The organism is Streptomyces lunaelactis, from assembly GCF_003054555.1.
In the GTDB taxonomy this organism is placed as follows: domain Bacteria; phylum Actinomycetota; class Actinomycetes; order Streptomycetales; family Streptomycetaceae; genus Streptomyces; species Streptomyces lunaelactis.
Genome location: NZ_CP026304.1, coordinates 2,677,513 through 2,733,845, shown reverse-complemented (window position 1 = coordinate 2,733,845; position 56,333 = coordinate 2,677,513). Strand labels below are relative to the sequence as shown.

The window sequence follows — 56,333 nt, the reverse complement described above, 5'->3', positions numbered from 1 at the left end:
CCTGGCCCTGGAAGCGCACCTTGTCGGTGGCCAGCACCGCCTGAGTGTCGTGCGAGAGCGTGGGCATCCAGGCCAGCCCGAGACCGGCCAGGGTCTCCCCGGTGATCACGGCCTTGACCTTCGGGTGCGCCTCGGCGGCGCTGGTGTCGACGGACACGATCCGGGCGTGCGCCAGCGGGCTGCGCAGGACGGCGCCGTGCAGCATCCCGGGCAGCCGGACATCGTCGACGTAGGTTCCGTGGCCGCGGACGAACCTCGCGTCCTCCTTGCGGGTCATCCGTCCGAAGCCGACCGGCCGTTCCTCGGTGGTCGTCATGCCCGCACCTCCTCGCGGCCGGGCGCCTGCTCGGTGCCCGTATCGGCGGTCCGCGCCCCGCCGTCGTGCTCGGCGGCCCAGCGGATGGAGCGCACGATGTTCTCGTAACCGGTGCAGCGGCACACTTGTCCGGAGATGGCCTTGCGGATGTCGTCCTCGGACGGATCCGCGTTGTGGTCGAGCAGCCAGCGGGCGGTCATCATCATCCCCGGCGTGCAGAAGCCGCACTGCAGCCCGTGGCAGGCGACGAATCCCTGCTGCACCGGGTCGAGTTCGGCCCCGTGCGCCAAGCCCTCGACGGTCCGCACCTCATGGCCGTCGGCCATCACCGCGAGCACGGTGCAGGACTTCACCGGTGTCCCGTCCAGCCAGACGGCGCACACCCCGCAGTTGGAGGTGTCGCAGCCCCAGTGGGTGCCGGTGAGCCCGAGTTCGTCGCGCAGGAAGTGCACGAGCAGCAGCCTGGGCTCCACGTCCCTCGTGTGCTGCTCGCCGTTCACGGTCACGGTGATCCGCATGTCACGCCTCCTGCCCCTGGGCGCGGGCGGCCGCGGCGCGCAGCGCCCGCGCGGTGAGCTCCCCGACCAGATGCCGCTTGTAGTCGACCGGGCCGCGCTGGTCGGCCGTCGGCCTGCACTCCTGCGAGGCGATCCGGCCCGCCTCGGCGAAGCCCTCGTCGTCCGGCCGTCCGCCGCGCAGGAAGTCCTCGGCCCGCTCGGCCACGAACTGTGGGGCACCCACTGCGGTCAGCCCGATCCCGGCCTGGGTGATGACCCCGTCGGAGATCTCCAGCACCGCTCCTGCGGCGACGACCGCCCAGTCGCCGACCCGGCGCTCGACCTTGCGGTAGGCGCTGGCGTGCGAACGGATGGGCACTCGGATTTCCACCAGAAGCTCCGCTTCGTCCAGCGCGGTCTCGTACGGCCCGAGGAAGAACTCCCTGATCCCGATGGTGCGCCTGCCGCCGGGGCCTTGGGCGACAAGGGTCGCCCGCAGTGCCGAGAACGCCGCGGACAGGTCCTCCGACGGATCGGCCTGGCACAGCGAGCCGCCCACGGTGCCGCGGTTGCGTACGAGCGGATCGGCGATGACCAGTTCCGCGTCCCGCAGGATGGGGAAGTGCTCGCCGACGACCGGCGAGGCGAGCAGCTCCGCGTGGCGGACCATCGCTCCGACTGACAGTTCGTGCCCGTCCACCCGGATCAACGCAAGCTCGCCGAGGCCGTTGATATCGATCAGGGCTTCGGGCTGGGCCAGACGCAGCTTCATCATCGGCAGCAGGCTGTGTCCGCCCGCCACCACCCGGGCCTCGGGGCCGTACCGCGTGAGCAGCTCGATCGCCTGCTCGAGGCTGGTGGCCGTCTCGTACTGGAAGGCAGCTGGTACCTGCATCGGGCCCTCCTGGAATGCTCTACCCGTTGTGCAGTGATGCTGCGCTCTTCCTCACCGGCCATGCAATGGGTCGATAAGCATTCACTTATCCCTCTAAACGGGGGAGAATCGGATAATGACCGTCACGCAGCTCAGCACCTTCGTGCTGGTCGCCCGGCTCGGTTCGGTGGGTGCCGCCGCGCGGACTCTGGACGTGAGCGAGTCTGCGGTGTCGCAGGCGCTCACCGCGCTGCGCACCCACTTCGGCGATCCGCTCATCCGGCGCACCGGCGGCGGTGGGATGCGTCTGACGCCCGCGGGGGCGCGGCTGCTGCCGGTTGCGTCGCGGATGGTCGCGCTGAGCGCGGATGCCGAGGCGGCAGTGCGGGCGGCGCGGGGTGCGCCCGACGAGCTGCGGGTCGTCGCCACGAGCACGCTGGCCGAGTTCGTGCTCCCGTCGCTCGTGGAGGCCTTCGACGGCCGCTCGGGGCGCAGGACCGAGACCTCGTTCGGGGTGGCCGCCGGCAACGAGATACGCGTGCTGGTGGAGAACCGGCTGGCCGACGTCGCGCTCGGGCCGTATCTTGGCGCCGTCCGCGGGGGCGAACCGGTCAGCGAGCCGCTGTTCCGCACCCAGCTGGTCGTGGTGACCGGCGCCAGGTCGCCGCGGCCGCCCGGTCCGCCGCCGCAGTGGTCGTGGCTGGTCGATTCCTCCGGAACCGATCCGGACGCGGACTCCGGGCGGCTGCTGCGCCGGCTCGGTGTGGCCGAGGGGCACGTGCGGGTGTTCCCCAACCAGGCCGCGACCTGGGCGGCCGCCGCCGAGGGCGCGGGGGTGGCACCAGCGTTGGCCCATCTGGTGTCGCCCCGCATCCGGCGTGACGAGCTGCGCATACTGGAGACCCCAGCCACACCGTCGGACGCCACATGGCACGCCACCGTCCTGCAGCCCGAGCACCGTTCCCCGGCCACCGACGGGTTCCTGCACTTCCTGCACACCCCCGCAGCGACCCGCATCATGCGCGCGCCCGGTGCGGGCGTCCCGCCCTCCCAGTTCCGGCCGCCGGTGTACGTCACGCTCTGGGGCGGATGAGAAGCGGCAGGAACGCCCCACGGGCGCACCGTCAGGCGAACCCCGGGCCCCCGGTCCCGCCTTTCCGCGGTGGGCGACAAGGCCCAAGAGCTCTGCGCTGGGCCTGATCTCGTCGGTGGCCATCGGACTCGCCTCGACCGCCACCCCGGCACGATCGGCGCGAGCGCCGACACCGGGCCGACGTACATGCTGAACAGCGCGGCGCGGGTGCGGCACCCGCACCGTGCTGCCCAGCAAGAGCCATCAGCAACGCCCTAGACGTCGTCGCGGAGTACCGGGCGCAGGGTCTCGAGCACCGTGGGATCTTCGATGGTGGAAGGGAGTTCGGGGTCGCGGCCGTCGGCGATGTCGCGCATGGTGCGGCGCAGGATCTTTCCCGATCGCGTCTTGGGCAGCGCGGCGACCACGTCGACCTGGCGCAGCGCCGCCACGGGGCCGATCGTCTCCCTTACGGCGGTGACGAGGTCCGCGGCGATTTCACGCACATCGCGGTCGAGGCCGGTCTTGAGGACGACGAATCCGCGCGGCACCTGTCCCTTGAGCGTGTCGGCCACGCCGACGACTGCGCACTCGGCGACATCCGGGTGGGCGGCGAGCACTTCCTCCATCGCGCCGGTGGACAGCCGGTGCCCGGCGACGTTGATCACGTCGTCGATGCGGCCCATGATGTAGATGTAGCCGTCCTCGTCCTTGCGTCCGCCGTCGCCGGTGAGGTAGTAGCCGCTGTAGGCGGACAGGTACGAGCGCACATACCTCTCGTCGTCGTGCCACAGCGTGGGCAGCGTTCCGGGCGGCAGCGGCAGCCGGATGGCCACCGCGCCGTCGGTGCCGGGGGGCGCTTCGCGGCCCGCTTGGTCGAGGATGTGCACGTCGTAGCCGGGCATCGGCATCGTGGGTGAGCCGGCCTTGATCGGGTGCGGCTCAAGGCCCATGGGATTGGCGACGATCGGCCATCCGGTCTCGGTCTGCCACCAGTTGTCGACCACCGGCACACCGAGCAGGTCGGTCGCCCAGCGGTAGGTCTCCGGGTCCAGGCGCTCGCCGGCCAGGAACAGGTGGCGCAGCGATCCGATGTCGTGGGCGTGGAGAAGTGCTCCGTGTGGGTCCTCCTTCTTCACTGCGCGGATTGCGGTGGGCGCGGTGAACAGTGCCGTTACGCGGTGTTCGGCGATCACCCGCCACAGCGCACCGGCGTCCGGGGTGCCGACGGGCTTGCCTTCGTAGAGCACGGTGGTGCAGCCGGTGAGCAGGGGGGCGTAGACGATGTAGGAGTGGCCGACGACCCAGCCGACGTCGGAGGCCGCCCAGAAGACTTCGCCGGGGTGGGTGTCGTAGATGTTCTCCAGGGACCAGCGCAGCGCGACCGCGTGGCCGCCGTTGTCGCGCACGACGCCTTTGGGGCGGCCGGTGGTGCCGGAGGTGTAGAGGATGTAGAGCGGGTCGGTGGCGGCCACGGGGACGCAGTCCACCGGCTTGGCAGTCGCCATGGCCTGGTCCCAGTCGAGGTCACGGTCGGTCAGGTCTGCCGTGGATTGCGGCCGCTGGCGGATGATGCAGTGCTCCGGCTGGTGCTCGGCCAGGGCGAGGGCGGCGTCCAGCAGGGGCTTGTACGGCACGACGCGGGTCGGTTCGATGCCGCACGATGCGGCGATGACGACTTTGGGGCGGGCGTCGTCGATGCGCACGGCCAGCTCATGCGCGGCGAATCCGCCGAAGACGACCGAGTGGACGGCGCCGATGCGGGCACAGGCCAGCATGGCGACGACCGCCTCGGGAATCATCGGCATATAGATCGCGACGCGGTCGCCTTTGGCCACACCGAGCCCGGCCAGCACTCCGGCGAACTGCGCGACCTGGTCACGCAACTCTCGATAGGTGAACGACGCCTTGCGGCCGGTGACCGGACTGTCGTATGTCAGTGCGAGTTGCTCGCCGCGCCCGGCGTCGACATGGCGGTCCAGTGCGTTGTGGCAGGTGTTCAATTGCCCGTCGGGGAACCACCGGTACAGCGGGGCTTGTGACTCGTCGAGGGCGCGGGTCGGCGCGACGGCCCAGTCGATGGCACGGGCGGCGTCCAGCCAGAAGCCTTCCGTATCCTCCAGACTGCGCCGGTACTCGGCCGCATACCCGCCCTGCTTCGGCGTCTGCGTCATGTCGCTGGTCCCTTTCTCGTTCCGTCTGGGGGCTGGAAGGTCTGGCCCGCCCCACGCCCGTTCCGTCCGGGCAGTGCCACGGTCAGCCCCTCACATCGGGCGCCCGGGTACTTCATCAGCCATTCGGTGACGGCTTCCGCACACATCCAGAATGAGATCGCCCTTCTCCGCTGTCGCCGAACGCGCGTCACCCGCCACGCCCGACGATGTGACCTCATGGAACGATCGTGGTACATGCGTCGTCTCGCTCGCATCCGATGCAGCGCGATCCACGGGGCGACGGCCTCGGCGAGCCTTACCCCACGACCGTGTGGGTCGGGGCTGGTCTGGGGCATGCGGACACCTCTGTCAGCGCCCGCAGAACGCACGGTGCTCCAGGTCGGTCAGGGTCTTCTGGATCGTGTTGGCAGTCAGGCGGCCGGTGGGGGTCAGTTCGACGAGCACTGCACGGCGATCGCCGGCGCGGGCGCCGCGGGTGATGTGACCGCGTCGCTCGCCGGGGGCACGTCCATGTCGCGGATCATGCGCCGACCTGCTTTTGAGCACAGCCGTGACCGTGAAGCTGTACGTGTCCACGGCGCTTAACCGTAGCCTCGGCACGCATGGGCGCTGGACACGGTCTTGGGACCGGTTGCGGCTGCCCGAGTCGGCGCTGCATGCTTTGGCCCCGGTCTGCCTTGGTCGAGTGGCCCGTTTGGCCTGCCCGATTTGGTCCCGTTTGGCTGTTGAGTGGCGAGGACCGAATCTGACCGACGTGTTCTCGTCGGCCGAGGGTTCCTCGCATGGTTGCCGCTGATTATTTGGTTCGCAGCATAAGGGCGAGGCGAGTGTGGTCGCCGTACATGCCGGTCTCGTCGCCGCGGATGCTGTACCGCTTCTGGAATCTGGCCACGGCTTCCCGGACCGCCATGTCGTATCGGCCACTGATCGCGCCGCCCTCGTAGATGTTCGGGATCTGGAGCAGACGCACCTGCAACTCGTACACGCCATGGCCGCTGTCGCCTTGGCGCAGCACCCCCGTGCCTGGGATCTCGGGGAGCGTGGGAGCCGGATTGTCGGGCAGTGGTCGTTCCAGTTGCCCGGAGGGCGGGGCGGGGACCGCAGGTGCGGGGTTGTCGTTGACCAGCAGCGCAGAGGCGAGGATCAATCCGCTCACGGCGATGCCCCCTAAGGCTCCGGCGAGACGAGTGTCCAGCCGGTCGATGGAGGGCCGCCATCCCCGACGGTTGTTCCTCGCGTGCGTGCGGACGGGTGACGGTGATGCCTTCGAGGGCGGGGTGATGAGTTGATCCGAGGGCGGGGCCGGGCGGTGGGGGGTAGCCGACCGAGTGGCGTCCGTGCGTGGGCCGGTCCCGCGGAGCGCGCCCTCCTGCGGGGGAGCCGGGGGCAGGAAGGTCACCGGCGGCGTGGCGTGCGCTGGGCCTGCGCCACTCGCCATCGGTGGCTTTCCCACCCTCGGGGGCAGTACAGGCTCCAGATGCGTGCCGCGCAACCAAAGCGGCTCCACCACCACGTCCTGCGGAGCATCGACCTGGCGTAGGCCACCGGTACGGGGCGGCTCCCCGACTGGCGGCGAGATGGCGTGCGGAGGCTCAAGATCCAGGTACTCGGGCCCACGCCTCGTCGGCTGTGTCCGTAGGGGTGGGGGCGGAGTCTGGGGCGAGGGCAGGGACGGGATCGGATGAGTGGAGCCGGCGTCCCTGGCCGGTTCGCTGCGTTGACGCCAGGACAGCGGCGGGCACTCGGTCCAGCCCTCCTGCTCGTCGAACTTGTAGAGGTCGGCGCGTGCGGCGTCCAGGGCGTCCAGCACGGCCTGAAACGAGTCCCGTATCTCTTGGGCAATATCAGGACCTGGACCGTGAGTTCGCTGAGGTTCGGTGTCGTTGAATCCCACTGGCACTCTCCTCAATCAACGTCCGTGGATGTCGTGTCTCGGACAGACCAGCAATGTCCTTCCTGTGTGGATACGTACCAAGAATGTTGGGTGGCGGTTGCAGGGGGTTTGTGACGGGGGGCTGGGCTGCGCGGATCGGGCTTCGCTGTTCTGTTGTGAGGCGATACGCAGCCCGTGCGGGTCTGTCTCATCGCGCCTTCCGGTATGTAGTGCGTATCTCATCGAATTCGTCGAGGAGTTGACGGCCTGCGGCAACCTGCCGGGCGCTGACTCGGTCGTGGATGCGCGGTCTGGGCCCACAGTCCTGCGGTGCGAAGAGCCGGAGCACAACGTGATGTTGGAGAGGCCTACGACGTCACCAGAAGGGCGACCGGACACGTCCGGTGGATCTTGCTAGTCAGCCGCCTGTGCGCAGGCGAGAGGTACAGCGCCCGTCTCGTGTGCCCGTTCTGGGGGTGTTCCGGCGGGTGCTGTGTGGTCGTCTTGAGGTGCCGGAGAGCAAGATCACCTTCGCGGGGCTGCTCGCCTCCGGCATCGGTACGCAAGCGGGAGCAGACGAGGGGGCTGGGCCTGAAGCGGCCCGAACTGAAAACGGCCCGGCCGGCTGGTTCTGCAAGCGAGTAGTTTTGACTCGGTTGTCTACGAATTCACTCGCGGCACCGGCATATCGCAAGCGTCTGAGCTCGTACACCGGTCGCCGGGATCCGGTTCCATCTCCACTGTCGGGGCGGCACCCGGCGGCACGCTCTCGGTGCACCTGGCCGGCCTTTGCAGAGTGATCACTCTCGGTGCTGCCGCCCGCCGGTTCACCCGTTGGGCTGCGACCGGTCTGCCGGACTTCGGCTCGTCTACGGCGCCGCGCCTACAAGGGCATCACCATCAGAACCTCCGGAAATCGCCACTTAAGCGGATTGCTCGCATGCGCGGAGTAAGAGCACGATGTCCCTGCCGATTCCGGCTCCGAATGGACGAGAAGGGGCTTTGATGGCTACCGCTACGCAAGTGACTGACTTCTCTCGAGACGTGCTGGGCCGGTATGTGTGCAACAGCCTGGACGAGGCGCTCGCCAGCACCGATGCCCAGGCACACCCCGGTGCCCGTCCGTTCGACGTGATCGTGGTCGGCGGCGGGAGCTTCGGAGCGGTGGTGGCCGCGCACCTGTTCAACCGGGACGCCTCCCGCACCCGCCGGGTCCTGGTGCTGGAGGGCGGGCCTTTCGTGCTGCCGGAGCACGTGCAGAATCTGCCGGTGCTCGGGCTGGGCGTGCCCGGCCCGACCAGCATCGCCCAACTGCGCCAGCAGGGGCAGGCGGGGGTACCCCGCAACGAGGTGTGGGGGCTTCCCTGGCACTCCCCGGTGCCATTCACCGGCCTGGCGTACTGCGTGGGCGGCCGTTCCCTGTACTGGGGCGGCTGGGCGCCGCAGCCGCTGCCCGCGGAGCTGTCGGCGACTGTCTGGCCGAAGCCGGTCGTGGATGACCTGAACGGTGGCCAGTTCGCGGCGGCGAGCGAACAAATCGGGGTCGACCAGACCAATGACTTCATCTTCGGCGCGTTGCAGAACGCGCTGCGGCGCCGGCTGTATGACGCAGTGGGTCAGCAGCCGCCTCTTCCCGGCGCAGCGGCACTTGGCGGACTCCCCAATCACCCAGCCCTCCCGAACGGCGCGGCAACGAAGGCACAGCTCGCCCACCTGCTGGGCCTGAGCTCAGCAGACGTTCAAGGACGTACCGACAAGGAACTCACGGACGAGCTGAAGCTGGAGGCCCCCCTTGCGGTGCAGACCCGCACCCGGCCGGGGTTCTTCCCGAACAACAAGTACAGCGCGGTTCCGCTGATGATCCAGGCGGCCAGGACCGCTTGGGCGGAGTCGGCGGGCAACGACGCGGACAAGCGGCTGATGATCGTCCCCGAGTGTCATGTGCTGCGGCTGGAGACCCGCGGTAGCGACGTCATCGGCGTCCAGACCAGCCAGGGGCACATCCCGGTGCCGAGCCACGGCGCGGTGGTCATCGCGCTGGGCACCATCGAAAGCACCCGTCTCGCGCTGGACGCATTCGGCGGCATGCCCGGCACCGGGCCGATCGGCAGCGGGCTGATGGCCCACCTGCGCTCCAACCTCACCATCCGTATTCCGCGCGAGGCGCTCGGCCCCATTGCCGAACAGGAGCTGATGGCCGCGGCGCTGTTCCTCAAGGGCCGTTCGGAAGGAGCAGACGGCCGGGACCGGTTCTTCCACCTGCAGATCACAGCCGCCGGGCTGGGCGCGCGCGGTGCCGACTCCGAGGCGGAGCTGTTCAAGAAGCTCCCCGATGTCGACCTCTTCCACCGGTTCAAGACCGCCAGCGATACGCATGTCGTGCTGACCCTGCGCGGCATCGGCGAGATGGATCCGGACAACCCCGCCAACCGCGTCCTGCTCGATACGGAACAAGATGAGTACGGTGTGCGCCGCGCTCTGGTCGAGCTGTCTGCCACCGCCGCTGACGATGGGCTGTGGGGGGATATGGACGCTTGCGCCGACGCCGCCGCTCTCGCCTTCGCCGGCACCCACGCCTATGAAGTCCTGGATGGCCGGGTCAAGGACCGGCAGGTGTGGCGGCCGGTTGCGGCCGGGCAGCCGCCCGCCACGGTGGTGCCTGCCGACGCGCACCGCGACAAGCTCGGCACCACGCACCACGAGGGCGGAACGCTGCGGCTGGGTGGTGACTCGACCACATCGGTGACCGATCCCGACTGCCGAATTCACGGCACCAACAACGCCTACGTTGCCGGCCCCGCCCTTTTCCCCCGGCTTGGTTCACCCAACCCCATGCTCACCGGCGTTGCGCTCGCCCGCCGGCTCGCCGAGCACCTCACCCTCGACAGGCGCTTCCAGGCCCCCGACGGCCACCAGGTGCTCTTCGACGGCACTGATCTGAGCTCGTGGCGTATGGCCGGCGCCGGCAGGTTCCTCATCGTCGACGGCGCGCTGCAAGCCGCGCCCGGTAACGACCTTGGCCTGCTGTGGTGCGTGCGTCCCACCCCCGCCGACTTCTCTCTCAGATTGCAGTACCGGCTGACCCGCCCCGACGACAATTCCGGGGTGTTCGTACGCTTCCCCGACCCGGACAGTAAGGGCTACGTCAACACCGCCTGGGTGCCTGTCCACTTCGGCTTCGAAGCCCAGATCGACGATCTCGCTCGCCCGGACGGCGCCGGTATCCACGGCACCGGCGCCATCTACGGCGTCGGCAACCAGCAGTACACCCCCGTTCCCGCCCGACCGGTCGGGGAATGGAACGACTACGAGATCCAGGTCCGCGACCAGACCTACACCGTGGTCCTCAACGGCCAGCAGACCACCAGCTGGACCAATCCCGACCTGGCCCGCGGCCTGCCGAGCACCCCTGCCGTCCCCAGCTACGTCGGTCTGCAGGCCCACTCTGGGAGGATCTCGTTCCGCCACATCCGCATCAACGCTCTCTGACGGCCTCCGGCAGAGTCAGCTTGCTCTCCGTTGCGCAGAGAGCAAGCTGACCACGCGCCTGCTTCCGCCCCTTCCGCCAGCACGTTGACGACGACGGACTCCATCAGCCCAAGGTCTCCGACCTGCGCGACCTGACGGGCCTGCGACGCTTTGGAGGCATCCATTCCGATTCCTTCAGGTCAGGCCGGCTCCAATGTTGGTGATGTACCTTGATGGCATACATCATGGATGCTGGAGGTGCTCGATGTCCGTCACACAGATTGATCTCGATGACGAGGCACTCGCCGAGGCCATGCGGCTGATGGGTGTCACGACGAAGAAGGAGACGGTCAACGCGGCCCTGCGGGACTACGTGGCACGGATCAAGCGGCTCGATGCCGCCGAAAAGCTGGCCGCGCGCGGTGCGCGTGGCGAGTTCGAGCAGGCCGCGGCGGTGCATGACGCAGGCAAGCGTGCCCGACGCGAGGCCTTCGAGTGATCACATACCTGCTTGACACCTCCGCCCTGTGGCACCTGTTCCGCACCCCCGGAGCATTGCCGCCCTGGGAGGGGCATATCGCCGCCGGGGTGTTCCACCTTTGCGAGCCGACACGCGCCGAATTTCTCTACTCGGCAACCAGCCCGTCCCACCGGGACGAGCTCGCGGAGGAGTTGGACACACTCTGCCTGCTCTCTCCCGTTCCGAAGAATGCCTGGCGTTGGGTCGACACCGCCCAGTACAAACTGACCCAGCGGGGTCAGCATCGCGCGGCAGGAGCGATCGACCTGTTGGTGTGTGCGACCGCGGTCCACCACGGGCATACCGTCCTCCATGTGGACAACGACTTCGCGACGGCGGCCGGAGTGCTCAAGGAAGTTCAGCAGCGAGACGTACGAGCCTGATCTCCTGGGGCCGGTCCACGGTGTCCGCCTGTTGGCCCCTCGCTGATCGATGTCCAAGCCACTGTCCCAAGACTGTGAACCTGGTCGGCTCTCTGAGCGCAGCGGTCGCGCTCGGCGGCCGCGTCCAGCAGGGATACAAGGCGGGCAGTGGTGTCGTCAGCCAGGCTCGTGCCAGTGACCCAAAGGCCGGGCAGCTCACATCCAGTTGTCGGAACCCGGGTCGCCGCCCGCCGCCAGCGTCGCGAGCCGGTCCACATAGTGCACCCAGCCCTCCTTGTGTGCGGCGCACGCCTCGAGGGAGGGCAGGCCGCGGTGGACCAGGCGCAGCAAGGTGCCGTCGGCGACGGGTTCGAGGGTGATTTCGACCGTCGTCGAGCCGGGCGGCACGGACATCCCGCCCTCGGCCCAACCCCAGGTGAAGACCAGCCGCTTGGGCGGGTCGACCTCGACGAAGCGGCCCTCCGCGACGTTCTCACCGGTGACGTTCGTCCGATACGCGCCGCCGGGCTCGAAGCTGAACTCACCGGCCTTGCCCATCCAGGACAGCCACTTGTCCCGGTCGGTGAAGAAGGAGAACACCGTCTCGGGCCGGGCGGCGATGCGCCGCTCCACCGTGACCACGTCTGTACTCAAGGGCTCGCCCCTTCGGACTCATCGGGTACCTGGGCCCGTTCCTCCGCCTCGGCCGCTTCCGCCAGCTCGGCGAGAGTGTCCAGCTTGGTGGCCCACATGGACTGCAGGTAGTCGGCCAGCGGGCCCATGCCCTCGCGGTCGGCCCGGTAGAAGCGTTTCTTGCCGTCCTGGCGCAGCGTAACCAGGCCGGAGTCCCGTAGCACCTTGAGGTGCTGCGAGACCGCTCCGAAGGTGACGTCGAACCGCTCGGCGATCTCGCCCGCGGACAGCTCTGCGTCCCAGACCAGGCGAAGAATCTCCCGCCGTCTGGGCTCGGCGACCGCCCGTACCGCATCCATGGACTTCATTTTAGCCGCCACTTCAATTTGCCATCGAGGCGAAGTCATTTTAGTCTGAGCTAAAGCGACTGGCGAGGAGCACATGTCATGACGGACATCGCGATGCAGCTGCACATCGAGGCCGACGCGGACGGTCTGCATGAACTGCAGTTCCCTGGCGTGCCGGAGGCGTGGCGGCTGCGCATCACCGAGGCGGAGCCGGGCAAGCGGCTCGTCCTGGCGGGCGAGAACGGCCCCTGGACCGGCACACTGCAGACCTACGAGGTCCTGACTCGCCCCGAGGGCGACGTCACTCTGCGCTTCACCCACAGCGGCTTCCCGGCCGTCGACGATGCCTATCGGGACTTCACGTACGGCTGGGCGACGAAGTTCGTACAGCTGAAGGCATACGCCGAGACGGGCAAGCCCGCGCCCTTCTTCACCGGCTGACCCTGCACCGACCCCCGCCGGACGCACCGGCGAATCCGAGGGAGAGATCTCATGAACACCCAGCACAGCACACTGCCCACCGCCATCCGGGAATGCGCCGACGCGGTCGCGGCGACGGCCTCCGGCGTCTCTGCCGAACAGCTCGGCGACCGCACCCCGTGCGAGAAGTTCACCGTCGCTGAGCTCCTCGACCACCTGGGCGAGACCCTGTCCTCCTCCGCGCGCGCCGCCCGGAAGGAGCCGCAGCCCGACGGGGCCGCCGCCTCAGGCACATCGACGACGTCCGTCGCCGAGTCCGCCAACCGGGCCGCGGCGGCCTGGGGTGACCCCGGCACGTACGAGGGCACGACCGAGTTCGGCCCCGGCGAGATGCCGGCCGGCTTCGCGGCCACGATCACCCTGGAGGAACTCGCCCTGCACGGCTGGGACCTGGCCCGCGCCACCGGGCAGGAGTTCGCCATCGGCGAGGACGCTGCGCAGGTCGCCCTCGGCGCGGTGGAGCAGATCGCGGAGCAAGCCCGGACCAGCGGCGCCTACGGCCCGCCCGTCCCCGTATCCGCCGACGCGCCCGCCTTCCACCGCGCGCTCGGCGCCAGCGGCAGGAATCCTGAGTGGAGCGGCTGACCGTCCCGCGTACGGCGCCCGGCAGGGACGTCGGGAGAGCGGCATGACGATCGACGAGACAGCGGAGCGCGTCATCCCGCTCCCGCCCGACCGGGTGGCGGCCTATGCCATGGACTGGCGAAACGATCCCGAGTTTCCGCCAACTCCGCTGTTCCAGCTCTGCCGGGTGAGAGGTCATCTGCCTCGGGGCGCGGCCGGTTTGGGCGGTAGGCTCCGGGCGTAGGCGGCGGCCTGTGAGATCCAGTCCGCGAGCGCCGGCCCGGCGAGTGCGTCGGGTGCGACGAACACCATGGACTTCATGGTCCGGCCGGTGAAGTCCATGGGCCGCACGCCGGGGCGTTGCAGGGCCTCGGTGGCGCCGTCCGGCCCGAGCCTGATCATGAGTTCGTCGTGGACGACGCCGCAGAACATGTGGCCGCCCGTCAGGAACGCCAGTCCGCCAAACATCTTGCGTTCGCTGACGTCATCGGTCGGTGGCAGCGTCTCCCGGACTCGCTCGGCGAGGGCCTCGTCGTACGGCATCCATGCCTCCATTGTGTCGGCAAAGTGGTCGGGCAGGCCGAACAGTTTGACCTTCCACCCCACTGGAAGGTCTACGGTCCGGACAGAACTGATGACCGGAGGACAGGCCATGAACGAGCGGGAGACAGCGGTACGGATCACAGTGCTGACGGTTCCCGACTGCCCGAACGCCCCGGCCGTCCGCGAGCGGCTCCAGACCGCCCTCGCCGGCCGGGCCGTGCCCGTGGATCTGGTCGAGGTGTCCGGCGAGGCCAGCGCCGCTCGGTGGGGGATGGCCGGCTCACCCACCGTACTCATCGACGGCGAGGATCCATTCGCCGCTGCAGGCACACGGCCCAGCGTGTCGTGCCGCCTCTACCGCCAGGCGGACGGCACCACCGACGGGGCACCGAGCGTGGCGGACCTGCGGCGGGCGCTTGTGCAGGCCGGTCTGCCCGAGGCGGCCGGGGAAGAGTGCTGCGAGGCGGACATCCTCGATCCTCTGGGCCGAGCAGGCCGGGGCCGCCGCGCGCCCGCCGACCGCGGGCTGCGGGCGGTGCACCAGACGGTGCTGTTGCATTTCGCCGACGCCGGGACCGCACCCGCCCCCGGCGTACTGGACCCGGTCGCCGCCCCGTACGGCCGCACGGCCCGTGACGTGCTGGCCGAGCTGGCTGCCGAGGACTTCCTGACCCTTGATGAGGAGGGGTGGATCCAGGCGGCGTACCCGTTCTCCGCCACACCGACACCGCACCGGGTACGGATCGACGGCGGCACGCGGGCGTGGTCGATGTGCGCGATCGACGCGCTCGGGATCCCGGCGATGCTCGGCCGGGACGTGGTCATCTCCTCCGCGGACCCGGTGACCGGCGAGCCGGTCACCGTCACCACGATCAACCAGAAGTCGGTGTGGGAGCCGGCGGGCGCCGTGGTGTTCGTCGGCCGCCGCTCCGGCTCCGGGCCCGCCGCCTCGGTCTGCTGCGACGTACTGAACTTCTTCACCAGCACCACCTCCGCCCGGACATGGGCGGGCGAACACCCGGACGTGCAGGGCGAGATCGTCGACCAGGCGCGGGCTGAGGGCATCGGGCGGCAGATCTTCGGCACACTGCTCGCCGACGACTGACACGCCGGTCGGCAGTGTCCGCGGCGGCTCAGGGAAGCCAGAGCGCGGCTGACACGCCCGGTTTGCCTCGCTCAATCGTATCTCTTGAGCAATTAAGTTGTGTGCAACTTAATTGTGCACTATCTTTCACGTATGAGCCAGAACACATCGCGTCCCGTTCTCGAACCCGCCGCCGCCGCGTTCGCCGAGGCCACCGCCAATCCGCCGTATCTGTTCGAGATTCCGGTCGCCGATGGCCGCAAGGCCGTCGACGACGTCCAGTCGGGCAAGATCGCCAAGCCCGAGGTGGACGAGGAGTGGGTGAGCGTCCAGGGCGGGCCCACCGGCACGGTCAGGGCCCGGATCGTACGGCCCGCCGGGGTCACCGGCTCTCTGCCAGTGATCCTCTACATCCATGGAGCCGGCTGGGTCTTCGGCAACGCCCACACCCATGACCGCCTCGTCCGCGAACTCGCCGTCGGTGCGCGCGCGGCGGTCGTCTTCCCGGAGTACGACCTGTCGCCGGAGGCGCGCTACCCGGTCGCCATCGAGCAGAACTACGCCGTTGCCCGCTGGATCGTCGCCGAGGGCGCGGGCAAGGGCCTGGACGCCGCGTGGATCGCGGTCGCGGGCGACTCGGTGGGCGGGAACATGGCCGCCGCGCTGACGCTGATGGCCAAGGAGCGCGGTGACGTGCCGCTGGTGGCGCAGGTGCTGTTCTACCCGGTGACCGACGCCGCGTTCGACACCGACTCCTACCAGCAGTTCGCCGAGGGCTACTTCCTGCGCCGCGACGGCATGCGCTGGTTCTGGGACCAGTACACGACCGACGAGACGGAGCGCGCGCAGATCACCGCCTCACCGCTGCGCGCGACTCCGGAGCAGCTGGCCGGTCTGCCCCCGGCCTTGGTGATCACCGGCGAGGCCGACGTCCTGCGCGACGAGGGCGAGGCGTACGCGAACAAGCTCCGCGCCGCCGGCGTACCCGTCACCGCCGTCCGCTACCAGGGCATCATCCATGACTTCGTCATGCTCAACGCCTTGCGTGGGACGAACGCCGCCGAGGCCGCCATCGCTCAGGCCGTCGCCACCCTGCGCACCGCGCTGCACAGCACCCGCTGACCAGGACGGTCGAGACCAAGGCATCCCACGCCGTGACCGTCTCCCAGCCGGACACGGTCAGCGACCTCATCACCAAGGCCGCCAACGGCGCATCGCGCGCGTCTCCCCGGGTAAGGCCGGCCGCATAGCGAGCCCACCGGATCGTCTCCTGAGGGCAGGGGCCCTCAGGAGACGATCCGGGGTTCCTTGCGGTCCGTCGCCGACGCCTGTGCCGACGCCTGCGCCGAAGCCTTCTGGAGGCTGGTTCCTTCGACATCGAGGTCGGGCAGGATCCTGTCCAGCCAGGCAGGCAGCCACCAGGCGCCACGGCCGGCGAGAGCGAGTACTGCCGGTACGAGCGTCATGCGGACGGCGAAGGCGTCGATTGCAACGCCGACGGCCAGGGCGAACGCGATGGGTTTGATCAGGGAGTCGTCCAGGGGGAAGAACCCGGCGAAGACGGTGAACATGATGAGGGCGGCCGCGGTGACGACCCGTACGTTGTGGCGTGCGCCGTCGATCACCGACTGGCGGGCCCGGCCGGTGTGGGCCCATTCCTCTCGCATCCCGGACACGAGGAACACCTCGTAGTCCATGGCCAGTCCGAACAGCACGCCGATCAGGATGATCGGCAGGAAGCTGACGACGGGGCCGCTGTGGGGCACATCGAGGATGTCGGCCAGCCAGCCCCACTGGAAGACGGCGACGACCAGACCGAGCGAGGCGCCCACCGAGAGCAAGAAGCCGACGGCGGCCTTGACGGGGATGACCAGCGACCGGAAGACGATCATCAGCAGGAGCAGGCTGAGGCCGACGACGATGGCGACGAAGGGCAGCAGGGAGTCGCTGAGCCGGTTGGAGACGTCGATATTCACGGCGGTGGTTCCGGTGACCGCGACGGAGGCGCCAGTCGTCTCGCGGATGTCGGGCGCGGCCTTGCGGATGTCGCGGACGAGCTGGTCGGTGCGGACGCTGTCCGGGCCGGAGGCGGGCAGGACCGTGATGACGCTCTGTGCCGGGTCGCTGGTGGGCTGGGGCGGCAGGACTGCCTTGACGTTCTTGAGGTTCCCCAGCTTCTGTGCCACCTGGGCGCCGGCCTGTGAACTCGTGGAAGCCGTGCCGCTGTTGGTGTCGGCCAGGACGAGGAGCGGGCCGTTGAAGCCGGGACCGAACTTGTCGCTGATCGTGTCGTAGGCCTTGCGTTCGGTGGAGGCGTGCGGGGCGGAGCCGTTGTCGGGAAGGGCCAGGCGCAGGTCCGTGGCGGGCAGGGCGAGGGTCACCAGGATGCCCGCGACGGCGAGCACCGTCAGCAGCGGCTTGGCGATGACCCACGTGGTCCAGCGGGTACCCATGGTGGTGCGGCCGGTGGATCCCTCGGCGTCGGCGGCCCGCCGGGCGGCGCGGCTGCCGGGCTTGGGGGTGAGCCGGGAGCCGGCGAATCCCGCGACGGCGGGGACGAGGGTGATCGCCGCCAGTACGGCGATGAGTACGGCTCCGGCGGCCCCGAGGCCCATCGTGGTCAGGAACGGGATGCCGATGACGCTCAGCGCGGCGAGCGCGATGATCACGGTGGTGCCGGCGAAGACCACCGCGCTTCCGGCCGTGCCGGTGGCCAGCGCGATGGATTCCTTCGGGTCGGCTCCGCGGGCCAGTTGCTGGCGGTGGCGCGAGAGGATGAACAGCACGTAGTCGATGCCGACCGCCAGGCCCAGCATGAGGGCGAGAGTGACGGCCGTGGAGGAGATGCTGACCGCGGGTGCGAGAGCGAGCAGCCCGGTCAGACCGACTGCCACACCGATGAGCGCGGGCAGCAGAGCCATGCCGGCGGCCAGCAGCGAACCGAACGTGACGACGAGGACGAGCAGGGCCACAGCCACGCCGATGATCTCCGACGGGCCGACGTGGACGCCTTTGCTGCCGTAGACGGAACCGCCCACCGAGGCCTTCAGCCCGTCCTTCTCCGCCGCCCGGGCGGCAGCCTCGACCGCGTCCACGGATGAAGTGCGGACCTCCGTGTTCTGCACGGGGTACTGGACCTGGACGATCGCCGTGCTCCGGTCGGCCGAGACGGCGCCGGAGGCGCGGGGATCGACGACCTCGCCGACCTGGGGAGCCTTCTTGGCTTCCGCCACGGTCCGGGCGATGGCAGCGGCGTAAGGGGCTTCGGTGACCTGGTGGCCCTTGGGGGCGGTGAGGACGATCTGGGCGCCCGCGCCGGAGGCCTCCGGAAGGGTCTTGCTCAGGCTGTCCAGCGCACCCTGCGACTCGGTGCCGGGCACAGAGAAGCGGTCGTCGAGCTTGCCGCTGAAGACGCTGACGCAGGTGATGAGTGCGGCCAGGACGAAGAGCCATATGCCCAGGACGAGCTTTCGGTGCCGGTAGGCGCTGTGGCCCAGCCGGTGGAGCAGGACGGCCATGACGAACTCCCTTGGACGGTGGGGATTCCCGCACACCCGAGCGCGGACATGGGCGGGGAAGCGGCAGGGGCACGCGTCGGACTCCAGTCACGGGACTGGCCGATGCCGATGGGCGCCGCAATCGGTAGGGGGACTTTATCACCTGCTCAAGTCGATCGATCGAGTCATTCGACTATGGTGCGTGCCACTATCGGCATGAGTCCAGATCGCAGATGTTGTCGGGTGATGAAAACAGTCGACTTTGTCGACCGGAATATCGGCTGTCCGCCCTTTGCTGCCTGCTTCACCGCTGTGAGCAAGGGAGCGTCGATGGCCAGTACGCGCGGCACGCGAGCCGCCCAACCGGTGCAGGAGTGGAGAGTGGCGTCTGGTGATCGGCGCGGGGCCGGCCGGGCTCCCCGCGACGCGAGAGCTCGTCGATCCCGGAGCCGGCCAGGAAGTCGGCATGGTCATGTACCAGGCCGCCGTGACCGGCGAGAGGGCCTACGTGCACGACGGCATGGCCCAGCGGTCTCCGGGCTGGCGCTCTGGCGGGCGGGGGGCTTGTCCGGCATGGGCCGGCTGCGGGGAGGTTCGCCCGGGCGCGAGAGGTTCGACAAGCCCCGCCCGACGGTGGACCGGGCGTGCTCATGGGATTCGCCGGCGGCAAGAATGGCGCAAGCGGGTGCACCGCCAGGCAGGCCGGAGCGGCGGCGCGGTGCCGCGAGCACGTCGCCCCCGAACTCCTGAACCGGAGCTGAGTGAAGGGGGGCGGGGAATGCGTTCCGAGACCCTCAATACGCGCGACCAGGGACCGAATGCGGGAGCATTCGTAGCCGTACGAGTGCTCTGACCGCTGTCAGCTCACAGGTACGGACACGAGGTCCAGTCGACCGCCGGCCATGGCCACCACGGCGGACACGAAGGCCTGGAGGCAGGTGTGCTCGGCCTCCTCGTCGGGGTGCGAGAGGCGTTGCAACGTGAGCCCCTCGAAGCCGGCGAGGAAGAACCGCGCGATCGTTTCCGCAGGCTGGGCGAGGGGCTGGCCGGTGCGTTCGGCCGCCTCGGTCACCAGCTTCGCCGTCACCTCGGTCACGCCCCGGTACTGGCTCTCGAGGGCCTCGCTCAGGGCGGGCGAGCGGAGCGCGTACATGGTCAGTTCCATGAGGAGTTGATGACTGGCGGGTTGCTCACGCACCGTTCGCCACAGGGCGGCCGCCAGCGTCCCGGCCGTCTCCTCGAATCCGGCGTCGGCCGGCGCGGCCCGCTCGACCTGTGCGACCAGATCCTGCGTGAGCTGCTCCATGACAGCGCGGTACAGCCCTTCCTTCGTGCCGAAGATGTAGTGCACCGTGGCCTGAGCCACCCCCAGCTCAGCGGCGATGGCACGAGTACTTCCGGCCGCGACTCCTTCCCTCGTCATGAAGTCGATGGCCGCTTTGATCAGCTGAGGGCGGCGCTCGGCCGCGGGAACATGAGCCATGGCCACATCATAGCGACTGAGTCCCATGAACAAGTCGCCCGAACAAGTCAGGCTTCCTGCCGACGGATGTCGTGGTGGCGCGGCCGCTGAGGTCCGGTCCGTGGCCGCGTGGGTCAGTTCCCGCTGAATGGCTGGTGAATACGTTTCCTCCAACGCCCGTGAAACGGGTGGAACGAGGAGGCAGGCCCGTGAAGGAAAGCCAGTTTGATACGTGCGTGATCGGGGCGGGACCTGCCGGGCTGGCGGTCGCCAGGGCCCTGGCGGAGCGGAATCTGCCGTACACGCATCTTGAGCGGCACACCGGCCCCGGCGGTATCTGGGACATCGAGAATCCCGGCAGCCCGATGTACGAGTCGGCCCATTTCATTTCCAGCAGGACCCTGTCGGGTTTCGGCGGTTTTCCGATGCCCGACGACTTCGCGGATTACCCGCCGCACCGGCAGATCCTGTCGTACCTGCGGTCCTTCGCCGATGCCTACGGGCTGACGGACCGGATCGAGTTCGGCGTGGAGGTCGACGGCGTCGAGAAGAACGCGGACGGCACCTGGATGGTCACCCGGGCCGACGGTCGGCAGAGCGTGCACGGGCAGGTCGTCGTCTGTACGGGCTCGCAATGGCACCCCAACATCCCCCAACTGCCGGGGGAGTTCAGCGGGGAAATCCGGCACACCGTCGGCTACCGCAGCGCGGAGGAGCTGCGGGGCAAGCGGGTCCTGGTCGTGGGCGCGGGGAACTCCGGCTGCGACATCGCGTGCGACGCGGCCCGGACCGCGGACCACGCGGTGATCAGCATGCGGCGCGGGTACTGGTTCATTCCCAAGCACCTGTTCGGCCGGCCGGTGGACACCATCGCCAACAGCGGGCCGCAGCTGCCGATGTGGCTGGCCCAGCGGGTCTTCGGTGCCCTCCTGCGGATCATCAACGGTGATCCGACGCGGCTGGGGCTGCCGAAGCCGGACCACAAGCTGTTCGAGACCCACCCGGCCATCAACTCGCTGCTGATCCACCACCTCCAGCACGGCGACATCACCGCCAAGCCCGGGATCGCCCGCACAGAGGCCAGGACCGTGCACTTCACCGATGGCACGAGCGACGACTTCGATCTCATCCTGCTGGCCACGGGCTACGTCCACAAAGTGCCGGTCGCGCAGCAGCACGTCGGCGACGAACAGCACCCCGACCTGTACCTGTCGTCGTTCTCGCGCGAGCACCAGGGCCTGTTCGGCATCGGCTTCGTGGAGACCAACTCCGGTGCGTACCAGCTCTTCGACACCCAGGCGCAGCTGATCGCCGGGTACGTCCACGACGTGCGGCACGGGCTGCCGAACGCGGAGCGGTTCGCCCGCATGATCCGCGCCGACCGCCCGGATCTGTCCGGCGGGCTGAAGTTCGTCGACTCGCCCCGCCACACCGGCTACGTCGACAGCGGGGCCTTCGTGAAGTACCTGGGCAAGGTCGCGGGGGAGATGGGCTGGCGTACCGAGGGCCGACCGCCGTCGGTGCGGACCCTGCGACGCACGGAGGCGGCGGCATGAGCGGGTTCGACTTCACCGACAAGGTCATGCTGGTGACCGGCGGCGCGGGTGGCATCGGCAGTGCTCTGTGCCGCCGCTTCGCCTCCGGTGGCGCCTGGTGCGTCGTCGTCGACATCGACGAGACCCGCGCCAAGAACGTGGCCGCGGAGCTTCCCGGCGCCGGGCACACGGGCATCGGCTGCGACCTGATGGACGGCGCCCAGGTGGAGCGGCTGTTCGAGCTTGTCGCCGAGGCCCACGGCCGCCTCGACGTGCTCGTCAACAACGTGGGCATGACGAGCGCGGAACGCTTCGACGTCCGCAGCGTCGAGAGCATCGAGCGGGAGATCACCCTCAACCTGACCTCCCCGCTGGTCGCCACCCGGATCGCGATCCCCCTGCTGAAGGCCTCTCGGGACGCCCGGGTGGTCACCACGGTCTCCCTCGGCGGGATCTTCCCGCTGGGCGAGACCCCGGTCTACACCGCTTCCAAGTTCGGGCTGCGGGGCGCGATGCTCGCCATCGGGCTCGACCTCAGGAGCAAGGGCATCCTGGCCGGCTCGGTGCTGCCGTCGGCGACCGACACCCGGATGCTGCGCCAGGAGGCCGTGGAGGGCGGGAACTCCATGCAGTTCCAGGACCGGCCGCAGCAGCCCGCCGACGTCGTCGCGGCCGTGCTGAGCCTGCTGGACAAGCCCCGTCTGGAGGCCTACCCCCGGCCCGGTGAGTCCCGTCTGGTGCGGTTCGCGATGCTTGTGCCGAACCTGTTGCCCAGGCTCTTCCCGCTGTTCCGCAAGCGCGGTGAGCGCGGCATGGCCCGCTATCTGGAGGACCTCCGCCGACGCGGACTGGCCCGCCGGACCGACGGGCGCTGGGAGTTGGTGGAGGAGGTATGACCACGAACGAGATGCTGCACGTCATCAACCCCGCCACTGGGGAGCCGATCGCCACCCTGCCCGCCGCGAGCGCCGACGACGTCGCCAAGGCCGCCGAGCGGGCCCGGCAGGTCTGCGACGCCGGGGTGTGGTCGCGGCTGCCGGTCCGGGAGCGCGGCGCGGTGCTGCTGCGGCTGGCCGACCTGATGGAACGCGACGCCGGGATCCTCGCCCGGCTGGACAGCGAGGACGCGGGCAAACCGATCACGGAATGCCGTACCGGCGACGTACCGGGTGCCATCGAGTCGATCCGCTGGTTCGCCGAGGCGGCCGACAAGGTCTTCGGCCGCCTCGCGCCGGGCGGGCCCGACGGTCTCGGTCTCATCAGCCGCGAGCCGGTCGGGGTCGTCGCGGCGATCCTGCCGTGGAACTACCCGCTCGCCATGACCGCCTGGAAGGTCGGCCCCGCCCTGGCCGCGGGCAACTGTCTCCTGGTCAAGCCCGCCGAGGCGACCCCGCGCTCGGCCCTGCACCTGGCCGCACTCGCCGCCGAGGCCGGCCTGCCCGACGGGGTGCTCACGGTGCTGCCCGGATACGGCCGGGAATCCGGGGCGGCCCTGGCCCGTGACCCCCTCGTGGGGGCGCTCTCCTTCACCGGGTCCACCGCGACCGGCCGCCGCATCCTCAAGGCCGCGGCCGAGAGCAACTTCAAGCGCGTCTCGCTGGAGATGGGCGGCAAGAGCCCCCAGGTCCTGATGGCCGACGCGCTCTCCTACGGTGACGAGCTGATCGACCACATGACCGAAGCCGCGTTCCTGACCATGGGGCAGAACTGCACGGCCGGCTCCCGTGTTCTGGTGCACCGCAGTATCGCCGAGGAGGTTGTGGAGCGGCTCACGGCTGCGGCGAGAGAGCTCGTCATCGGTGATCCGGCCGATCCGCGCACCCAGATGGGGCCGCTCATCAATCGCACTGCCTTCGACCGGGTCGCGGGAGCCGTGGAGGCAGCCCGGGCCGGCGGAGCCCAGATCCACAGCGGGGGACTGCCCCACGGGCTGCCTCCGCGGGGTGCCTACTACCCGCCCACCGTGATCACCCGCGCCCCCGACGGCAGCGACGTCCTCACCAAGGAGCTGTTCGGTCCCGTAGTCACCGTCCAGACCTTCACCTCGCAGGACGAGGCGGTGCGGATGGCCAACGCCACCGAGTACGGGCTCGCTGCCTCGGTGTGGACCCGCGACCTCGACACCGCGCTGCGGCTGGCACGCGGCATCGAGGCAGGAGTGGTCTCCGTCAACGCCTACAGCGAGGGCGACATCACCACCCCTTTCGGCGGCTGGAAGCAGTCCGGCTTCGGTGGCGTGGAGAAGTCCACCAACGCCTTCGACCAGTGGACCCGGGAGAAGACGGTCTGGATCCGCACCCGCTGACCCGAGCCGTCGGCTGACACGTCATTCCGTGTGCCGCGCCCCCTGGAGCATCTGCTCCCGCAGGTGGACCGGGGAGGTGCCGTGCCAGCGGCGTACCGCGCGGCGCAGCGCCCGTTCGTCGGAGAATCCCGCCCGGCGGGCGATGTCGCGCAGCGTCAGTTCCCGGCGGAGCAGCAGCTGTTCGACGCGTTCCCGGCGTACTCCCTCGGCGAGTGCCTCGTACGTCGTGCCGCAGTCGGCCAGCCGGCGGCGCAGCGTCCGCTCGCTCGTCGCATGCCGCCGTGCCTGCTCGCCGAACGAAGGGATCACCGGGAGGCTCTGCGCGACGGAGATCTCCAGCACCTCCAGCAGGTCCTGCTGGTCGCGGCGGGAAGCCATCTGCGCGTCGAGCATCTCCAGAGTGGACGCGTAGGTCACAGGATCCCGGCCGGGCATCCGGGCACGGGCCCACGCAGGGTCGATGACCACGAGGTCGGCCGGGGCGCCGAAGCGGACCGGACAGCTGAACAGAGCGCCGTACAGCTCGCTTTGGCGAGGTGGCGGACAGGAGAACTCCACCACCCTCGGCGCGAAGGCAGGGCCGACGGCCAGCCGGGACAGGGTGACCACGGAGGCGAGCCCCTCCTCGACCAGGAAGCCGGCGACGGCCGGGTCCATGCCGGGATCGGGAAGGTCGGCGCGCAGCACGAAGGCGCCGTCCTCCTCGCTCACGCCGGCCGACCACACCACCATCGCCCCCGAAAGGTTCTGGTACTTCACCCCGGTCTCGATGGCGTGGCGCAGCGTGTCGTCGGCCATCAGGGCGAAGCCGAGCAGGCCCCACGCCGTAAGGTGCTGCGCCGCACCGACCTCCAGCCCCAGGCGCTCGTCCCTGGTGAGTTCCAGCGCACGGCGGATCACGGCGCTGCCCTGCCGGTACGACACCCTCAGCGCGGCGGAGCGCATGACCGTCTCGTCCAGCCCGACCTGTTTCAGCAGGGGCCGCAGATCGATGCCGCGCCCGTCGGCGACCACGACGAGATAGCGCAGGATGTTCGGCTGAATCGTCGCCGACGTGCTGCGGCTGGTCCCGGGAGGGTCTGCCGGGCCGGGGGCAAAGGACATCGCACTCACCTTCTCCTGGGCGACCACCGTAAGCATCCCGGCACCACCGGTCGCAGGCTCTGGCCCCCGAAGTCCCCTGTACGGCCCCTGGCGTCCTGCGCTCGCCCACCGCGCCCTGGCTACGGTTTCCGGAACCCGCACCGCATGCACGTCGGCCCTCCCGGGCACACAGGAAATGGAGGCGCGACAGCACCATGTCCCTCAACGTTCCAAGCAGGGCGAGCGCCTGGCGCCCGGCCCCCAAGGCCGGCGCCCAAAGGGCCGCGACCATCGCGTTCGCCGCACAAGGTGTGTCCGTCGCCGCCGTGTACACGACCGTCCCCGCTGTCACCGAACACCTGAAACTGGCTCCGCTCCTGACGACCACCGTCATGGTGGCGGTGGCACTGATGGCAGGGGGCGGCAGCTTCCTGGGTCTGGCCGCGATCCGCCGCGCCGGTCCCGTCGCCACGATCCGCGGGGCCATACTGACGGCCGTCGCCGCGCTGGTGCTGATCGGGCGGGCCGCTGACGAGGCGACCGTCATCTGCGCGTACATCCTCTTCGGGCTCGCTGTCGGTGCCCTCGACGTCGGGGTCAACACCCGGGCTGCGGCGGTCGAACGCGCCTACAGCCGCAGCGTGTTCGGCTCCTTCTACACGGCATGGAGCGTGGGCGGCGTCGTCGCGGCCCTGCTCACCGCGGGGGCGGCACGGCTGGAGTGGTCCGTAGCCGACGGCCTGAACGTGCAGGCAGGCATCGTCCTACTCCTCGCCCTCTGCATACGCTCACACACCCTTCCCTCCTCCGACGAGCCATCGGACACCCTCGCGCAGCCGCCCCTTGGGCGCCGCCTCTGGATCCGGCTCATCCCTTTCGGCCTGGTCCTCCTCGTTGTCTACGTCGTCGAATCCACCGTCTCGGCCTGGTCGGCGGTTTACCTGCGCCAGACCCTCGCCGCGTCCCTCGCGGTGGCGCCGCTGGCTTACGCGGCCTACCAGGCCGGCACCGTCGTCGGCCGCGCCGCCACCGACCAACTCGTGCAGAAGTTCGGAGCGGCCGCCGTCGTCCGCACCGCGATTCTGATGCTCACGTGCGCCCTGGCAGGCATGGCCGCAGCTCCGAGCTGGCCGTTCGCCGTTCTCGCGGCCGGGGCGGTGGGTCTGGGGGCGTCCGTCCTGGCTCCGCTGTGTCTGGCCTCCGCCGCGCGGCTGCGTCCCGCTGCCTCGGAGGTGGTCCTGGCGCGCCTGAACCTCTTCAACTATGTCGGCGTTGTCACCGGTGGCGCCGTGAGCGGGCTCCTCGGCTCCACCGGCCAGTTCCGTCTCGCCTACGCGGCACCGGCCGCCCTGGCGGTTCTTCTCCTGGCCGCCGCCCGCCATTTCACCCAGCCTCCGAGCTCGGCCCGTATGGAGAGCGTCCCTCCCGCCGACCGGGCAGATCCTCGGCTATTCGGCTGAGAGTTCCGCGAGGGGTTCTCTCGACGGGCGCGGACACGGCCGCGCGGGCGGTACAGGCTCCCGCCGGCACCGCCCGCGTCTCTTGCCGTCGGCCTGGGGCCGTGTCTGGCAAATCCCGCCTGGTGCCGCCCTGCGGGCGGACGGCGCCATGTGTCAGACACGGCCTAGTACAGCCGCTTGCGGCCCCACCAGAAGATGAACACCGCGACGGCGGCCGTGAGGGCGAGCAGGATCGCGGACCCGGTCCACATCATGGGGGACAACTCCGAGGGGGGCAGGTAGTCCACCGACCAGCCGACGATGTCGTTGTCGTTCAGGCACGCGTTGATCGCCTGCTCGGTCTCCTTGGCGCAGCTGCCATGGTCGAGGAGCTCTCCAGAGCCGGTGAGGTAGGACTGGTCCGTGTCATAGGCGGCTTCGGGCAGCTGCGGGAACGTGCCGTCGCCGGCGCCGTCATGCGTGGTGACCGTGACCACGTTGCCGAGATCCATCCAGCGAAAGGCCCAGACGAGCTGCACCGTGACGGCGAAGCCGAAGGTGACCACCATGGACAGCAGCGTGCGGCGCAGGACCATGCCGATCGCCACACCTGCGACCGTTGCGAGCAGGCTGAGCGCCATCGGCACCGGGCCCGTGGCGCTGCCCACCACCCAGTAGAGTTCCCTGTCCTCCTTGCTGACCGGTTCCAACCACCAGCCGAACGCGGCGGAGAGCGCCGCGGTGCACACCGTGACCACGAGCACGGCCATGCCGAGCTTCATGGCGAGCCAGCGGCCGCGGCTCACCGTCTGCGACGTGACGAGCTTGCCGGTGCCGTGCTCCAGGTCGTTCGCGATCAGCGGGGCGCCCAGGAAAACGCCCACCAGGACGGGCATGAGGAAGCCGAGTGCGGACGAGGTGTTGGACAGCAGGGATCCGTATGTCTCGAAGCCGGCCGGCAAGTCCGGCGACTTCGGGTTGGGCCAGCCGATCCCGTTGAGGTAGTCCATCATGCTCGCGCGCTGGTAGGCGAACCATGCGATGCCCGCGGCGGTGACGGCGAGCCCGGTCCAGAACGCGGCTCGGTGCTGGCGCCAGACCAGCCAGGTCAGGCCGCTGAGCCGCGGGCCGCGGCGGGAGGGTGCGGAGGCCGGGGCGTGGGCGGTGGTCGTGGTGCTCATGCTGCTGCCGCCTTCGGGTCGACCTGGGCGCTGGGGCTGATCAGGGGTGGTGTGTCGGGGGAGCGGAGGTAGGCGAGGAGGATCTCTTCGAGGTTGGGGGTGCAGGCCTGCCAGGTGCCGGCGACGGGTCCGTCGGGTCGGACGAGTGCGGTGACCTGCCGACCGCTGACGCGGGATTCGACGACGGTGTGCCGAGCGAGGTCCTGGGGGACGCCCTCACCCGTGTGGGCCCCGGTGAGCAGGGTGTGGGCGGTGAGGAGGTCTTCGACCTCGCCGGCCAGGCGGACACCGCCCGAGGCGATGACGATGAGGTAGTCGCAGATGTTCTCCAGGTCGGCGAGCATGTGGGTGGACATCAGTACGGTGGTGCCGTGCTCGGCGGCCTCGGCCATGAGGACGGACATGAGTTCGTGGCGTACCAGCGGGTCGAGGTCGGACATGGGCTCGTCGAGGATGAGCAGGTCGGGACGCCTGCCGAAGGCGAGGGCGAAGGCCACACGGGTGCGCTGGCCGCCGGAGAGAGTGCCGATCCGCGCGGTGAAGGGCACATTGCCGGAACGGACGATCTCCTCGGCGGTCTTCTGGTCCCAGCGGGGGTTCAACTCCCGGCCCAGGCGCAGGATCTCGGCGACGGTGAACCGCCGGAACAGCGGCTTCTCCTGGGCGAGGAAGGCGGTGCGCCGGTTGGCCTCCTCAGACCCCGGGGCCGCGCCGAACACCCGGACGGTGCCCGTCGTCGGCTTCAGCAGGTTCACCGCCGTCCCCATCAGCGTGGTCTTGCCCGCGCCGTTCGGGCCGACGAGCCCGCAGATCCGCCCGGCCGGCAGCCGGAACGAGCAGTCCTTGAGCGCCCAGCCGCGCCGGTACCGCTTCCCCAGGCCGTACGCCTCGATCGCGGATTCCTCCGCGAACCCCCCATTGCCTATGACCGTACTCACTTGAGCTCCTCGCTCTCACGGCTGTGACTGCTTCCGGCGGTCGCCGCGCCCTCTGCGTACCGCTCCTCCAGGACCGACGCGACCAGGGCAGTCACGTCGTCCGGCTCGAGACCCGCCGCGCGGGCCCGGTCCATCCACGCCACCAGCTCTCCGCGCAGCGGGGAGTCGGCGGCAGCCTGAGGCTGGGCCAGTGACCGGCGTACGAACGTCCCCAGGCCGGGGCGCGGTTCGACCAGTCCCTCCCGCTCCAGCTCCCGGTAGGCCTTGAGGGTCGTGTTCGGGTTGACCGCGCTGGTCTCCGCGACCTCCTTGGCCGTCGGCAGCCGGTCACCGGGCAGGAGAACGCCAAGCCGCAGAGCCTGCTTGGTCTGCAGGATGATCTGCTGGTAGGCGGCGGTCCCGCTGCGTCTGTCGATACGGAACTCGATCTCCTTCACCACCCTTTAGCTAGTTAGTTAGTGGAATGACGATGGAGGTTGGCGCGGACCTTGTCAAACCCAACTGGTCAGCGAGTACGCGCAGTAGAAAGCCGCCTACCGCATCCATCGGGAAGGGAGGAGCGCGGTCGGCGGCCCGAGTGCGGCCGGGGGAGCGGAGGACGGCCGGCCCTGCCGGGACGCTGTCGGCGTTGCGCAGGCCCGGCAGACCACCAGGGTCTTTCGCCGTCGCACGGCCATGATGCGACCGGTTGGGCGGAATGCCGCCGAAGCGGGCAACCCAGGCTGAGCAGCACTACCGCGTGTCCTGGCGCAGCCCGAAGGGGACCGGCACGTTCAGGCCCAGCACATGCCTGCCGATCGGCGACCAGATCAACGTTCAACGCACTTCATGGCGACAGGCTGTCCGGCTCCGGTCCGAGGGGAAGCCGGACGGTGAAAGCCGCCCCGGCGCCGGGCGGGCTGTCAGCGGTGACGGTTCCGCCGTGCGCCTCGACGAGCTGGCGGACGATGGACAGACCCAGTCCGCTGCCGCCGGTGCGTCTGCTGCGGGACTTCTCGGCCCGCCAGAAACGCTCGAAGACATGGGGCAGGTCCTCGGGGGCGATGCCGCCTCCTGTGTCCTCCACCGTGAGGACGGCCAGGTCACCGGCCTGCCGGGCGGTGAGGGTGACCGTGCCGTCCGCGGGGGTGTGCCGGAGCGCGTTGGCGACGAGATTGCCCAGGGCCTGGCGCATCCTCACCGGGTCGGCGTCCAGCCAGAGGCCGGGAGTGGTGCGGGTGCGCAGGCGGATGCCCGCGGCCTCGGCCCGGCTGCGATGCGCCGACACCACCTGAGCGACGAGTTCGTCCACGCCCACAGGCTCGCGGTGCAGCCTCAGGGTGCCGGCGTCGACGGCGGCGAGATCCTGCAGATCGTCGATGATGTGCTGCAGCAGCAGGGCCTCGTCGTGCAGGGAAGCGATGAGATCCGGGTCCGGGGGAAGCAGCCCGTCGCGGGTGACTTCGAGCCAGCCGCGGATATTGGTCAGCGGGGTCCGCAACTCGTGGGCGATGTCGCTGACCATGGCCTTGCGCTGGGCTTCCAGCTGTTCGCGGCGCGCGGTGAGATCGTTGAAGGCGGCCGCCAGATAGCCGGTCTCGTCCTTGGTGGTGACGGCTACGCGCGCGTGCCGCTGCGGTGGCTGCTGAGCCGCGGCCGTCAGGGCTCGCAGGGGACGGACGAGGCGGATCGCGACGACTGCGGTCATGGCGACGGTGACCGCCAGGACGAGACCCGTGACGCCGACGATCTTGGCTTTGTTGGCGGGGGAGAGGTTGAAACCTGTGGGCTGCCGGCCCAGGCTGCCCAGAAAGAGTCTGGCCCTCGGGGCGACGTACGGGTCGAGTTGTGTGCGGCGCGCACTGTCGACGCAGCTCTGCGTCTGACCGAGCGGGCGGCCGCTGTCGCTCGCCGGGGTGTCGAAGCCGGGAATCAAGTCGATGCCGGCTCCGGCCAGCGGGGTTCCTTTCCCCTGCTCGAGATCGGGGCAGGACACGATCAGGGCGTTGAGTTCGTCCAGCGCCTTCATCTCGGTGCGTGTGGGGGTGTTGAGTTCTCCGTCGGCGCACTGCAGCGGCACGGTTGCCTCCCCGCCGTCGGACGTAACCACTGTGCGGCCGCTGGGGCTTTGGCTGCTGCTGCCGTCGCTTCCGTACCGCCGCATGCACGCCAGACGCTTCTCGGCGAGCGTCTTTACCTGTGCCCGTTCGGCCGGGGGGAGCAGATACGGTCCCACCGCCCGTGGGTCGATCCCGGCGAGCTGGGCTCCCGGTTCGGTGTACGTGTCCGTGTTCAGCGGTTCGACGGTGGCCGAGGCGCGGGCGGGCAGGGCGGTACCCGGGGCGGCGGAGTCGGCGATGGTGAGCCCGGTCTCGGTCGTCAGGGCGATGCGCCGGTCCGTGGTGCGTGACAGCGTGCGCACCAAGGTCTGTACGCCGTCCCAGTCGGCGTGGGTCGCGGCGAAACCGCCGAGCTGCCGCAGGATGTCGGTGTCGTCGGAGAGCACCTGACCGCGCTCCTCCTGGATGGCACGCGTGGTGGTCTCCACGGCCAGCCATGCCGTGGCACCCACGGAGACGGCGGCGATGGCCATGGAAGTGAACAGCAGCCGCACCGAAAGGCTCTTACGCCAGGGAATACGAGGACTAGGAGTCATGGCCGCCGACGAGTTTGTAGCCGACGCCGAAGACCGTCAGCAGCCGGACGGGTCTGCGCGGGTCGGGTTCGATCTTCTTGCGCAGGTTCATGATGTGTACGTCGATGGCGCGTTCGGTTGAGGCACGGTCGTGGCCACGGGTGTGCTCCAGCAGTTGACGGCGTGAGAACACCCGGTCGGGTTCCGCGGTCATGGCGTGGAGGATGGCGAATTCGCCGGGGGTGCACGTGACGGGGATGCCGTCACAGGTCACCAGGTGCCGTACGGGATCGACGGTGATGCAGCCTGCGCGCAGCAGAGGCGACTGCTCGGCGGGGCGGAGGGCACGGCGCAGCACGGTGCGTATACGGGCCATCAGCTCCCGTGGGCTGTACGGCTTGGTCATGTAGTCGTCCGCGCCGAGTTCGAGGCCGAGCAGTACGTCGTCCTCGGTGGAGCTGGCGGTGAGCATGAGGACGGGTATGTCCCCGTCCTGGCGCAGCACGCGGCACACGCCGAAACCGTCGACCCTGGGCAGCATCAGGTCCAGGACGACCAGGTCGGGTCTGCGGCTCTTGGCCTCGTCGATCGCGGCCCGGCCGTCGTGGACCACGACGGCGGTGTGCCCCTCTTGAAGCAGCAGCCGGTGTATGAGCCTGGCCTGCATTTCGTCGTCTTCCGCCACCAGAATATGTGCGCACACGCCACTGACTCTATGCGTGCGGGAACGACATCGGGCCGACGTGCGGGCCTTCCCACACCCTCACAACTTCCTGATATCCGCCCGCCAGGCTGGGCGCAGCCCTGGGGCACGTCCGGCGCAGCCATCACGCCGGGCAGCTGCCGGGTGTGACGGCGACGGCGAGCCGAAGTGCTGCGGCCCGGCCCGCAGCCACGGAGCGCCCGGCGCCCGGCCGGACGCAGTCACGCCGATCAGCGCCGACACCGCGCCGCTCGAACCTGGGGCTCTTTTCCCACGACTCGGTGGGACACGCCACTCAACGCGTACGACGGAGACCCCATGCACCGCACCCGCCCCGCCCCAGCCCTCGCTGTCCTGTCGATCTCGATATGCCTTCTGGCCGGATGCAGCACCGGGCCGGCAGACACGAACGACCGCGCGAAGGCGCCGTCGTCCGCCGCCAGGGCCACCGCCACGCCACGAATACACCTGAACGCCGCCGACGGACAGAGCGATGTCTCCGTCAGACGCGGCGGCCGCGTCACGGTCGAGGCGGGCAGGATCACCAAGGTGTCCCTCGTCACCGCGAACGGCCGGGTGGTGCGCGGCAAACTCTCCCCGGACAAGAAGACCTGGGCACCCGATGCCGCCCTCGACCACGGCACCGCCCACCGGCTGACCGTGGTGGCTGCCCACGAGGACGGACGCGAGGACACGAAGCGGATCGCGTTCACGACACTCGCCGAAACCGACCGCTTCACCGGCACGTTCACCCCGGACAACGGAGCCACGGTCGGGGTGGGGATGCCGGTCTCGTTCACCTTCGACAAGGCGATCACGGACAAGAAGGCCGTCGAGTCCGCCATCGAGGTCAGTTCCAGCGGCAAACAGCCCGTCGTCGGCCACTGGTTCGGCGCGCAGCGCCTCGATTTCCGTCCACAGAACTACTGGAAGGCCCACTCCACCGTCACTGTCAGGATCGGCCTCGACGGAGTCAAGGGCGCCCAGGGCGCGTATGGCGAACAGAGCAGGACCATCCGGTTCACCGTCGGCCGCAGTCAGGTCTCCACCGTGGACGCCTCCGCGCACCGGATGACGGTCGTCCGCGACGGCAGGACCGTGAAGACCGTCCCCATCACGGCGGGCGCCAAGAACTCGCCCACGTGGAACGGCCGGATGGTGATATCGGAGAAGCTGATCAGCACGCGAATGAACGGAGCCACGGTGGGCTTCGCCGGCGAGTACGACATCCCCGACGTCCCGCACGCCATGCGCCTGTCCACCTCGGGCACGTTCATCCACGGCAACTACTGGGGCGCGGACTCGGTGTTCGGCCGGTCCAACATCAGCCACGGCTGCGTGGGGCTGAACGACGCCCGGGGCGGCGGCGACCCCGGTCAGGACGGCGCCTGGTTCTACGACCACTCCCTCGTCGGTGACGTGGTCGTGGTGAAGAACTCGGACGACAAGACGATTGCCCCTGACAACGGCCTCAACGGCTGGAACATGCCGTGGAACCAGTGGAAGGCGGGCTCCGCACTCTGAGGCGGACCGTGCCGGTGGGGATGCCGGATGCCATCTCTGCCGGCCTCGCCCATCGGTGGCCCGCCAAGTGCCGCCACGCGTTGTCCCTCCGTCTGACCTCGCGCGATGGAGCTGACACGTTCCTCACATGTCTCATCCACGTTGAAGACATGGCTTCATCAACCAGTCGCCCGCACCGACGGTGTCCCCGTGCACCGTTCGGGAACCGTCAAGCGACCACCTCCATAGCCCAGGGCCTGAACCATCTGAGGATGTCGGCCACCGTCCTGGCCCTGTCCATAACTCTTGCCGGATGCGGGGGCATCGGCGCCGGGACAGCCGACGACGCCGGGCCGGCGGCCGTCGGTGCGGGGGACACGTCAGTCCCCGCGTCCGGCGCCTTCGGCACGACACAGGCCATGCCCCGGCCGACAGCCCCGGACACCGAAGCGTCCGCCGCATCGGTGCCTGCGCGGCTGCCGGGCCTGGGCCCGCGGACGCTGGCCGAGATCCCCGGCAACGCGCGGCAGGTTGTCCTGGTCACCGGCAGGGGCAAGAACTCCCCGACATCGCGGGTAGTGCTGTACAACCGCACAAGCGCGGGCTGGGAGCCAGGAGAAACCTGGCCCGCCCACAACGCTCTCAAGGGCTGGACGGACAACCACGTCGCCGGCGATCTCCACTCGCCCATCGGCGTGTTCACCCTCACCGATGCCGGCGGGCTGCTCAAGGATCCCGGTACCAAGCTGCCGTACGACCAGTCGCACGGCTTCACCATCGGCGGCAAGGGCTTCGATGGCGAGCCGCTGAAGGGCTCCTTCGACTACGTCGTCGCGATCAACTACAACCGCAAGACCGGAACCACCCCCCTCGACTGGACCCGCCCCCTCGGCAACGACAAGGGCGGCGGCATCTGGCTGCACGTCGACCACGACGGACCTACGCATGGCTGTGTGAGCCTCACGAAGAAGCACATGAGGGAACTCCTGCTCACGCTCGATCCCGACCAGCACCCGGTGATCGTCATGGGGGACGCCGAGTCGCTCAAACGCTGACGCGTGACCTGCACTTTCGCCGCCCCTCTGTCCGGCCGGGGGCGGCGCGGTTTCCGGTCCGTCGGAGCCGCCGTACTCGAACAGCCGGTGGGACGGCGGTGGTGGGCTCCCGGGCTTCAGTCCGTGGCGAGCGCGATCTCGGTCGACTTGATCAGAGCGACGGCGGACGACCCCACGAAGAGCCCCAGATCGGCGACCGCGTCCGCGGTGATCGCGGCGGTCAGTGTGCCGCCCACGACCTCCAGCTTGACGCTCGCCATCGCGCCGCCGGTGGTGAGCTCGGTGATCGTCCCGGGGATCTGGTTGCGGATGCTCAGGCCCTCGACCGGCCCGGTGGCCAGCGACACCTCGGTCGACTTGACCAGCGTGCGTACGGAGGAGCCCTCGGCGATGCCCAGCTCCCTGACGGCCTCCAGTGTGATCGCGGCCGTGATGTCCTGGCCGCCGATCAGGCGGACCTTGACGGTCGCCATGACCTCGCCGGGGGTGACGGCTGTGACGGTGCCGGGGATCTGATTGCGCATGCTCAGGCTCATGAACTCAACGTAGCCACGGGAGTGCGCTTCGGCCGGGCAGTGCGCTTGGGGCTTCCTCCAAGCGGGCTGGCATTTGCTACGGATCAGAGCTCTGGAGCTTGTAAATGCTGGCTGACACTGCCTACCTTGTCGCATATGCAGTCCTACACAATCGGCCAGGCGGCGCGTCTGCTGGGCGTCAGCCCGGACACCGCTCGCCGCTGGGCCGACGCCGGCCGGGTCGCGACCCATCGCGACGACAGCGGCCGCAGGCTCATCGACGGCCGTGACCTGGCCGCCTTCTCCATCGAGGTCGCCCAGGGCGGCACCGGCGAGGAGGACGCCTCGTACACCTCGGCCCGTAACGCGTTCCCCGGCATCGTCACCGCGGTCAAGCTCGGGGACGTCGCCGCGCAGGTCGACATCCAGGCCGGCCCGCACCGGCTGGTCTCCCTGCTCACCAGGGAAGCCGTCGAGGAGCTGGGGCTGGAAGTCGGCATGCAGGCCACCGCCCGCGTGAAGTCGACCAGCGTGCACATCGACCGCACCTGAACCGCCACCCATCGTGTCCCTTCCCCGCAGCGGCGTCGCCCGTCCCCGACGCGGTCTGTTCACACCGCTTCACCGAGGAGTCCCGCCATGTCGTACGCCTTCAACGGGCGCCGTACCGCCGCCGCCGTCCTGACCGCGGCTCTGCTCGTGCCGCTGGCCGCCTGTGGCAGCGACGACAGTAAGAAGGACAGCGCGGCGAAGGCCGCCACCGGCGCTCCCAAGGCCAACCTGACCGTGCTGGCCGCCGCTTCGCTCACTGACGTTTTCAGGACAGCCGGCGCCGCGTACGAGAAGTCCCATCCGGGCACCAGGGTGACCTTCTCCTTCGCCGGGTCCCAGGAGCTCGCCGCCCAGGTCAAGCAGGGCGCCCCCGCCGACGCGCTGGTCACCGCGGACACCAAGACCATGGACGGTCTGGGGCCGGACGTCGGCACGCCGACGGTCATCGCCAAGAACCGGCTGGTCATCGCCACCGTCGAGGGCAACCCGAAGAAGGTCGACGACCTCAAGGACCTCGCCGACACCGAGCTGAAGGTCGTCCTCGCCGCGCCCGAGGTCCCGGTCGGCCGCTACAGCCAGAAGATCCTGGACGCCCAGAAGATCGACGTGAAGCCGGTCTCGCAGGAGCCCAACGTCCGTGCCGTTCTCAGCAAGGTCGAGCTCGGTGAGGCCGACGCCGGTCTCGTCTACAAGACGGACGCCGCCACGGCCACCGACAAGGTCGACGCCGTCGAGATCCCCGACGCGCAGAACGCCATCGCCGAATACCCGGCAGCGACCCTGAAGACGTCCAGGAACAGTGAGGCCGCCGCCGCTTTCGTGAAGTGGCTGTCCACTCCCGAGGCGCAGAAGATCCTCCGGGACGCGGGCTTCCAGCAGCCGTAACCGCAGCACCCGGGCTGCCCGGTGGGGGGACCGGGCAGCCCGCGATCAACACTCGAGACCTGGGGAACCCCTGATGACACGTCTGCGCACGCGCGGCACCCGCACCCCCCTCGTGCTCGCACTGCCCGCGCTTCTCGCGATCGCGTTCCTGCTGATGCCGCTGATCGGCATCCTCGCCCGTACGACATGGGGCGACCTCGGCAGCCACCTCACCACCCCCGGCGTCACCGAGGCCCTGCAACTGTCGCTGCTCGTCTCCTTCTGGGCGCTCGCGCTCTCGCTGCTGCTCGGGGTGCCGCTGGCCTGGCTGCTGGCCCGCGTCGACTTCCCCGGCAAGGCGCTCGTACGCTCCCTCGTACTGCTGCCGATGGTGCTGCCGCCCACCGTCGGAGGTGTCGCGCTCCTCCTCGGCTTCGGCCGCCGGGGTCTGCTCGGCCCGTGGCTGGAAAGCACCTTCGGCATCACGCTGCCCTTCCACACCTCGGGCGCCGTCGTCGCCGCGACGTTCGTGGCGATGCCGTTCCTCGTCATCAGCCTCGAAGGCGCGCTCGGCGGGCTGCGGCCGCGCTACGAGGAGACCGCGGCCTCGCTCGGAGCCTCGCCGGTACGGGTGTTCTTCACCGTCACCCTGCCCATGGTGGCCCCCGGGCTCATCGCCGGAGCAGCCCTCACCTGGGCGCGGGCACTCGGCGAGTTCGGCGCGACCATCACCTTCGCCGGCAATCTGCCCGGTACGACGCAGACCCTGCCCCTCCAGGTGTACCTGCTCCTCCAGAACGAGCCGGAGGCGGCGACCTCCGTCTCCCTGCTGCTGCTCGCCATCGCCATGCTGGTGCTCATCGCCCTGCGCGGCCGCTGGACCGGGGTGCCGAGCGACCGCTCGCACAAGCCCGCTCCCGCGGCGGGCGACGCGGAACCGCCCCCGGCCGCAGTCCCCCAGAACCTCAAGGCACCTGCTGTGGAAGGGGGCTGGCCGCTGCACGCCGAGGTCACCGGCTTCAATGAGCTCACCCTGGACGCCGAGCCCGGCACCACCATCGCCGTCGTCGGCCCCAACGGCGCCGGCAAGACCACCCTCCTGCGGGCCCTCCTCGGCCTCACCCCCCGCGCCCACGCGGCCCTGCGCCTCGGCGACACCGACGTCACCGGTCTGCCCCCGCACCGCCGCGGCGTGGCCTGGGTCCCCCAGGACGGCGCCCTCTTCCCGCACCTCAACGCCCTCGCCAACACGGCGTACGGGCTGCGCGCCCAGGGTGTCGCGCGCGCCGAGGCCCGCCGCGACGCCCAGCAGTGGCTCGACCGGCTCGGCGTCGGCCACCTGGCCCACCGCAGGCCCGCCCAGCTCTCCGGCGGACAGGCCCAACGCGTCGCCCTGGCACGGGCACTGGCCGCCCGCCCCCGGCTGCTGCTCCTCGACGAACCCCTCGCCGCCCTCGACCAGACCACCCGCGCCCGGGTACGCCACACCCTGCGCACCCACCTCGACGGCTTCGGCGGCGTCTGCCTGATCGTCACCCACGACCCCGTGGAGGCCGTGTCGCTGGCCGACCGGGTTCTCGTACTCGACGAGGGCCGCGCGCTCCAGGACGCGCCGCCCGCCGAGGTCACCCGCCACCCCCGCTCCCCGTGGGTGGCCCGGATGCTCGGCCGCAACGCCTGGCCGGGCACCGCCACCGGGAACGGTCTCGCGCTCCCCGGCGGCGGGCGGCTCGTCGTCGCGGATCCGCTGCCCGTGGGCACGGAGGCCCTCGCGATCATCGCTCCGGAGGCCGTCGCCGTACACCGCGACAGGCCCGGCGGCAGCCCGCGTAACGTCTGGCCGGGCACCGTTCGGGAAATCACCGCGACCGGCAGCAGGCTGCGCATCCTGGTCACCTCGCAGCAGGCACCCGATCTCGTCGCCGAGATCACCCCTCAGGCCGCGGCCGAACTCGGCCTCGCCGACGGGACTTCCGTATGGACCAGCGTCAAGGCGACGGAGGTCGTCATCGTGACGCTGTAGAGGTCGTCATCGTGACGCCGTTAGGAGAGCCGCTGCCGGCCCACCGGATACCGGCCGAGCGTGACGCGCCGCAACAGGAGCTCTCCGCGATGCGCGGCGGGCTCACCGGGACGCTGCGCCTCGGCGCGCACTCCAACTCCACGAACTCGGCAAGCAAAAGCGCTCAATTCTGATCAGGTTCGGGCGCGGGCAGGAGTGCACTCCTGTACTCCTGGACTCCGGCCCCGCGCTGTTGCGTCCCGTCTGAAGTGCGGTCCTTTCTCATTCTCGATGCACCGCGAATGGTCGCCGCCCGGAACTCTTGTTCCAAACAGGTGAGTTGTGTAAGGGTGAGCTTCCTCGCGTCCGAACATGGCGATTTTGCTCAACCGTTCGAATTACCGCCGGTAAGTCGCTTCGAAAACATCGAGTGCGGTGCCGACAGGTATGTACCAATCAGTCGTTGCCCATTCAACCGGCGGGAAAATGTCACCGGTTGACCGGGATGGAGAGGCCTGCAACCCCCCACTGCACTGCCCTGGATGGAAAGACTTGTATGCAGAATCCCCGTACTCCGGGTCCCGTCCCTCCCTCGAGTGCCGGCCTCAGCTCCGCGGACTCCGACGAAGGTCTCGCGGCCACGCTGCGGACCAGCGAGGGGAAGGGCGAGGCCCGTCCTGTAGCAGTGCTGCTGGCGAGGCACTGGCAACCGGTGTTCGACTACGCGTCGATCTGCACCCCCACGGCGAAAGCCGCGTCGATGCTCGCGACGGCGGCCTTCAGCAAGGTGCTGGAAAATCTCCGGAAGGCGCGGACGACGGCGGCTCTTCGTCCGCTCCTATTGTTGACTGCCCGTCAAATAGCCAAGGGCTGGGCGAGTGACGAGCGCGTCACCGCGATGCCGGAACTCCAGTATCCGGACGGCGGCCGCACCCTTCGAGTCGACATGTTCACTCTGGCGGTGAATCGGGAGTTGGTCGCCCGCGCATTCCACGCAATGCCCGGACCCGCCCAATGCCTGCTGTGGCATGCGGAGGTCGAGGCCGAAGGCATATCCATACCCGCCAGTTTGTTGGCCATTGACCCGCGTGGTGCGACGGCCCAGCTCGAGCAGGCGCGTGAGGTCTTCCGTGCGGGCTGCCTGCGCGCCCATCTCGAACTCGCGCCGGACAATGACTGCCGCCACTACAGCCGGCTGCTCGACGTGTCCCTGCGCCGGGGCGGCACTCTGATCCCGGACATTCAGCGGCATCTGGCGGAGTGTCAGCACTGCCGTTACGCCGCCGAACAGCTCAACCAGCTCGACGGGCGGCTGCCTGTCCTGCTGGCCGAAGGAGTGCTCGGCCAGGCCGCCCGCGCCTACATCGAATCGCGGCCCGCCCGCAACAGGGCCCGAACGCAGGCGGGTTCAGGCCCCGTTCGCAGTACGGGCCGGCATTCGCGGGGCGGACGCCCGCGGGCCCTGCCCCGTATGACCTTCCCGGGACGGCACATGATGGTGGCCCGGCCGAGGGCCGTCCTCACCGGTCTGGGACTGCTCGTGACCGGCACGCTCGTCGTCACCGCCGTCTCGGAGCTCTGGTCGAACGAGAGTGACTACGCCGGACCCTCGGTCCCGAGCGGCGCCGTCACCACGGCGACACCTCCCGCACCCGGATCGCAGGTGCCTTCGGGTACTTCACCGGAGCCGTCGACCACGTCGGCCGCACTTCCCGCGGGCCCGCTGTTCACCAGGCTGCGCAATGTCGACGCCGATCTCTGCCTCGACATCGACGATCGCACGGCCGTGCCCGGCGCGGAGGCGTCGATGGCCGTGTGCTCGGCCTCCGTGACACAGAAGTGGGTGTACGAGGACGACGGGCTGCTGCGCAGCTCTGCCGCACCCGACCTGTGTCTGAACTCCCATGCGATCGACGGCGTGGCCGTACTCGGCGTATGCCTCGCGGCGTCGGCGGTCAACGCGTCGGACGTGCGGTACGACCTGACCATCCAGGGCAATGTGATTCCCCGGTGGAACGACGGACTGGCCCTCGTCCCCACCTCCGCCGATCCGGGAACGTCCGTGGTGGTCAAGGTCCGTGACGGATCGGCGGCGCAGCGGTGGGTGACTGACAACGTTGCCGGGGGCGCCCTCAGGGTCCGTCCGAGTGCCGATGTGGGTTCCCCGTCGACCAAGGAGGTCAACACCTTGCCGCGGCACGGCGAGAACTGCGCCGGCGCGAACTGTCCGCCGGGGCCCCCGGGCGGGTCGGGGCGGCCGACGCCTGCGGCGACCGACCCGTACGGCGATCGGCCCGGGGTCAGCGTCCGTCGCGTCGGCAACGAGTCGTCCGGGGTCGGTGGGGCGGTGGGGCGGTGGGGCGGTGAGGTCGGTGGGAGCGGGCCCGCACGCACGGCTCAGGCGCTGCTCCCGCCGAGCGGGTGGAGCACCTCGTCGACGGTCTGCGCCCGAGCAAGCTGAACGGCGAGGAAGGGCGGATGCCCAGCCCTGGGGAGTTGCTGTCACGGGGTCGCGGGGTCGCGGGTCACGGGGTGACGGGGTGACGGGGTGACGAGGTGTGCTGCCCGGGATCGCACGATCTCGGGCATCTCGCCTTCCGCCGTGGAGCGCCGTCACTTCCCGCTGTGACGGTGGAGCCGGAACCACTCGCGCGCGGTGTGCCGGATGCGTGGCTTGGTACGGCCGCCGGTGGGGAAGGCGGCGATATTCTCGTCGTGCTGGTTGTTGAGCATCTGAAGCGCGATCGCCCCCAGAGCGATCATCCCGAGCATGACGAGCACGGTCACGAAGGTCTCCATGACCTCACATCCCTCGGCCGGAACCGGTAGCCCCAGCGTACTCCCGCCCCGGTGATCCGGCCTGGGCCGGTAAGGGGTCACCTCACCCTTCGTTCATACTTCCCGCATGCCCGCCCGCCCCGCCGCCTCATATGACCGATACCGCCCGCCGACCCCGCATATTCGCCGACCTCACCCCCCTCCGTACGTCCGTCCACTACCGCCGGCTCTGGTTCGGCAGCACCATCTCCTGGGTCGGGCAGGGGATGACCGCTCTCGCGATCTCCCTTCAGGTCTACGACATCACCCGCTCCACCTTCGCCGTCGGCCTCGTCGGGCTCTGCTCCCTCGTGCCGCTCGTCGCGTTCGGGCTCTACGGCGGTGCCATCGCCGACACCGTCGACCGGCGCAAGCTCGGGCTCGTCAGCGCGAGCGGGTCCGCCGTGCTGTCGGCCGGGCTCGCCGTCGCCGCGCTGGCCGGGTACCACCGGGTCTGGTTCCTGTACGCCATCGTCGCCCTCCAGGCCGTGTGCGCCGCCGTCAACTCCCCGGCCCGCAGCGCGATGATCCCCCGGCTGCTGCCGCCCGAGCAGCTGCCCGCCGCGAACGCGCTCTCCTCGATGATGGTGACGTCGGGGACGCTCATCGGGCCCATGCTCGGCGGGCTCATCGTCGGATTCGCGGGGTACCAGACCGCGTATCTCATCGATGCCGTCGCCTTCTCCGCGTCCCTGTACGCGATGTGGCGGCTGCCGTCGATGCGCCCGGAGCGCACCGCCGGGGCCAAGAAGGCGTCCGTGCTGGACGGGCTGCGCTTTCTCGCCACCCGGCCCAACCTCCGGATGACCTTCTTCTCGGACTTCTGCGCCATGATCCTGGCCCATCCGCGCGCGCTGTTCCCGGCCGTCGCCGTGCTCTGGTACGACGGCGACGCACGCACCACCGGAATGCTCGTCGCCGCGCCCGCCCTGGGCGCGCTGCTCGGCGGGGTGTTCTCCGGGTGGCAGGGGCGGATCAGGCGGCACGGGCTGGCGATTCTGCTCGCCGTGGGCGCGTGGGGCACGGCGATCGCCGTCTTCGGGCTCACCCGCAACCTCTGGCTCGGGCTGTTCTTCCTCGCCCTCGCCGGAGCCGCGGACACCGTCTCGATGGTCTTCCGCAACACGATGATGCAGGCTGCGGCTCCGGACGAGATGCGCGGCCGCCTCCAGGGCGTGTTCATCGTCGTCGTCGCGGGCGGGCCGCGGCTGGGCGACTTCCTGGCCGGCAGCGTCGCCGGTCTGACCTCGCCGACCGTTGCGGTGACGGGCGGTGGGATCGTGTGTCTGCTGGCGGTCTCGCTGCTCGCGCTGCGCTGGCGCGGATTCGCCCGCTACGACGCCCGCAACCCGACGGCTTGAGGCCCAGTCCGGCCGATCTTGCCGGACTGGCGGTTGCCGGACTGGCGGTTGCCCGCCATGGCGCCTACCCGCCAAGGAACCGTATCCCCAAGCAACTTGTCAGCCCCGAGACTCTTCGGAACACCCGGAGCCACCCATTCCCCGGGCGTACGAGGAGACATCCTCGTACTGCTCCCCGCCGGACGGGCGACCGCTGCCGTCGACCCCGCCGCCCCGCACCCGCCCCCCCCGCGCGTACCGCGTCCGCGCACACCGTCAGGTCAAGTACGGGCCGTCGTTCGAGTCCGGAGGCTGAAGAACAAGCTAAGGCCGTGGGTGACGGCTGCCCACAGGGCGCGTGTGGGGCGCGTTGAGCCGCAGCCCAGTCGAGCAGGAACACATCAGAAAGTCACCATGGCACGACTCCATTGTCGTCGAACAGTTGACCGGTGGGGCCGTCGTCGGGCAGAGCCGCCAACCGGATGGCGATCACCGCGCCCTGCTCAGGGGTCTGAGTGCCGCTGAACCCATTGAGGTCGGTGGCCACGTAGCCGGGGCAGGCGTTGTTGATCAAGATGTTGGTGTCGCTCAGCTCCTTGGCGTACTGGATGGTGACGGCGTTGAGGTAGGTCTTCGTCGGCGCGTATGCCCCGCTGATCCCTCCGAGGTCGACACCGGGCGTGGTCTGCAGGGCCAGAGAGCCGACATGGCTGGACTGGTTGACGATCCGCGGGTGCGCCGAGTGGCGCAACAGCGGCAGCATCGCGTTGGTGACCCGGATGACGCCGATGACGTTGGTCTCCACCAGCCGCCGCACGGTCTCCAGGTCGACGGTCGTAGGGTCTTCCGGCCAACCGCCTGCAACGCCGGCGTTGTTGACCAGCACGTCAAGGCGTCCCGCTCGCTCCTCGATCAGCTGCGCTGCGGCGGTAACGCTCGCGTCGTCGGTCACGTCCAAGGGCACCCCGAACGCGTCGGCACCTGCAGCACGCAGTTTCGCCACGGCGTCCTTCCTGCGCTGCTCGTCCCGAGCGCCGACACCGACGCTCCAGCCCAATGCGCCCAGCCCGGCCGCGATCTCGTACCCGATTCCCTTGTTCGCACCGGTGACCAGCGCGATTGTCTTCTCACTCATGACAGCGAGCATGGCTGCGCTTCGACCAGGCACCAACACCATCTGGGTCATGCAGCAATACCTGAGCGACATCAATCGACTGTCCGCCGAAGTTACTGTGCATGCATGGAGATACGCGAGTTGCGGTACTTCGTCGCCGTCGCCGAGGAACTGCACTTCGGCAAGGCCGCCCAACGTCTGGAGATAGCCCAGCCGCCCCTGTCCCGAGCCATCGCCCGGCTCGAACGACAGCTCGGGGTCACGCTGCTGGAGCGCACCAGCCGCAAGGTCACGCTCACCGAGGCCGGGGCCGTGCTGCTGACCGAGGGGCGCGCGATCCTCAGCGCGGTAGCCGCAGCTGAGCGGCGTACCCAGCAGGCTGCGCAAAGGCGCCCCCGCCTCGTCCTCGCCGTCAAATCCGGCACCGCCGGCGAGTTGCTGGCCAAACTCCTCGATGCCTACCGCGCGGAGCCCGGCGCAGCCACCGTCGATCTGTTGCTCTGCGAGGCGCATCAGCAACAGAAATTGCTGCAGAATGGGCAAGCCGATGTGGCTCTGCTGCACTTGCCATTCGATTCGGCGGTCGGACTCGACACCGAAATTCTGTATACCGAGCGACAGGTGGCGATCCTGCCCACCTCTCACTCACTTGCCGGCCGCTCACAGATTCGGGTGGCTGAGGTCACCGAATTGTCGGAACTCCCGATGGCTCGCTGGCCCGGTCCTGATGGCAACTACCCGGAGGGACCAGGGGCAGAGGTACGGAACCTGACACAGCTCTTCCAGCTGATCGCGCTCGGCCGTGCCACCGTGATCATCCCCGAGTCCGCCAGCACCGACCTGCGCCGGGATCTCGCCGCCGTGCCGGTCCTGGATGCTCCGCCGGTGAAAACGGTGCTCGCTTGGCCCTCGCAGAGCCGACTTCGCGCAGTCGCCGACCTGATCCGCGTAGCAACACGTCTTTGACTGGCTGTTCTCTATCCGCTCGCGTGGAATGCGGCCGACTGTCCGGATCGTCGGTCGGCGAAACCGTCAAACGACCCGAGACGCGGCCGATGGCGAGCCGCGCGTGCAACCTTGCAGAGCCGACCCCACTGGGTCGTCGACTGGGGTGAGCGCGCACCCGATGGACGCGCGAGCACCACGGAACGCCGCCACTTCTACGGATACTCCGACAACGCCATAGCGGCGCACACCCCCCAGACGCTGCCTCCCCCCGGGGCAGCACCGGCCTGCCCGGCGTCCCCCGGCGCCGGGCAGGCCACGTCCCAAAGCCGTCGGACCCGACCTGCCGAATGAGAGCCCCTGCAGCAGCAGTTGGACAACCGTCCCTTGACGAGGACGCACGTGTGCCAGCTTCTCCGAACTACTAGGGCCTGTCCCGGGATCATGTGACGGGACGGTCAGTCCCTGGGGGTGGGGGTCGGTACGGGGCCGGAGAACGGCTGCGAACGGCGCGGGTGTTAGCTTCCTTCCCGTGGTGGAACACCAGGACGAGACCAGGGCGGCCTACGACGGGATCGTCGAGCTCTATGCGTCGATGTTCGCTGATCGGCTGGAGACGCAGCCGTTCGCGCGGGCTATGGTCGGCACCTTCGCCGAGCTGGTGCGCGGGACGGGGAACCTGCGGGCAGCCGATGTCGGGTGCGGGCCCGGACATCTGACGGCCATGCTGCACGACTTGGGGCTGGATGCCTTCGGGCTCGACCTCTCCCCGGCCATGATCGACCACGCCCGGCGGGCCCATCCGGCGCTGCGGTTCGACGAGGCACGGATGGAGGCCCTGCCGGTCGAGGACGGCGCGCTCGGCGGCGTGCTGGCCCACTACTCGATGATCCATACTCCGCCTGAGGAATTGCCCGCGCTGCTCGCCGAGCAGGTGCGTGTCCTGGCACCAAGGGGCCTGCTCCTGGTCTCGTTCTTCGCGACCGATGGACCGGAGCCGGTCCGCTTCGATCACAAGGTGACGCCCGCCTATAGCTGGCCGGTGGACCGGTTCGCCGAGTTGCTGGCCGGGGCCGGGCTCGTCACGTTCGCCCGGCTGCTCCACGACCCGGCCTCCGAGCGGGGCTTCCTCGACGCCCACTTGCTGGCCCGCCTCCACTAGATGAATGAGTCCAAAGGGTGTCCAGGTCTGTCTTCACACACTGACATTGGACGACCTCGTCCCATGTCCGCAGGCCATCCCTTGGACTGATTCATCTAGTGGTCCGGGGCGACGATTCCGCGTACGACGCCGAGCTCCACCAGGTCCTGCGGCCGCAGCCGCAGCTGGTCCGCCGTCCGGGGCACCTGCTCGGGCCCGCGCTTGAGGATCGCGGCGGCGAGCTCCGGCGCGATGACGGAGAAGTAGCTGTCCGCAGTGGCCCAGGTGTTGCCGGGAGCGGCGAGCGCCAGCGCCCCGCCGGAGCCGCCCTCTCCGATGAGGAGGCTGGTCAGCGGGGTACGGGCGGTGGCGACGGCCGAGAACAGTTCCGCGATCGCGGCACCCGCACCGGCCCGCTCGGCCTCGGCGTCGTTGGCGGCGCCCGGGGTGTCGATGAGCGTGAGCACGGGAATGCCGACCCGTCCGGCCAGCCGCACCACTCGCGCGGCGGTCCGGTATCCGGCGGGCCGGGTCGGGGTGCCGCACTGCGCGACGTACGCGACGGCCCGCCCGTCGTGCAGCCCGACACCGCAGAGCAGCCCGGGGTCGGTGCCGCCGCAGCGGTCACCGCTGAGGTCCCGGCGGTGGGTGAAGTACTGGTCGAGATACGCCTCGGCCCGAGGCCGCGTCGGCACGCGGGCCTGCTGGACGGCGTCCCACCCGGTGAGGGGGAGCGCGGTGGAGGTGAGGGCGCGGGGAGGGGGAGCGGGCTCGACACGGGCCGGGTCGGCGGATGCCGTGGCACTCTCCGGCCCGGCACTCTCCGGCCCGGCGGGGCCAGGCGTGGCCCGGACCGTGCTCGCGGCCTCCGGCTCGGCGTCCCCGGCGCCGCCGCCGCGCGTTCGCGCGGCGCGCTCGCCCAGCGCCGTCGCCCAGAACGACAGCACCTCGCGCAGCTCCTCGCCGCGCACCATCGCGTCGATCTGGCCCGATGCCAGCTGGCCCTCCGCCGTGTACGCCGTCGGGTCCGCGTCCGGCGGGCGTACCCGCGAGCCCGCGAAGCCCACCTGCGCGCCGGGCAGGGCCAGGATCACGTCCGCCCCCGCGCCCAGCGTGGCCCAGCCGCCGCCCGTCGTCGGGTCGCGCAGCACCGCGATGTGCGGCACCCCGGCGTCGCGCAGCAGCACCGAGGCGCGGGCCACCCGCTGGAGCTGGGACAGGGCGATCATGCCCTCCTGCATACGGCTGCCGCCCGTTGCGATCAGCGAGATCAGCGGCCACCTCCGTGCGCGGGCCAGGCCGTACGCCGCCTCCAGACGGTCACCCGCCCGCTCGCTCAACGAGCCGCCCAGGAAGCCGAATTCGAAGGAGATCAGCACACACCCGCGGCCGCCGAGCGTCGCCTCGCCGTAGACGACGGACTCCTTCGAGCCCGTGCGCGCCGCGGCCCTCGCGCGCGCCGCGTCGTACCCCTCCCAGGCGATCGGGCCGTCCGGCGCGCCCGGTCCCTCCGGCGGCTCCTGCTCGGTGAAGTCGTCGCAGACCAGCGCGATCGCCTCGCGAGCACCTACGCGGTCACCCATGGAGCGCCCGCTTCAGGATCTTGCCCATGTCGTTGCGCGGCAGCGCGTCGAGGAAGCGCACCTCGCGCGGGCGCTTGTGCGGGGCGAGCTGGGCGGCCACATGGGCCGACAGCTCTTCGGGCGCGGGCGGCCCGGACGGATCCGCCGGCACGATCCAGGCCACGATCCGCTCGCCCAGATCCGCGTCCGGCTCGCCTGTCACCGCCGCTTCCCGTACCCCCGGGTGCTCCAGCAGCGCGTTCTCGATCTCGCCGGCGCCGATCTTGTAGCCGCCGCTCTTGATGAGGTCCGTGGCCTTGCGGCCGACGATACGGATGTAGCCGTCGGCGTCGCGGCTCGCCATGTCTCCCGTACGGAACCAGTCGCCGTCGAAGGCCGCCTGCGTGGCGTCGGGCCGGTTCAGATACTCCGTGAAGAGGTTCGGCCCGCGCACCTGGATCTCGCCGATGCCGTCGCTCTCGTCGACCAGGCGCAGTTCGACGCCGCGCAGCGGCACGCCGACCGTCCCCGGACGCGCCTCGCCGTCCGCGCGGATTGAGGTGTTCATCAGGGTTTCGGTCATGCCGTACCGCTCGATCACCCGGCGGCCCGTCGCCGCCGCGATCCGCTCGTGGTCGTGCGGCGGCAGCGCCGCCGAGCCCGACACCAGCAGCCGCGCGCCCGTGAGGGCCTTCGCCAACTCCCGGTCCGTATCGAGTGCTTCGGCCAGCCGGTGGTACATCGTCGGTACGCCGAAGAGCATCGTGCCGCCCGCCGCGAGCTCGCGCGCCACGCCCTGTGTCGTGAACCTCCCCAGGTGGCGCACCTCACCGCCCCGCCGCAGGGGCCCGAGGACGCCCAGGATCAGACCGTGGACATGGAACAACGGCAGCCCGTGCACCAGGACGTCGTCCGCGGTCCACTGCCAGGCGTCCTCCAGCGCGTCCAGAGTCGTGGCGATGGCCCGGCGCGGCAGGACGGCGCCCTTGGGCGGGCCCGTCGTTCCCGAGGTGTAGACGATCAGCGCGGGTGCCTCGGGGTCCGGCTCCTGAGGCAGTGGACCGCCCGGACCCGCCACCGGGATGTCGATGCGCTCCAAGTGGCCGAGTGCGGGCGGCAGTTCGTCGTCCGGCCCTGCCAGTACCACCGACGGCGCACTGTCCGCGACGATGTGCCCCAGCTCGCGCTCACCCGTCTTCGGGTTCAGCGGCACGGCCGGCACCCCGGCCAGCAGCGCCGCCACCACGCCCACGGCGGTCTCCAGCGTGGGCGTGGCCCAGACGGCGACGCGCCGCGCGGTGGAGATCCGGGCCGCCAGCGAACCGGCCGCGCCGGCGAGCTCCCCGTACGTCAGCGCACGCTCGCCGAAACGGAGGGCGCGCCGGTCCGAGCCCGCCGCCAGAGCCGGGAAGAGGTCACTCACTCGTCGTCCTCCGTCTGTCGTCATGTATCGCCATGTGTTGCTGCACGGGACTGGTCATCCACACTCTCAGACCCGACCAATCTCCCGGCTACTTGCGCGTAACAAGTTGAGGAGGTCACGGTGTTGGCGCTGCGCACCAGGATCGTTCCCCTGTTCGCCGTCGTCATCTCGCTGGATCAGAGGCCCTGGGACCAGGACGGCAGCGGCAGCGCCACCTTGACCGCGTACACCGCGACCAGGCCGTACCCGGTCCGGAACGTCCACGCGCGGGCGGTGTCCGAGATCCGCGCACCCGCGAAGGCGCTGACCGCGACCAGCAGCTGCTGCCAGGCCAGCGAGGCGGCGAAGACGCCGCCGACGAAGAGGGCGCCGGCCGCGCCCCCGCCGAGGGCCGCGCCCTGCGCGGCGGTCAGCGCGGTGAAGTACAGCGCGGTGGTGGGGTTGATCAGGGTGAGCGCGGCGAACCGGGTGAAGGTCCGCACCGGGCCACCGGAACCGACGCCGCCTGTGCCCTCGTTCTCCGTGGTGGGCTCGCTGTGCCTCGAGGCGAGCAGCCCCCGTACCGCGATCGCCGCCAGCACGGCGGCCGACACCAGCCGGACCCAGGCCTCCACGCCGGAGAGCACGGAGGCGATGAACGGGCCGAGTGCGGTGGCCGCCGCGGCGTACGCGAGGTCGACGACCGCGACCGCGAGAGCGGCGGCCACCGCCCGGCGGCGGCCGCGCATGCCCTCCTGGATGAGCAGCACGCCCATCGCCCCGATGGGCATCGCCACTCCCAGGCCCGCGGCCGCGCCCGCCATCGCTGTCGTCCACATACTCATGGCGGACACTGTCGGTTCCCGCCTGTCGTCCGCGCGGCCGGATTACGGCCAGCACTGCGACAATCGCGGTATGGACCGTCTCGACAGCGAAATCATCGGTGCTTTGCGGGAGGATGCGCGGATCTCCTACCGCGATCTCGGCGTACGCGTGGGCCTCAGCGCCAACGCGACGGCCGAGCGGGTGCGCCGGATGCTCCGCGACGGCGTCATCCGCGGCTTCACGACCCTGGTGGATCCCACCGCCGACTCCCGTGCGGGCCTCGTCGTCTTCATCGACATCACGCTCCGGCTCGACACGACGAACGAGGAGTTCGAGCGGGTCGTGCTGAAGCTGCCCGGCATCACCGAAGTCGTCCATGTGACAGGGGCGCACGACTACCTCGTACGGGCCAGAGCAGCCGGCCCCGCCGAACTGGACGCGCTGCTGCGCACCCTCAAACGCGAGGCGGGCGTCGCCCAGTCCAGCACCCGGATCGCCCTGCGGGCCGCTACAACGGCGCCTGCCGGGTGACCGTCGTCCCCTGCTCGCCGTCGTCGCCCGTCCCGTCGCCCGTCCCGTCGTCAGTGACCACCACTCCGACCACCGCTCACGCCGTCAGTGGGCTTCCGCGAGCGGGTCGAGGACCATCTGCTGGATCTTGCCCTCCAGCATCGCGCCGAGGCCGAGTACGGCGCAGATGTCGGGCCGTTCGGCGATGTGCACCGGCATCCCGGTCGCGTCGCGCAGCATCTGGTCCAGGCCCGGCAGCAGCGCGCTGCCGCCGACCATCATGATTCCGCGGTCGGCGAGATCGGCGACCAGATCCGGCGGGCAGTCGCGCAGCACCTTGCCGATGCCGTCGAGGACGGCGGTGAGCGGGGTGTGGATCGCGTTCCGTACGGCGGCGGTGTCGACCTTCACCGAGCGGGCGAGCCCGGTGGCCACGTCCCGGCCGTGGATCTCCGTCGACGCCGGCCCCTGCGCGGTGAGGCCGTTGCCGTGCAGGGCCAGCTGGAGGGGGCGTACGGACTGGCTGGGCAGCAGCAGTTCGTGCTGGTGGCGCAGGTGCTGGATCACCGCGTGGTCGATGGCGTTGCCGCCCACCGGGATCCGCTCGGCGGTGACGATCGCGCCGAGCGAGAGGACGGCGACCTGCGTGGTCGCCGCCCCGCACACCATGATCATGGTCGCGGTGGGCTGCTCCACGGGCAGCCCGCAGCCGACGGCCGCGGCGATCAGGGTGTCGACCAGCTCGACGCGGCGCGCGCCGAGGCCGACCAGGGTCTCGACGGCGGCGCGCTGGGCGAGCGGGTCGCTGTCGTGCGGGGTGCACGCGGCGGCGCGCAGCCGCGGCTTGCGGCGCAGCTGGCGGCGGAGCTTCTCGCCGAGGAGGTGACGGAGCATCCGCTGGGCCATCTCGATGTCGACGATGGTGCCGCCGGCGATGGGGCGCGCGACCCGGATGTAGTCGGGCGTACGGCCCGTCATCTTCTCGGCGAGGGCGCCGACGGCGATCAGCGCTCCGGTGCGGGTGTTCACGGCGGCGACGCTCGGCTCGTCGACGACGAGCCCGGCCCCCTTCACGAACACGCGGGTCCTGGCGGCCCCCAGGTCGACGGCGACATGGCAACGGCGCAACTGCTCAAGGCTGACGGTCACGGCAGATCCTCCCGAGTGCGGTACTTGTTCGCATCGTGCGATCGCCGGGGGAGGTGCGCGCGCTGGGTGAGCCGGTCGGGGGTACGGAGCTGACGACCCGCCAGATTGTGTCGCCCGTATGGCGGGACGCAGTCGCTGGGTGCACGCGACCTTCGGCGGCGATTGAGGACCAACCCGCCTGCCGGGCGAGCCCGCGGCTATTCCACGCGCTGGAGCAGACCCCACGTGAACTCCGCCACGCGCTGCCCCCCGTCCGGCAGGGTCAGGCGCAAGCGCCACCTCGTCGGGGCGGAGCCCTCCAGCGGGGTCGCCGGTGGGAACGCCCTCGCCGCCTCGTCCACCGTGCACGATCACGGCTTCAGGTCATCCACCGTGCGCAGCGACGGGCCCGCCGCCCCCGGCGCGCGCACGAGCCACTCGTTCCACACCGCCCCGCCGTCCGCCGCAAGCACCTCGAAACGCAGATCGGGCCAGAGCGGTACGGGCCACAGCAGCGCGTCGCACTCCAGATCGCCGATCCGCCGCCGTACGGACTGCTCCGGCGCACCGAGCACCGAGCGGTAGCGGGAGAGCGCGCCACGAGTCCTCGGCGAGCGGACCATCGCCTGCCAGCGGCGGTTGGCCTCACGCATCTCGGCGATGGAGACGCCCAGTTCGTGGCGGGCGTCCTCGACCAGTCCCGGCTGGTGGTCGGCCATCCGGCGCAGCAGTACCAGTTGGAAGTCGAGTGGCCCGAAGGGTGCGGCAGGGGTCATGCCCGACATCCTGCCCCGTGACTCGCGGTGAACCACCGTCAACGCAAGCGAGCTGACGCGCCGCGGAAGTGAAGATTCCACACGAGATCCTCACAGGCCCATCCACCGCTGGTACCCCCACGCCGCATAATCTGCGGGCGCCATGGATTACTGCAACCAGTGCCGACGGCACCTCAACGGGGCCCTGGCCTGCGCCGGATGCGGTACACCCGTCGAGGAGCTCAGGCACTTCAGCCCCAGTGCGCCCGCGGCGGACCACGTCTTCGAACTGGACGAGGTGTCCGAGCCGGCGGGCCATCGGCGTTCCCGTCGGGAGGCGCCGCCGCGCCGCAAGTCGGCGGGCACGCGCCGCGCGCGCAAGCCGCGCGGCCGCAAGGTGCTGCTCGGCACGGTCGTCCTGGCGCTGGCGGCGGGTGCGCTGAGCCTGGCCGAGCTGGCCACCGAGAGCGGTGGCGACGGCGCGGCCACCGCCGTGAAGGAAGAGACGAGTCTCGCGTCGGAGACACCGGAGCCCACGGACAGCGAAGCGACTCCCGAGGGCCCGGCCGAGGTGACGGAATCGGCCGTTTCGTCGTCCGGTTCCGTACGTCCCGGCGGGACCGGCCCCGGCAAGGGCACCGGCACCCGCAGCGGCGCCGGCAGCGGCACCGGCACCGGCAGCGGAAAGCCGACCGCGACCAGCTCGGCCGAGAAGCCGCCGTCCCCCACGTCCTCCGCCGGTCAGCCCTCCGGGAGTGCGCAGCCGTCGTCCTCAGGGCAGCCGACCGCATCGGCCCCCGGCCAGACGCCGCCCCCGGCCGACCCGGCGCCGACCCCCTCCGAGACGTGCGAACAGTTCCTCTGGTGGTGCGTCTAGGTCTGTCCGGCCGGACAGGGCGTACAGCGCTTACCGGGCGGCGACGGGCGCTTCCTTGCCCAGCATCCGCTTGAGCAGGTCCCGCAGCACGGTCCGCTCCTCGTCGGAGAGCTCCGCCAGCGGCTCGCGCGCGAAGTCCAGCGACTCCCGCAGCCGGCGCGCGGTGACCCGCCCGTCCTCGGTGGGGGCGGCGAGCTTGACCCTGCGGTCGTTCGGATCGGGGCGCCGCTCCACCAGCCCGCGGGCCTCGAGCCGGTCGATGATGCCGGTGACGTTCGACGGCTCGCACTTCAGCTTCTGCGCGATACGGCGCATGGGCGTCGGCTCCAGGGTCAGCAGACTCAGTACCCGGGCCTGGGCGCCGGTGAGTGAGTGCTTGGCCGCGGCCTGCTCGTACTCCGCGTAGTAACGAGCCACGACAGTGCCGATGAGCTCGACGACTTCGACGGTCAGTGGATCGGTTCGTGGAGTGGCCATGGGCACCAGGATACCCAGATACTTGACAACATGAAATATCCAGGAGCATGGTTGTTTCAGATGGTGAAGCTTTTCTAGGAGGAACGAAGCATGTCCGCACTTCCCGCGTCCGGCCGTGAATGGCACCTCGTCGCCCGCCCGCACGGCTGGCCCAAGGCGGAGGACTTCGCTCTGCGTGAGACCCCGGTCGCCGGGCCGGGCGAGGGTCGCGTCCTCGTGCGCAATCTGCACTTTTCGGTCGACCCGTACATGCGCGGCCGGATGAACGACGTGAAGTCGTACACCCCGCCCTTCAAGCTCGACCACCCCATGGAGGGCGGCGCGGTCGGCGAGGTCATCGCCTCCAACGCCGACGGTTTCGCGGTCGGCGACCACGTCCTGCACGGGCTCGGCTGGCGCGAGTACGCCGAGGTGCCCGCGAAGTACGCCACCAAGGTCGACGCTGCGCTGGCCCCGCTCTCCGCGTACCTCGGTGTGCTGGGCATGACCGGCCTCACCGCCTACGCAGGCCTCTTCGACGTCGCCTCCTTCAAGGAGGGCGACGCGGTCTTCGTCTCCGGCGCGGCCGGCGCGGTGGGCAGCCAGGTCGGCCAGATGGCCAAGCTGAAGGGCGCCTCCCGCGTCATCGGTTCGGCGGGCTCGGACGAGAAGGTCAAGCTCCTCGTCGAGGAGTACGGCTTCGACGCGGCCTTCAACTACAAGAACGGCCCCGTCGGGCAGCAGCTGAAGGAGGCCGCCCCCGACGGCATCGACGTCTACTTCGACAACGTCGGCGGCGACCACCTGGAGGCCGCGATCTCCTCGCTCAACGTGTTCGGCCGCGCGACCATCTGCGGCATGATCGCCCAGTACAACAACACCGAGCCGACTCCCGGCCCGCGCAACCTCGCCCTCGTCATCGGCAAGCGGCTGCGCCTGCAGGGCATGCTCGTGAACGACCACACCGCGCTCCAGCCGGACTTCGTCCGCGAGGTCGCGGGCTGGATCGCCTCCGGCGAGCTCAAGTACAACGAGACCGTCGTCGAGGGCATCGAGAACGGCTACGACGCGTTCCTCGGTCTGCTGCGCGGTGAGAACACCGGCAAGATGATCGTTTCGCTCACCCAGTAGTCTCGACCTCAGCCACCGCGGTCGTGGGCGCGAGCCGCGGTGAACCAGCAGGAGGAAACCTCTCTATGTCCATCCAGCAGTCCGACGTCCTGTACACCGCAGCCGCCACCGCGGAGAACGGCCGTGACGGCCGCGTCGCCACCCACGACGGTCAGCTCGATGTCGTCGTCAACCCGCCGAAGGAGATGGGCGGTTCCGGCGCGGGCACCAACCCGGAGCAGCTCTTCGCCGCCGGGTACAGCGCCTGCTTCCAGGGTGCGCTGGGTGTCGTCGCCCGCCAGGAGAAGGCCGACATCTCCGGCTCGACGGTCACCGCCGAGGTCGGGATAGGCAAGAACGAGGACGGCTTCGGGATCATCGTCAAGATCTCCGCGACCATCCCGAACGTGGACGCCGCCACCGCCAAGGCCCTGCTCGAGAAGGCCCACCAGGTCTGCCCGTACTCCAAGGCCACCCGCGGCAACATCACGGTCGACCTCGCGGTCTGACCGTCAGCGCGCAGGTGAGGGCTGCACCCCGTCCGGGGTGCGGCCCTCACTGCTTGCTCTCGTTACTCCCGGCGCCCTGCTCCCGGCGTCCGGTCAGCGCGTGATCAGCGCACGGCCGACCTGTGCGAACACACCCTTCGGGTGATCGCGGAACAGCGGCTCCGTACCGAACAGCACGACCGGAGCGCCCTGCGCGCTCCTGCCACTGACGATCGACGCCTGGCCGGCCGCGTTGGCCGGGCCGCCCGCGCCGTCCTCCGCCGGCCGCCAGTGGCCCGAGACGAGCGGGTTCCCGGTGCCGTACGACTGCTCCACGCGCACCCCCGGCCCCAGGTCGGTGAACCATAGCGGCGAGTAGACGAAGGTGTGCGCGAGCGCGCCGCCGGTGACCGGGCTGCCGGGCGCGTTCGCCACCCGGACCACGCCGTTCGCGTCGCCGTTGCCCGCCACCGGCTTGGCCGCGAGCAGCCCGGCGTCCGCGTTGAAGGCCGCACCGTCCGAGCCGAGGCCGACGACACCGACACCACTGGCCCGGAACGCGTCGCGGGCGGCCGGGTTCAGGCTCCCGTAGTCCAGACCGCTCGACACATACAGCACATCCGCCTTCGACCAGTCGTAGCCCGCGTTGAGCGTGGCCGTCGAGACCGGCTGGACCTCGAAGCCCATCTCACGCAGCGCGAACAGCTCACCCGCCGGCACCGCCGCGGCCACCCGGGTCCGCTCCAGCGTCACCGTGCCCTTCTCCCTGGTCGCGGAGAAGACGACCCCGAGGCGGTCGGCGAGTACGGACGCCACACCGCGGGCCGAGCCCGGTACCATCGCCGAACCGTCCGCCGCGCGCCGCACCTTCACCCCTTGCGCGAGCAGGGAGTTGAGAGCGGCGAGCTCCTTCGGGTCGTCGAGCCGCAGCCGCAGATCGCCGAACGGAGCGACGTAACCGGTGGGCGACGCGGCATGGACCGTACGCCCCAGAACACGGAGATCACCCTTGGCGGCCTTGTCCACGCTCGCGCCCCACAGCAGCCCCAGGCTCCAGCCCGAGATGTCGTACATCGTGGAGACGTCGGCGCTGATGTCCCGGCCCTCTCCAAGGATCACATGGGCGATACCGCGCTTGGACTGGCGCATGTCGACGACGTACGACCCTGCCGGGTAGCTGCGGCCCGCCAGCCGGAAGGGCAGCAGCGCCCGTTCCACCCGTACGTCATTGACGACCAGATGGTCCACAAGACGGGCCGCCGCGGTCGCCGAGCGCTGACCGCGCCCCGCCGGAATGACGTACGCCCGCGGGAACGTCGTGGTGTACACGTCCTCGGGACCGATGCCCGGCACCCCCGGCACCGTCTCCTCGGACACCGGCCGCTGCGCCTCGCCCGCCGCGCCCCGCCGGAACGTCTCGATCTGGTCGGCTATCACCGAAGCGCGGTGCGTGCGCGTGTAGTCGAGCGCCGCGCGCATCGCCGCGCCCGCGACGTCCGTGTTGATCCCGGCCCGGCGGCGCAGCTCGGCGACCGGGAGGGAGTCGTACTCCTCGTTGTTGACGGCGAGCGGGATCTCGATGGTGTGCGTGGCGACCGCGCCGTGGAAGGCGATGTACTGCGGGGCGAAGATCGGCGGCCAGTCGTCCCAGCCCTCCTCCCAGTCCCGGAAGGGGATGATGGCGGGCTCGACGCCGTCCTTCGCGGGGGTGTAGCCGAGCCCGTTGACCGACTTCTCCATCCCCAGCGCGTTGGCGTAGGAATTCTTCAGGAAGAGGTCGTACTCGTAGCTCTCGCCGTGGGGCGGCG

The 56,333-nt window shown here is 70.2% G+C and carries 53 protein-coding genes and 1 pseudogene (2 of these 54 only partly in view); 27 read left to right on the top strand and 27 right to left on the bottom strand.

What is annotated here, in order from left to right; genetic code table 11:
* The 3 genes in view from SLUN_RS12440 to SLUN_RS12430 are tightly spaced (at most 1 nt apart) and all read right to left on the bottom strand, a layout consistent with a single transcriptional unit that may run on beyond the window.
* On the bottom strand, positions 1–316 hold the start of the coding sequence (locus SLUN_RS12440; protein ID WP_108148552.1) for an aerobic carbon-monoxide dehydrogenase large subunit. Its footprint begins 2,057 nt before the window's first position; 316 of the gene's 2,373 nt are visible here — the first part of the coding sequence; the start codon lies at positions 314–316; its stop codon lies beyond the left edge, outside the window.
* Positions 313–834: a (2Fe-2S)-binding protein gene (locus SLUN_RS12435; RefSeq protein WP_108148551.1), complete on the bottom strand. Its 522-nt coding sequence runs from the start codon at positions 832–834 to the stop codon at positions 313–315. Before SLUN_RS12435 ends, SLUN_RS12440 begins: the two co-directional genes overlap by 4 nt.
* Position 835: 1 nt before the next feature.
* Positions 836–1,708 carry an FAD binding domain-containing protein gene (locus tag SLUN_RS12430; RefSeq protein WP_108148550.1) on the bottom strand — a complete coding sequence of 291 codons (873 nt, stop codon included), beginning with the start codon at positions 1,706–1,708 and terminating at the stop codon, positions 836–838.
* Positions 1,709–1,823: 115 nt separating this feature from the next.
* Between SLUN_RS12430 and SLUN_RS12425 the strand changes: the two genes are divergently transcribed.
* On the top strand, positions 1,824–2,780 hold the full coding sequence (locus SLUN_RS12425) for a LysR family transcriptional regulator (RefSeq protein ID WP_108148549.1): 957 nt from the start codon (positions 1,824–1,826) through the stop codon (positions 2,778–2,780).
* A 254-nt stretch (positions 2,781–3,034) separates the two neighbouring features.
* Here the strand turns inward: SLUN_RS12425 and SLUN_RS12420 are convergent, their stop codons facing one another.
* The 3 genes from SLUN_RS12420 to SLUN_RS39425 all read right to left on the bottom strand — a co-directional run bounded on the left by SLUN_RS12420 (position 3,035) and on the right by SLUN_RS39425 (position 6,089).
* Entirely contained in the window at positions 3,035–4,933 is a 1,899-nt protein-coding gene (locus SLUN_RS12420) for a propionyl-CoA synthetase (protein ID WP_108148548.1), read from the bottom strand.
* A 348-nt stretch (positions 4,934–5,281) separates the two neighbouring features.
* On the bottom strand, positions 5,282–5,509 hold the full coding sequence (locus SLUN_RS40310; protein ID WP_175313691.1) for a winged helix DNA-binding protein: 228 nt from the start codon (positions 5,507–5,509) through the stop codon (positions 5,282–5,284).
* A 220-nt stretch (positions 5,510–5,729) separates the two neighbouring features.
* Entirely contained in the window at positions 5,730–6,089 is a 360-nt protein-coding gene (locus SLUN_RS39425; protein ID WP_159100235.1) for a peptidoglycan-binding domain-containing protein, read from the bottom strand.
* Between the two features lie 1,740 nt (positions 6,090–7,829).
* Between SLUN_RS39425 and SLUN_RS12405 the strand changes: the two genes are divergently transcribed.
* From SLUN_RS12405 to SLUN_RS12395, 3 genes are all read left to right on the top strand, one after another.
* The gene (locus SLUN_RS12405; RefSeq protein WP_218929494.1) at positions 7,830–10,295 is read left to right on the top strand and encodes a 3-keto-alpha-glucoside-1,2-lyase-like domain-containing protein; all 2,466 of its coding nucleotides are present in this window, start codon (positions 7,830–7,832) and stop codon (positions 10,293–10,295) included.
* Positions 10,296–10,539: 244 nt separating this feature from the next.
* Positions 10,540–10,773: a type II toxin-antitoxin system VapB family antitoxin gene (locus tag SLUN_RS12400; RefSeq protein ID WP_108148545.1), complete on the top strand. Its 234-nt coding sequence runs from the start codon at positions 10,540–10,542 to the stop codon at positions 10,771–10,773.
* The gene (locus SLUN_RS12395; protein ID WP_108148544.1) at positions 10,770–11,177 is read left to right on the top strand and encodes a PIN domain nuclease; all 408 of its coding nucleotides are present in this window, start codon (positions 10,770–10,772) and stop codon (positions 11,175–11,177) included. Before SLUN_RS12400 ends, SLUN_RS12395 begins: the two co-directional genes overlap by 4 nt.
* Before the next feature lie 195 nt (positions 11,178–11,372).
* Here the strand turns inward: SLUN_RS12395 and SLUN_RS12390 are convergent, their stop codons facing one another.
* Positions 11,373–11,810 carry an SRPBCC family protein gene (locus tag SLUN_RS12390; protein WP_108148543.1) on the bottom strand — a complete coding sequence of 146 codons (438 nt, stop codon included), beginning with the start codon at positions 11,808–11,810 and terminating at the stop codon, positions 11,373–11,375.
* Positions 11,807–12,148 (bottom strand): ArsR/SmtB family transcription factor, encoded by a 342-nt coding sequence (locus tag SLUN_RS12385; RefSeq protein ID WP_108148542.1) that lies wholly within the window; start codon positions 12,146–12,148, stop codon positions 11,807–11,809. The genes SLUN_RS12390 and SLUN_RS12385 overlap by 4 nt, the downstream gene beginning before the upstream one ends.
* Before the next feature lie 87 nt (positions 12,149–12,235).
* Between SLUN_RS12385 and SLUN_RS12380 the strand changes: the two genes are divergently transcribed.
* Both SLUN_RS12380 and SLUN_RS12375 read left to right on the top strand, forming a co-directional pair.
* Positions 12,236–12,577, top strand: a complete 342-nt coding sequence (locus SLUN_RS12380; protein ID WP_108148541.1) for an SRPBCC family protein — start codon at positions 12,236–12,238, stop codon at positions 12,575–12,577.
* Between the two features lie 51 nt (positions 12,578–12,628).
* Entirely contained in the window at positions 12,629–13,201 is a 573-nt protein-coding gene (locus tag SLUN_RS12375; RefSeq protein ID WP_108148540.1) for a TIGR03086 family metal-binding protein, read from the top strand.
* A 174-nt stretch (positions 13,202–13,375) separates the two neighbouring features.
* Here the strand turns inward: SLUN_RS12375 and SLUN_RS12370 are convergent, their stop codons facing one another.
* Entirely contained in the window at positions 13,376–13,723 is a 348-nt protein-coding gene (locus tag SLUN_RS12370) for a TfoX/Sxy family protein (protein ID WP_108154696.1), read from the bottom strand.
* 91 nt (positions 13,724–13,814) lie between these two features.
* Between SLUN_RS12370 and SLUN_RS12365 the strand changes: the two genes are divergently transcribed.
* The gene (locus SLUN_RS12365) at positions 13,815–14,828 is read left to right on the top strand and encodes an alkylmercury lyase family protein (RefSeq protein WP_254710181.1); all 1,014 of its coding nucleotides are present in this window, start codon (positions 13,815–13,817) and stop codon (positions 14,826–14,828) included.
* Between the two features lie 132 nt (positions 14,829–14,960).
* Positions 14,961–15,929 carry an alpha/beta hydrolase gene (locus SLUN_RS12360; protein WP_108148538.1) on the top strand — a complete coding sequence of 323 codons (969 nt, stop codon included), beginning with the start codon at positions 14,961–14,963 and terminating at the stop codon, positions 15,927–15,929.
* Between the two features lie 164 nt (positions 15,930–16,093).
* On the opposite strand, the gene SLUN_RS12355 is transcribed toward SLUN_RS12360, so the two are convergent.
* A complete protein-coding gene (locus tag SLUN_RS12355) occupies positions 16,094–18,325 on the bottom strand; it encodes an MMPL family transporter (protein WP_108148537.1) in 2,232 nt (743 codons plus the stop codon).
* An 838-nt stretch (positions 18,326–19,163) separates the two neighbouring features.
* On the bottom strand, positions 19,164–19,787 hold the full coding sequence (locus SLUN_RS12345) for a TetR/AcrR family transcriptional regulator (RefSeq protein WP_108148536.1): 624 nt from the start codon (positions 19,785–19,787) through the stop codon (positions 19,164–19,166).
* A gap of 188 nt (positions 19,788–19,975) precedes the next feature.
* Here SLUN_RS12345 and SLUN_RS12340 point away from each other — a divergent pair, with 188 nt between their 5' ends.
* From SLUN_RS12340 to SLUN_RS12330, 3 genes are read left to right on the top strand one after another with little or no spacing between them, the layout of a single operon-like run.
* Positions 19,976–21,322: a flavin-containing monooxygenase gene (locus SLUN_RS12340; RefSeq protein WP_175313870.1), complete on the top strand. Its 1,347-nt coding sequence runs from the start codon at positions 19,976–19,978 to the stop codon at positions 21,320–21,322.
* Positions 21,319–22,197, top strand: a complete 879-nt coding sequence (locus tag SLUN_RS12335) for an SDR family NAD(P)-dependent oxidoreductase (protein ID WP_108148534.1) — start codon at positions 21,319–21,321, stop codon at positions 22,195–22,197. The genes SLUN_RS12340 and SLUN_RS12335 overlap by 4 nt, the downstream gene beginning before the upstream one ends.
* Entirely contained in the window at positions 22,194–23,606 is a 1,413-nt protein-coding gene (locus tag SLUN_RS12330; protein ID WP_108148533.1) for an aldehyde dehydrogenase family protein, read from the top strand. Before SLUN_RS12335 ends, SLUN_RS12330 begins: the two co-directional genes overlap by 4 nt.
* Before the next feature lie 21 nt (positions 23,607–23,627).
* On the opposite strand, the gene SLUN_RS12325 is transcribed toward SLUN_RS12330, so the two are convergent.
* Positions 23,628–24,710, bottom strand: coding sequence for an AraC family transcriptional regulator (locus tag SLUN_RS12325; RefSeq protein ID WP_108154695.1), 1,083 nt, complete (start codon positions 24,708–24,710; stop codon positions 23,628–23,630).
* Between the two features lie 59 nt (positions 24,711–24,769).
* Between SLUN_RS12325 and SLUN_RS12320 the strand changes: the two genes are divergently transcribed.
* Complete coding sequence (locus tag SLUN_RS12320) at positions 24,770–26,149, top strand: MFS transporter (RefSeq protein ID WP_306610751.1); 1,380 nt, start codon at positions 24,770–24,772, stop codon at positions 26,147–26,149.
* Between the two features lie 164 nt (positions 26,150–26,313).
* Here SLUN_RS12320 and SLUN_RS12315 read toward each other — a convergent pair whose 3' ends face one another.
* The 5 genes from SLUN_RS12315 to SLUN_RS12295 all read right to left on the bottom strand — a co-directional run bounded on the left by SLUN_RS12315 (position 26,314) and on the right by SLUN_RS12295 (position 31,564).
* Positions 26,314–27,309 (bottom strand): ABC transporter permease, encoded by a 996-nt coding sequence (locus SLUN_RS12315; RefSeq protein WP_108148531.1) that lies wholly within the window; start codon positions 27,307–27,309, stop codon positions 26,314–26,316.
* On the bottom strand, positions 27,306–28,247 hold the full coding sequence (locus tag SLUN_RS12310; protein WP_108148530.1) for an ABC transporter ATP-binding protein: 942 nt from the start codon (positions 28,245–28,247) through the stop codon (positions 27,306–27,308). The genes SLUN_RS12315 and SLUN_RS12310 overlap by 4 nt, the downstream gene beginning before the upstream one ends.
* Positions 28,244–28,684: a GntR family transcriptional regulator gene (locus SLUN_RS12305; protein ID WP_108148529.1), complete on the bottom strand. Its 441-nt coding sequence runs from the start codon at positions 28,682–28,684 to the stop codon at positions 28,244–28,246. Before SLUN_RS12305 ends, SLUN_RS12310 begins: the two co-directional genes overlap by 4 nt.
* 389 nt (positions 28,685–29,073) lie before the next feature.
* On the bottom strand, positions 29,074–30,882 hold the full coding sequence (locus SLUN_RS12300; protein ID WP_108148528.1) for a sensor histidine kinase: 1,809 nt from the start codon (positions 30,880–30,882) through the stop codon (positions 29,074–29,076).
* Positions 30,872–31,564, bottom strand: coding sequence for a response regulator transcription factor (locus tag SLUN_RS12295; RefSeq protein WP_257153711.1), 693 nt, complete (start codon positions 31,562–31,564; stop codon positions 30,872–30,874). The genes SLUN_RS12300 and SLUN_RS12295 overlap by 11 nt, the downstream gene beginning before the upstream one ends.
* Positions 31,565–31,882: 318 nt before the next feature.
* On the opposite strand from SLUN_RS12295, the gene SLUN_RS12290 reads away from it, so the two are divergent.
* Positions 31,883–33,088 carry a L,D-transpeptidase gene (locus SLUN_RS12290; protein ID WP_108148527.1) on the top strand — a complete coding sequence of 402 codons (1,206 nt, stop codon included), beginning with the start codon at positions 31,883–31,885 and terminating at the stop codon, positions 33,086–33,088.
* Positions 33,089–33,339: 251 nt separating this feature from the next.
* Positions 33,340–34,122 (top strand): L,D-transpeptidase family protein, encoded by a 783-nt coding sequence (locus SLUN_RS12285; protein WP_108148526.1) that lies wholly within the window; start codon positions 33,340–33,342, stop codon positions 34,120–34,122.
* A gap of 116 nt (positions 34,123–34,238) precedes the next feature.
* Here SLUN_RS12285 and SLUN_RS12280 read toward each other — a convergent pair whose 3' ends face one another.
* Positions 34,239–34,658 carry a TOBE domain-containing protein gene (locus SLUN_RS12280; RefSeq protein WP_108148525.1) on the bottom strand — a complete coding sequence of 140 codons (420 nt, stop codon included), beginning with the start codon at positions 34,656–34,658 and terminating at the stop codon, positions 34,239–34,241.
* A 135-nt stretch (positions 34,659–34,793) separates the two neighbouring features.
* Here SLUN_RS12280 and SLUN_RS12275 point away from each other — a divergent pair, with 135 nt between their 5' ends.
* From SLUN_RS12275 to SLUN_RS12255, 5 genes are all read left to right on the top strand, one after another.
* Positions 34,794–35,189: a TOBE domain-containing protein gene (locus tag SLUN_RS12275; protein WP_108148524.1), complete on the top strand. Its 396-nt coding sequence runs from the start codon at positions 34,794–34,796 to the stop codon at positions 35,187–35,189.
* Between the two features lie 87 nt (positions 35,190–35,276).
* Positions 35,277–36,074 (top strand): molybdate ABC transporter substrate-binding protein, encoded by a 798-nt coding sequence (gene modA / locus SLUN_RS12270; RefSeq protein ID WP_108148523.1) that lies wholly within the window; start codon positions 35,277–35,279, stop codon positions 36,072–36,074.
* A gap of 73 nt (positions 36,075–36,147) precedes the next feature.
* Complete coding sequence (locus SLUN_RS12265; RefSeq protein ID WP_108148522.1) at positions 36,148–38,076, top strand: ABC transporter permease; 1,929 nt, start codon at positions 36,148–36,150, stop codon at positions 38,074–38,076.
* An 11-nt stretch (positions 38,077–38,087) separates the two neighbouring features.
* Positions 38,088–38,249: a hypothetical protein gene (locus tag SLUN_RS12260; protein WP_254708828.1), complete on the top strand. Its 162-nt coding sequence runs from the start codon at positions 38,088–38,090 to the stop codon at positions 38,247–38,249.
* A 362-nt stretch (positions 38,250–38,611) separates the two neighbouring features.
* Positions 38,612–40,516: an RICIN domain-containing protein gene (locus SLUN_RS12255; protein WP_108148521.1), complete on the top strand. Its 1,905-nt coding sequence runs from the start codon at positions 38,612–38,614 to the stop codon at positions 40,514–40,516.
* 152 nt (positions 40,517–40,668) lie between these two features.
* Here the strand turns inward: SLUN_RS12255 and SLUN_RS12250 are convergent, their stop codons facing one another.
* Positions 40,669–40,854, bottom strand: coding sequence for a hypothetical protein (locus SLUN_RS12250; RefSeq protein ID WP_108148520.1), 186 nt, complete (start codon positions 40,852–40,854; stop codon positions 40,669–40,671).
* Positions 40,855–40,985: 131 nt separating this feature from the next.
* On the opposite strand from SLUN_RS12250, the gene SLUN_RS12245 reads away from it, so the two are divergent.
* The gene (locus tag SLUN_RS12245; RefSeq protein ID WP_108148519.1) at positions 40,986–42,233 is read left to right on the top strand and encodes an MFS transporter; all 1,248 of its coding nucleotides are present in this window, start codon (positions 40,986–40,988) and stop codon (positions 42,231–42,233) included.
* A 388-nt stretch (positions 42,234–42,621) separates the two neighbouring features.
* Here SLUN_RS12245 and SLUN_RS12240 read toward each other — a convergent pair whose 3' ends face one another.
* On the bottom strand, positions 42,622–43,359 hold the full coding sequence (locus SLUN_RS12240) for an SDR family oxidoreductase (protein WP_108148518.1): 738 nt from the start codon (positions 43,357–43,359) through the stop codon (positions 42,622–42,624).
* Positions 43,360–43,452: 93 nt separating this feature from the next.
* Here SLUN_RS12240 and SLUN_RS12235 point away from each other — a divergent pair, with 93 nt between their 5' ends.
* From SLUN_RS12235 to SLUN_RS12230, 3 genes are all read left to right on the top strand, one after another.
* The gene (locus SLUN_RS12235; protein WP_108148517.1) at positions 43,453–44,292 is read left to right on the top strand and encodes a LysR family transcriptional regulator; all 840 of its coding nucleotides are present in this window, start codon (positions 43,453–43,455) and stop codon (positions 44,290–44,292) included.
* Between the two features lie 111 nt (positions 44,293–44,403).
* On the top strand, positions 44,404–44,625 hold the full coding sequence (locus tag SLUN_RS41105) for a DUF6302 family protein (protein ID WP_254708743.1): 222 nt from the start codon (positions 44,404–44,406) through the stop codon (positions 44,623–44,625).
* Positions 44,626–44,803: 178 nt separating this feature from the next.
* Complete coding sequence (locus SLUN_RS12230; RefSeq protein WP_108148516.1) at positions 44,804–45,433, top strand: class I SAM-dependent methyltransferase; 630 nt, start codon at positions 44,804–44,806, stop codon at positions 45,431–45,433.
* 95 nt (positions 45,434–45,528) lie between these two features.
* Here the strand turns inward: SLUN_RS12230 and SLUN_RS12225 are convergent, their stop codons facing one another.
* The 3 genes from SLUN_RS12225 to SLUN_RS12215 all read right to left on the bottom strand — a co-directional run bounded on the left by SLUN_RS12225 (position 45,529) and on the right by SLUN_RS12215 (position 49,221).
* Positions 45,529–46,995: a carboxyl transferase domain-containing protein gene (locus SLUN_RS12225; protein WP_108148515.1), complete on the bottom strand. Its 1,467-nt coding sequence runs from the start codon at positions 46,993–46,995 to the stop codon at positions 45,529–45,531.
* Positions 46,988–48,397 carry an acyl-CoA synthetase gene (locus SLUN_RS12220; protein ID WP_108148514.1) on the bottom strand — a complete coding sequence of 470 codons (1,410 nt, stop codon included), beginning with the start codon at positions 48,395–48,397 and terminating at the stop codon, positions 46,988–46,990. The genes SLUN_RS12225 and SLUN_RS12220 overlap by 8 nt, the downstream gene beginning before the upstream one ends.
* A gap of 176 nt (positions 48,398–48,573) precedes the next feature.
* On the bottom strand, positions 48,574–49,221 hold the full coding sequence (locus tag SLUN_RS12215) for a LysE family transporter (protein ID WP_159100234.1): 648 nt from the start codon (positions 49,219–49,221) through the stop codon (positions 48,574–48,576).
* A 70-nt stretch (positions 49,222–49,291) separates the two neighbouring features.
* On the opposite strand from SLUN_RS12215, the gene SLUN_RS12210 reads away from it, so the two are divergent.
* Entirely contained in the window at positions 49,292–49,732 is a 441-nt protein-coding gene (locus SLUN_RS12210) for an Lrp/AsnC family transcriptional regulator (RefSeq protein WP_108154693.1), read from the top strand.
* 84 nt (positions 49,733–49,816) lie between these two features.
* Here the strand turns inward: SLUN_RS12210 and SLUN_RS12205 are convergent, their stop codons facing one another.
* Both SLUN_RS12205 and SLUN_RS12200 read right to left on the bottom strand, forming a co-directional pair.
* Entirely contained in the window at positions 49,817–50,860 is a 1,044-nt protein-coding gene (locus SLUN_RS12205) for a rod shape-determining protein (protein ID WP_108148512.1), read from the bottom strand.
* Between the two features lie 197 nt (positions 50,861–51,057).
* A pseudogene (locus tag SLUN_RS12200) lies at positions 51,058–51,624 on the bottom strand (hypothetical protein).
* Between the two features lie 133 nt (positions 51,625–51,757).
* Here SLUN_RS12200 and SLUN_RS12195 point away from each other — a divergent pair.
* The gene (locus SLUN_RS12195; protein ID WP_175313246.1) at positions 51,758–52,471 is read left to right on the top strand and encodes an SCO2400 family protein; all 714 of its coding nucleotides are present in this window, start codon (positions 51,758–51,760) and stop codon (positions 52,469–52,471) included.
* 30 nt (positions 52,472–52,501) lie between these two features.
* Here the strand turns inward: SLUN_RS12195 and SLUN_RS12190 are convergent, their stop codons facing one another.
* On the bottom strand, positions 52,502–52,948 hold the full coding sequence (locus SLUN_RS12190) for a MarR family winged helix-turn-helix transcriptional regulator (protein ID WP_108148511.1): 447 nt from the start codon (positions 52,946–52,948) through the stop codon (positions 52,502–52,504).
* A 90-nt stretch (positions 52,949–53,038) separates the two neighbouring features.
* Between SLUN_RS12190 and SLUN_RS12185 the strand changes: the two genes are divergently transcribed.
* Positions 53,039–54,058, top strand: a complete 1,020-nt coding sequence (locus tag SLUN_RS12185) for an NADP-dependent oxidoreductase (protein WP_108148510.1) — start codon at positions 53,039–53,041, stop codon at positions 54,056–54,058.
* Positions 54,059–54,123: 65 nt separating this feature from the next.
* On the top strand, positions 54,124–54,546 hold the full coding sequence (locus tag SLUN_RS12180; RefSeq protein ID WP_108148509.1) for an organic hydroperoxide resistance protein: 423 nt from the start codon (positions 54,124–54,126) through the stop codon (positions 54,544–54,546).
* A 93-nt stretch (positions 54,547–54,639) separates the two neighbouring features.
* Here SLUN_RS12180 and SLUN_RS12175 read toward each other — a convergent pair whose 3' ends face one another.
* Positions 54,640–56,333, bottom strand: partial view of a M14 family zinc carboxypeptidase gene (locus SLUN_RS12175; RefSeq protein ID WP_108148508.1) — the 3' portion only. 853 nt of this gene lie beyond the right edge of the window; 1,694 of the gene's 2,547 nt are visible here — the last part of the coding sequence; its start codon lies beyond the right edge, outside the window — the gene reads right to left on this strand; it ends in the stop codon at positions 54,640–54,642.

Coding starts and splice junctions, on each gene's coding strand:
- SLUN_RS12185 (WP_108148510.1), top strand. CDS start 53,039: ATGTCCGCACTTCCCGCGTCCGGCCGTGAATGGCACCTCGTCGCCCGC.
- SLUN_RS12245 (WP_108148519.1), top strand. CDS start 40,986: ATGACCGATACCGCCCGCCGACCCCGCATATTCGCCGACCTCACCCCC.
- SLUN_RS12380 (WP_108148541.1), top strand. CDS start 12,236: ATGACGGACATCGCGATGCAGCTGCACATCGAGGCCGACGCGGACGGT.
- SLUN_RS12325 (WP_108154695.1), bottom strand. CDS start 24,710: ATGTCCTTTGCCCCCGGCCCGGCAGACCCTCCCGGGACCAGCCGCAGC.
- SLUN_RS12360 (WP_108148538.1), top strand. CDS start 14,961: ATGAGCCAGAACACATCGCGTCCCGTTCTCGAACCCGCCGCCGCCGCG.
- SLUN_RS12330 (WP_108148533.1), top strand. CDS start 22,194: ATGACCACGAACGAGATGCTGCACGTCATCAACCCCGCCACTGGGGAG.
- SLUN_RS12215 (WP_159100234.1), bottom strand. CDS start 49,221: ATGAGTATGTGGACGACAGCGATGGCGGGCGCGGCCGCGGGCCTGGGA.
- SLUN_RS12190 (WP_108148511.1), bottom strand. CDS start 52,948: ATGGCCACTCCACGAACCGATCCACTGACCGTCGAAGTCGTCGAGCTC.
- SLUN_RS12370 (WP_108154696.1), bottom strand. CDS start 13,723: ATGCCGTACGACGAGGCCCTCGCCGAGCGAGTCCGGGAGACGCTGCCA.
- SLUN_RS12315 (WP_108148531.1), bottom strand. CDS start 27,309: ATGAGCACCACGACCACCGCCCACGCCCCGGCCTCCGCACCCTCCCGC.
- SLUN_RS12195 (WP_175313246.1), top strand. CDS start 51,758: ATGGATTACTGCAACCAGTGCCGACGGCACCTCAACGGGGCCCTGGCC.
- SLUN_RS12210 (WP_108154693.1), top strand. CDS start 49,292: ATGGACCGTCTCGACAGCGAAATCATCGGTGCTTTGCGGGAGGATGCG.
- SLUN_RS12355 (WP_108148537.1), bottom strand. CDS start 18,325: ATGGCCGTCCTGCTCCACCGGCTGGGCCACAGCGCCTACCGGCACCGA.
- SLUN_RS12265 (WP_108148522.1), top strand. CDS start 36,148: ATGACACGTCTGCGCACGCGCGGCACCCGCACCCCCCTCGTGCTCGCA.
- SLUN_RS12225 (WP_108148515.1), bottom strand. CDS start 46,995: ATGGGTGACCGCGTAGGTGCTCGCGAGGCGATCGCGCTGGTCTGCGAC.
- modA (WP_108148523.1), top strand. CDS start 35,277: ATGTCGTACGCCTTCAACGGGCGCCGTACCGCCGCCGCCGTCCTGACC.
- SLUN_RS12365 (WP_254710181.1), top strand. CDS start 13,815: ATGACCGGAGGACAGGCCATGAACGAGCGGGAGACAGCGGTACGGATC.
- SLUN_RS12255 (WP_108148521.1), top strand. CDS start 38,612: ATGCAGAATCCCCGTACTCCGGGTCCCGTCCCTCCCTCGAGTGCCGGC.
- SLUN_RS12290 (WP_108148527.1), top strand. CDS start 31,883: ATGCACCGCACCCGCCCCGCCCCAGCCCTCGCTGTCCTGTCGATCTCG.
- SLUN_RS12250 (WP_108148520.1), bottom strand. CDS start 40,854: ATGGAGACCTTCGTGACCGTGCTCGTCATGCTCGGGATGATCGCTCTG.
- SLUN_RS12180 (WP_108148509.1), top strand. CDS start 54,124: ATGTCCATCCAGCAGTCCGACGTCCTGTACACCGCAGCCGCCACCGCG.
- SLUN_RS12280 (WP_108148525.1), bottom strand. CDS start 34,658: ATGAGCCTGAGCATGCGCAATCAGATCCCCGGCACCGTCACAGCCGTC.
- SLUN_RS12300 (WP_108148528.1), bottom strand. CDS start 30,882: ATGACTCCTAGTCCTCGTATTCCCTGGCGTAAGAGCCTTTCGGTGCGG.
- SLUN_RS12420 (WP_108148548.1), bottom strand. CDS start 4,933: ATGACGCAGACGCCGAAGCAGGGCGGGTATGCGGCCGAGTACCGGCGC.
- SLUN_RS12400 (WP_108148545.1), top strand. CDS start 10,540: ATGTCCGTCACACAGATTGATCTCGATGACGAGGCACTCGCCGAGGCC.
- SLUN_RS12385 (WP_108148542.1), bottom strand. CDS start 12,148: ATGGATGCGGTACGGGCGGTCGCCGAGCCCAGACGGCGGGAGATTCTT.
- SLUN_RS12425 (WP_108148549.1), top strand. CDS start 1,824: ATGACCGTCACGCAGCTCAGCACCTTCGTGCTGGTCGCCCGGCTCGGT.
- SLUN_RS12430 (WP_108148550.1), bottom strand. CDS start 1,708: ATGCAGGTACCAGCTGCCTTCCAGTACGAGACGGCCACCAGCCTCGAG.
- SLUN_RS12235 (WP_108148517.1), top strand. CDS start 43,453: ATGGAGATACGCGAGTTGCGGTACTTCGTCGCCGTCGCCGAGGAACTG.
- SLUN_RS12375 (WP_108148540.1), top strand. CDS start 12,629: ATGAACACCCAGCACAGCACACTGCCCACCGCCATCCGGGAATGCGCC.
- SLUN_RS12345 (WP_108148536.1), bottom strand. CDS start 19,787: ATGGCTCATGTTCCCGCGGCCGAGCGCCGCCCTCAGCTGATCAAAGCG.
- SLUN_RS12285 (WP_108148526.1), top strand. CDS start 33,340: ATGTCGGCCACCGTCCTGGCCCTGTCCATAACTCTTGCCGGATGCGGG.
- SLUN_RS12240 (WP_108148518.1), bottom strand. CDS start 43,359: ATGCTCGCTGTCATGAGTGAGAAGACAATCGCGCTGGTCACCGGTGCG.
- SLUN_RS12335 (WP_108148534.1), top strand. CDS start 21,319: ATGAGCGGGTTCGACTTCACCGACAAGGTCATGCTGGTGACCGGCGGC.
- SLUN_RS12435 (WP_108148551.1), bottom strand. CDS start 834: ATGCGGATCACCGTGACCGTGAACGGCGAGCAGCACACGAGGGACGTG.
- SLUN_RS12275 (WP_108148524.1), top strand. CDS start 34,794: ATGCAGTCCTACACAATCGGCCAGGCGGCGCGTCTGCTGGGCGTCAGC.